The 56961-nt window shown below is 68.6% G+C and carries 51 protein-coding genes and 1 riboswitch (1 of these 52 only partly in view); of the genes, 14 read left to right on the top strand and 37 right to left on the bottom strand.

The annotated features are described in order from the left end of the window. Nucleotides 1–189, top strand: the 3' end of a protein-coding gene (locus DIE12_RS27375) for a metallophosphoesterase (protein ID WP_124522646.1). 537 nt of this gene lie to the left of the window's left edge; 189 of the gene's 726 nt are visible here — the last part of the coding sequence; its start codon lies beyond the left edge, outside the window; its stop codon occupies nucleotides 187–189. Nucleotides 190–289: 100 nt separating this feature from the next. Here the strand turns inward: DIE12_RS27375 and DIE12_RS27370 are convergent, their stop codons facing one another. Both DIE12_RS27370 and DIE12_RS27365 read right to left on the bottom strand, forming a co-directional pair. Beyond that, nucleotides 290–988: an RES family NAD+ phosphorylase gene (locus DIE12_RS27370; RefSeq protein ID WP_124522644.1), complete on the bottom strand. Its 699-nt coding sequence runs from the start codon at nucleotides 986–988 to the stop codon at nucleotides 290–292. Between the two features lie 2 nt (nucleotides 989–990). Further along, nucleotides 991–1410 carry an MbcA/ParS/Xre antitoxin family protein gene (locus DIE12_RS27365; RefSeq protein WP_044846587.1) on the bottom strand — a complete coding sequence of 140 codons (420 nt, stop codon included), beginning with the start codon at nucleotides 1408–1410 and terminating at the stop codon, nucleotides 991–993. A 233-nt stretch (nucleotides 1411–1643) separates the two neighbouring features. Here DIE12_RS27365 and DIE12_RS27360 point away from each other — a divergent pair, with 233 nt between their 5' ends. Next, on the top strand, nucleotides 1644–2426 hold the full coding sequence (locus DIE12_RS27360) for an ABC transporter substrate-binding protein (RefSeq protein WP_044846588.1): 783 nt from the start codon (nucleotides 1644–1646) through the stop codon (nucleotides 2424–2426). A gap of 976 nt (nucleotides 2427–3402) precedes the next feature. Here the strand turns inward: DIE12_RS27360 and DIE12_RS27350 are convergent. After that, the gene (locus tag DIE12_RS27350; RefSeq protein ID WP_124486452.1) at nucleotides 3403–4875 is read right to left on the bottom strand and encodes a sigma-54 dependent transcriptional regulator; all 1473 of its coding nucleotides are present in this window, start codon (nucleotides 4873–4875) and stop codon (nucleotides 3403–3405) included. A 437-nt stretch (nucleotides 4876–5312) separates the two neighbouring features. After that, on the bottom strand, nucleotides 5313–6230 hold the full coding sequence (locus DIE12_RS27340; protein ID WP_124522642.1) for a metal-dependent hydrolase: 918 nt from the start codon (nucleotides 6228–6230) through the stop codon (nucleotides 5313–5315). 590 nt (nucleotides 6231–6820) lie between these two features. Here DIE12_RS27340 and DIE12_RS27335 point away from each other — a divergent pair. Then, nucleotides 6821–7162, top strand: a complete 342-nt coding sequence (locus DIE12_RS27335) for an FKBP-type peptidyl-prolyl cis-trans isomerase (protein WP_044846591.1) — start codon at nucleotides 6821–6823, stop codon at nucleotides 7160–7162. Between the two features lie 26 nt (nucleotides 7163–7188). Next, nucleotides 7189–7956: an AraC family transcriptional regulator gene (locus DIE12_RS27330; RefSeq protein WP_124522640.1), complete on the top strand. Its 768-nt coding sequence runs from the start codon at nucleotides 7189–7191 to the stop codon at nucleotides 7954–7956. 294 nt (nucleotides 7957–8250) lie between these two features. Here the strand turns inward: DIE12_RS27330 and DIE12_RS27325 are convergent, their stop codons facing one another. After that, on the bottom strand, nucleotides 8251–8709 hold the full coding sequence (locus DIE12_RS27325) for a helix-turn-helix domain-containing protein (protein WP_124522638.1): 459 nt from the start codon (nucleotides 8707–8709) through the stop codon (nucleotides 8251–8253). Nucleotides 8710–8867: 158 nt separating this feature from the next. On the opposite strand from DIE12_RS27325, the gene DIE12_RS27320 reads away from it, so the two are divergent. Next, nucleotides 8868–10103, top strand: a complete 1236-nt coding sequence (locus DIE12_RS27320) for an MFS transporter (protein ID WP_124522636.1) — start codon at nucleotides 8868–8870, stop codon at nucleotides 10101–10103. 141 nt (nucleotides 10104–10244) lie between these two features. On the opposite strand, the gene DIE12_RS27315 is transcribed toward DIE12_RS27320, so the two are convergent. From DIE12_RS27315 to DIE12_RS27270, 10 genes are all read right to left on the bottom strand, one after another. Beyond that, complete coding sequence (locus tag DIE12_RS27315; RefSeq protein ID WP_124486456.1) at nucleotides 10245–11369, bottom strand: glycosyltransferase family 4 protein; 1125 nt, start codon at nucleotides 11367–11369, stop codon at nucleotides 10245–10247. Nucleotides 11370–11410: 41 nt separating this feature from the next. Then, complete coding sequence (locus DIE12_RS27310; protein WP_124522634.1) at nucleotides 11411–12595, bottom strand: glycosyltransferase family 4 protein; 1185 nt, start codon at nucleotides 12593–12595, stop codon at nucleotides 11411–11413. Further along, nucleotides 12592–14058 (bottom strand): O-antigen ligase, encoded by a 1467-nt coding sequence (locus tag DIE12_RS27305; RefSeq protein WP_124522632.1) that lies wholly within the window; start codon nucleotides 14056–14058, stop codon nucleotides 12592–12594. Before DIE12_RS27305 ends, DIE12_RS27310 begins: the two co-directional genes overlap by 4 nt. A 10-nt stretch (nucleotides 14059–14068) precedes the next feature. Then, on the bottom strand, nucleotides 14069–15205 hold the full coding sequence (locus DIE12_RS27300) for a glycosyltransferase family 4 protein (RefSeq protein WP_124522630.1): 1137 nt from the start codon (nucleotides 15203–15205) through the stop codon (nucleotides 14069–14071). Between the two features lie 148 nt (nucleotides 15206–15353). Next, on the bottom strand, nucleotides 15354–16313 hold the full coding sequence (locus tag DIE12_RS27295) for a glycosyltransferase family 2 protein (RefSeq protein ID WP_044846599.1): 960 nt from the start codon (nucleotides 16311–16313) through the stop codon (nucleotides 15354–15356). A 62-nt stretch (nucleotides 16314–16375) separates the two neighbouring features. Beyond that, nucleotides 16376–18601 (bottom strand): polysaccharide biosynthesis tyrosine autokinase, encoded by a 2226-nt coding sequence (locus tag DIE12_RS27290; RefSeq protein ID WP_044846600.1) that lies wholly within the window; start codon nucleotides 18599–18601, stop codon nucleotides 16376–16378. Between the two features lie 50 nt (nucleotides 18602–18651). After that, the gene (locus DIE12_RS27285; RefSeq protein WP_044846601.1) at nucleotides 18652–19830 is read right to left on the bottom strand and encodes a polysaccharide biosynthesis/export family protein; all 1179 of its coding nucleotides are present in this window, start codon (nucleotides 19828–19830) and stop codon (nucleotides 18652–18654) included. Further along, nucleotides 19824–20267 carry a low molecular weight protein-tyrosine-phosphatase gene (locus tag DIE12_RS27280; protein ID WP_124486461.1) on the bottom strand — a complete coding sequence of 148 codons (444 nt, stop codon included), beginning with the start codon at nucleotides 20265–20267 and terminating at the stop codon, nucleotides 19824–19826. The genes DIE12_RS27285 and DIE12_RS27280 overlap by 7 nt, the downstream gene beginning before the upstream one ends. Before the next feature lie 49 nt (nucleotides 20268–20316). Beyond that, nucleotides 20317–21732 (bottom strand): UDP-glucose/GDP-mannose dehydrogenase family protein, encoded by a 1416-nt coding sequence (locus tag DIE12_RS27275; RefSeq protein ID WP_124486462.1) that lies wholly within the window; start codon nucleotides 21730–21732, stop codon nucleotides 20317–20319. Between the two features lie 67 nt (nucleotides 21733–21799). Next, nucleotides 21800–23173 (bottom strand): undecaprenyl-phosphate glucose phosphotransferase, encoded by a 1374-nt coding sequence (locus DIE12_RS27270; protein ID WP_124486463.1) that lies wholly within the window; start codon nucleotides 23171–23173, stop codon nucleotides 21800–21802. 426 nt (nucleotides 23174–23599) lie between these two features. Here DIE12_RS27270 and DIE12_RS27265 point away from each other — a divergent pair, with 426 nt between their 5' ends. Further along, complete coding sequence (locus DIE12_RS27265; protein ID WP_124522628.1) at nucleotides 23600–25126, top strand: mannose-1-phosphate guanylyltransferase/mannose-6-phosphate isomerase; 1527 nt, start codon at nucleotides 23600–23602, stop codon at nucleotides 25124–25126. A 129-nt stretch (nucleotides 25127–25255) separates the two neighbouring features. Here the strand turns inward: DIE12_RS27265 and DIE12_RS27260 are convergent, their stop codons facing one another. The 9 genes from DIE12_RS27260 to DIE12_RS27220 form a co-directional block, all read right to left on the bottom strand. Further along, nucleotides 25256–26197, bottom strand: coding sequence for a transposase (locus DIE12_RS27260; RefSeq protein ID WP_124486465.1), 942 nt, complete (start codon nucleotides 26195–26197; stop codon nucleotides 25256–25258). Nucleotides 26198–26424: 227 nt separating this feature from the next. Continuing rightward, nucleotides 26425–26793, bottom strand: coding sequence for a hypothetical protein (locus DIE12_RS27255; protein WP_185641002.1), 369 nt, complete (start codon nucleotides 26791–26793; stop codon nucleotides 26425–26427). Nucleotides 26794–26929: 136 nt separating this feature from the next. Further along, nucleotides 26930–27511 carry a DUF3501 family protein gene (locus DIE12_RS27250; protein ID WP_124486466.1) on the bottom strand — a complete coding sequence of 194 codons (582 nt, stop codon included), beginning with the start codon at nucleotides 27509–27511 and terminating at the stop codon, nucleotides 26930–26932. Between the two features lie 44 nt (nucleotides 27512–27555). Next, nucleotides 27556–28893, bottom strand: a complete 1338-nt coding sequence (locus DIE12_RS27245) for a heterodisulfide reductase-related iron-sulfur binding cluster (RefSeq protein ID WP_124486467.1) — start codon at nucleotides 28891–28893, stop codon at nucleotides 27556–27558. A 125-nt stretch (nucleotides 28894–29018) separates the two neighbouring features. Further along, nucleotides 29019–29441: a rubrerythrin family protein gene (locus DIE12_RS27240; RefSeq protein WP_040140994.1), complete on the bottom strand. Its 423-nt coding sequence runs from the start codon at nucleotides 29439–29441 to the stop codon at nucleotides 29019–29021. Between the two features lie 244 nt (nucleotides 29442–29685). Next, nucleotides 29686–30954 (bottom strand): RNA polymerase sigma factor, encoded by a 1269-nt coding sequence (locus DIE12_RS27235; RefSeq protein ID WP_124522626.1) that lies wholly within the window; start codon nucleotides 30952–30954, stop codon nucleotides 29686–29688. Next, nucleotides 30951–31367, bottom strand: coding sequence for a VOC family protein (locus DIE12_RS27230; RefSeq protein WP_124486469.1), 417 nt, complete (start codon nucleotides 31365–31367; stop codon nucleotides 30951–30953). Before DIE12_RS27230 ends, DIE12_RS27235 begins: the two co-directional genes overlap by 4 nt. A 35-nt stretch (nucleotides 31368–31402) precedes the next feature. Then, nucleotides 31403–31822: a YciI family protein gene (locus tag DIE12_RS27225; protein ID WP_044846609.1), complete on the bottom strand. Its 420-nt coding sequence runs from the start codon at nucleotides 31820–31822 to the stop codon at nucleotides 31403–31405. A gap of 125 nt (nucleotides 31823–31947) precedes the next feature. Further along, on the bottom strand, nucleotides 31948–32301 hold the full coding sequence (locus DIE12_RS27220; protein ID WP_044846610.1) for a YciI family protein: 354 nt from the start codon (nucleotides 32299–32301) through the stop codon (nucleotides 31948–31950). Between the two features lie 209 nt (nucleotides 32302–32510). On the opposite strand from DIE12_RS27220, the gene DIE12_RS27215 reads away from it, so the two are divergent. From DIE12_RS27215 to DIE12_RS27200, 4 genes are all read left to right on the top strand, one after another. Further along, nucleotides 32511–34415, top strand: coding sequence for an ExeM/NucH family extracellular endonuclease (locus DIE12_RS27215; RefSeq protein ID WP_124551382.1), 1905 nt, complete (start codon nucleotides 32511–32513; stop codon nucleotides 34413–34415). Between the two features lie 338 nt (nucleotides 34416–34753). After that, nucleotides 34754–35140 carry a YqjD family protein gene (locus tag DIE12_RS27210; protein ID WP_044846611.1) on the top strand — a complete coding sequence of 129 codons (387 nt, stop codon included), beginning with the start codon at nucleotides 34754–34756 and terminating at the stop codon, nucleotides 35138–35140. A gap of 51 nt (nucleotides 35141–35191) precedes the next feature. Beyond that, nucleotides 35192–35776, top strand: coding sequence for a YSC84-related protein (locus tag DIE12_RS27205; protein ID WP_124522622.1), 585 nt, complete (start codon nucleotides 35192–35194; stop codon nucleotides 35774–35776). Nucleotides 35777–36007: 231 nt separating this feature from the next. Next, nucleotides 36008–37060, top strand: a complete 1053-nt coding sequence (locus DIE12_RS27200; RefSeq protein ID WP_044846613.1) for an AI-2E family transporter — start codon at nucleotides 36008–36010, stop codon at nucleotides 37058–37060. 9 nt (nucleotides 37061–37069) lie between these two features. On the opposite strand, the gene DIE12_RS27195 is transcribed toward DIE12_RS27200, so the two are convergent. The 6 genes from DIE12_RS27195 to DIE12_RS27165 all read right to left on the bottom strand — a co-directional run bounded on the left by DIE12_RS27195 (nucleotide 37070) and on the right by DIE12_RS27165 (nucleotide 43076). Next, nucleotides 37070–37573, bottom strand: a complete 504-nt coding sequence (locus DIE12_RS27195) for a thioesterase (RefSeq protein ID WP_124522620.1) — start codon at nucleotides 37571–37573, stop codon at nucleotides 37070–37072. Between the two features lie 172 nt (nucleotides 37574–37745). Next, nucleotides 37746–38762, bottom strand: coding sequence for an NADP-dependent oxidoreductase (locus DIE12_RS27190; RefSeq protein WP_124486473.1), 1017 nt, complete (start codon nucleotides 38760–38762; stop codon nucleotides 37746–37748). Between the two features lie 34 nt (nucleotides 38763–38796). After that, complete coding sequence (locus tag DIE12_RS27185; RefSeq protein ID WP_124486474.1) at nucleotides 38797–39585, bottom strand: SDR family oxidoreductase; 789 nt, start codon at nucleotides 39583–39585, stop codon at nucleotides 38797–38799. Nucleotides 39586–40069: 484 nt separating this feature from the next. Beyond that, the gene (locus tag DIE12_RS27175; protein WP_124522618.1) at nucleotides 40070–40657 is read right to left on the bottom strand and encodes a phosphatase PAP2 family protein; all 588 of its coding nucleotides are present in this window, start codon (nucleotides 40655–40657) and stop codon (nucleotides 40070–40072) included. A gap of 80 nt (nucleotides 40658–40737) precedes the next feature. Then, nucleotides 40738–42054 (bottom strand): Nramp family divalent metal transporter, encoded by a 1317-nt coding sequence (locus DIE12_RS27170; RefSeq protein WP_124522616.1) that lies wholly within the window; start codon nucleotides 42052–42054, stop codon nucleotides 40738–40740. Then, nucleotides 42003–43076: a helix-turn-helix domain-containing protein gene (locus DIE12_RS27165; RefSeq protein ID WP_124486478.1), complete on the bottom strand. Its 1074-nt coding sequence runs from the start codon at nucleotides 43074–43076 to the stop codon at nucleotides 42003–42005. Before DIE12_RS27165 ends, DIE12_RS27170 begins: the two co-directional genes overlap by 52 nt. A 479-nt stretch (nucleotides 43077–43555) precedes the next feature. On the opposite strand from DIE12_RS27165, the gene DIE12_RS27160 reads away from it, so the two are divergent. Further along, nucleotides 43556–44476, top strand: a complete 921-nt coding sequence (locus DIE12_RS27160; protein ID WP_124522614.1) for a LysR family transcriptional regulator — start codon at nucleotides 43556–43558, stop codon at nucleotides 44474–44476. Nucleotides 44477–44594: 118 nt separating this feature from the next. After that, the gene (locus DIE12_RS27155) at nucleotides 44595–44996 is read left to right on the top strand and encodes an OsmC family protein (protein ID WP_124522612.1); all 402 of its coding nucleotides are present in this window, start codon (nucleotides 44595–44597) and stop codon (nucleotides 44994–44996) included. A 100-nt stretch (nucleotides 44997–45096) separates the two neighbouring features. Here DIE12_RS27155 and DIE12_RS27150 read toward each other — a convergent pair whose 3' ends face one another. After that, complete coding sequence (locus tag DIE12_RS27150; RefSeq protein WP_124522610.1) at nucleotides 45097–45978, bottom strand: Dyp-type peroxidase; 882 nt, start codon at nucleotides 45976–45978, stop codon at nucleotides 45097–45099. 486 nt (nucleotides 45979–46464) lie between these two features. On the opposite strand from DIE12_RS27150, the gene DIE12_RS27140 reads away from it, so the two are divergent. Together DIE12_RS27140 and DIE12_RS27135 are read left to right on the top strand one after the other, a co-directional pair. Beyond that, a complete protein-coding gene (locus DIE12_RS27140) occupies nucleotides 46465–48327 on the top strand; it encodes an ABC transporter ATP-binding protein (protein ID WP_124522608.1) in 1863 nt (620 codons plus the stop codon). Nucleotides 48328–48556: 229 nt separating this feature from the next. Then, the gene (locus tag DIE12_RS27135; protein ID WP_124522606.1) at nucleotides 48557–49270 is read left to right on the top strand and encodes a riboflavin synthase subunit alpha; all 714 of its coding nucleotides are present in this window, start codon (nucleotides 48557–48559) and stop codon (nucleotides 49268–49270) included. An 89-nt stretch (nucleotides 49271–49359) separates the two neighbouring features. Here DIE12_RS27135 and DIE12_RS27130 read toward each other — a convergent pair whose 3' ends face one another. The 6 genes from DIE12_RS27130 to DIE12_RS27105 form a co-directional block, all read right to left on the bottom strand. Beyond that, nucleotides 49360–50601 (bottom strand): voltage-gated chloride channel family protein, encoded by a 1242-nt coding sequence (locus DIE12_RS27130; RefSeq protein ID WP_124522604.1) that lies wholly within the window; start codon nucleotides 50599–50601, stop codon nucleotides 49360–49362. 79 nt (nucleotides 50602–50680) lie between these two features. After that, nucleotides 50681–50784, bottom strand: a riboswitch (Fluoride riboswitch). A gap of 59 nt (nucleotides 50785–50843) precedes the next feature. Beyond that, complete coding sequence (locus tag DIE12_RS27125; RefSeq protein WP_124522602.1) at nucleotides 50844–51863, bottom strand: chemotaxis response regulator protein-glutamate methylesterase; 1020 nt, start codon at nucleotides 51861–51863, stop codon at nucleotides 50844–50846. Next, entirely contained in the window at nucleotides 51860–54175 is a 2316-nt protein-coding gene (locus DIE12_RS27120) for a hybrid sensor histidine kinase/response regulator (RefSeq protein WP_124486484.1), read from the bottom strand. Before DIE12_RS27120 ends, DIE12_RS27125 begins: the two co-directional genes overlap by 4 nt. Beyond that, complete coding sequence (locus DIE12_RS27115) at nucleotides 54172–54876, bottom strand: chemotaxis protein CheW (protein ID WP_124522678.1); 705 nt, start codon at nucleotides 54874–54876, stop codon at nucleotides 54172–54174. The genes DIE12_RS27120 and DIE12_RS27115 overlap by 4 nt, the downstream gene beginning before the upstream one ends. A gap of 45 nt (nucleotides 54877–54921) precedes the next feature. Continuing rightward, entirely contained in the window at nucleotides 54922–56349 is a 1428-nt protein-coding gene (locus tag DIE12_RS27110) for a protein-glutamate O-methyltransferase CheR (protein WP_124522600.1), read from the bottom strand. After that, nucleotides 56346–56858, bottom strand: coding sequence for a chemotaxis protein CheW (locus tag DIE12_RS27105; RefSeq protein ID WP_124486486.1), 513 nt, complete (start codon nucleotides 56856–56858; stop codon nucleotides 56346–56348). Before DIE12_RS27105 ends, DIE12_RS27110 begins: the two co-directional genes overlap by 4 nt. Between the last annotated feature and the right edge of the window lie 103 nt (nucleotides 56859–56961).

Raw genomic sequence — 56961 nt, 5'->3', positions numbered from 1 at the left:
TCGCTGACCTGCACCGGCCACACGCCGGTGCGTGCGCCGCAGCGCATCGGCGCGCAATGGTTCATCGACACCGGCGCGTTCGCACCGTCGGGACGCCTGACGATCGTCGAGCCGCGCACGGGCGACACGTGGTCGCTGACGCAGGCCGACGCGCGCGCGCGTCATGCGGGCGACCTGCCGCTGCCTTAGGCCCACGTTCACGCCGATAACGGGCCTGCGCAGGCCGCGGGCCGGCAACCCTCGGCGGACTCACGCTCACGCGCGCGCGTTTGCGTGCGCGAGCACTGCGCTAACCCACCTGGTTCAGCTCGAACACCGCATCGATCGCGGATCCGTTCCAGTTGTATTCGAGATACGCAGCGTGATGACAATCGCGCAGCAGCGTCGTGCGAAACGCCGCGAGGCACTCGCCGCGCGGGTCGCGCACCGACGGATAGACGATCCCCGCGCCGCCCGCGTTGCGCACCGCGCGGCCGAGTGCCTGCCCCGCGCCGTAATCGAGCGGATCGAGCAGCGCCGGGCTGCGCTGCGGCCACGTGCGCACGTCGGCGACGTCGCCCTGCGCATACACCGTGTAGAGCCGCATCTGCTGACGCATCGGCGCCTCCTTCGTCGCGGCCAGGAACAGCCCGCTGTGATAGCGCGTTTCGGCGATCGCCGTATCGCGCGACCGCCCGCAGTAGAACACGCCGTAGCTGCCGTCCGAAAAGCGGCTGCCCTGCGGATTCAGATGCGTGAACGCGGCCATGATCGGCCCCCAGCCCGGGCCGTAGCGACGCTCCGCCGGCGGCACGAGTTCGAGCGTGCCGACTTCGTTGCGAATGCGATCGTTGGTCAGCGATTCGAGCGCATAGAGCGCATCGAAATCCTCGGCGGACGCGACGCGGTCGAACAGGTTGATGGCTGGAAAACGAGTGGGAATCACGCGATAGGCAGGTGCCCAGTCGACGACGGTCATGGGCCAGTGCTGTACTGCTTCGATCGGCATCGTCACGCCCAGCCACCCCGCATCGCGTCGAGATATTGCCGGACGGCGACCAGGTCGCCGACGTTGCCGGCGAGCATCCGGTCGAGCGCGCGCTTGCCGCCGAACGGCGCGGCGTCGTTCGGCCGCTTGACCCAGGTGTCGGCCGCGGCCGGCTGCGGCAGCAGGATCTGCAGCGCCTTGTAGATGCCGAGCAGCAGCGATAGCCGCTCGAGCGTATCGCGCGGCAGGCGCGCCGATTCGGGCGAGGCCTTCCACTTGAAGAACGTCGAGCGGCCGGGCGAGCCGAGCAGGACGATCTGTTCGTCGATCGTCAGTTCCCAGTCGCGCGCGATGTTGAAGAACGCGCGCAAGCCGGCCGCCGACATCTGCGCGACCGAAGCCTGCCGCGGGGCGGAATGCGGATCGAAGGCGGGCTGTGACATGATCGTTAGTCTCGAAACGAATTTACTAACAAGATTAGTCCATTTTCGTATTTTTGCAAGGGTCATCCCCCGGCGTGCCGGCATTCCTCCCGAAGGATCGATATTTTTTGTCCATTCTGGACTGCGATTTTATTTTCTGCGTTAATGTCCGTGCGGACAGCGCACCGGGACGCGGTGCGTCCCCGCAGCAACCGTGTCGCCCAGAACCGGATAGACCACGCCAAGGAACCACCATGAAGAGACTGATTGCCGCCGTTTCGATCGCCCTGCTCGCGGTATCGGCAGGCCCCGCCGTCGCGAAGGACTGGACCACGCTGCGCTTCGGCACCGACGCCAGCTACGCGCCGTTCGAATCGAAGGCGCCCGACGGCAAGCTCGTCGGCTTCGACATCGACCTCGGCAACGAGATCTGCGCACGGCTGAAAGCGAAGTGCGTGTGGCTCGAGAACGATTTCGACGGGATGATCCCGGCGCTGAAGGCGAAGAAGTTCGACGCGGTGCTGTCGTCGATGTCGATCACGCCGCAGCGTGCGGAACAGATCGGCTTCACGACGAAGATCTACAACCAGCCGACGCGGCTCGTCGTGAAGAAGGGCTCGCCGCTGCTGCCGACGGCCGAATCGCTGAAGGGCAAGTCGATCGGCGTCGAACAGGGCACGACGCAGGAAGCGTATGCGAAGGCGTACTGGGCGAAGCAGGGTGCGAACGTCGTGTCGTACCAGAACCAGGACGGCGTGTATGCGGACCTGACGTCGGGCCGCCTCGACGCCGCGCTGCAGGACGAGGTGCAGGCCGCGATCGGGTTCCTGAAGTCGCCGCGCGGAGCGGGCTACCAGTTCGTCGGGCCCGAACTCGTCGACGAGAAGGTGCTCGGCATCGGCGCCGGTATCGGGCTGCGCAAGGAAGACGCCGACCTGAAGGCGAAGATCGATCGCGCGATCCTCGACATGGTCAAGGACGGCACCTACAAGCGGCTCGCGTCGAAGTACTTCGACTTCGACATCTACGGCGGCTGAAGCGGCGCCGCGCGCGCACGGGTGCGATGCCCGTCGCGCGCGGCCCGACCGCCCCTCCCCTGCTCGCCGGACGGTGACGCCTCCCTGACGTCTGCCGTCGCACCGGTTTCATCGTCCGTATCGCGCAACCGGATGCCGCACATCATTCGCATGGCAAACGGATCGCCTGCGCTGGCGACCGCAGGCGCTCGACGTCGTCAATAAGCGAAGACCGGGCGCCGGGGTATCGGCGCCCGCGTGCACATCCCCATGCGGACCGGATTGGCGAGCGGGAAAGCACCGGCCCGGCGCGGATGACCGGGTATCAGCCGGATCCGCCTCGCACCGGGCGCGGAGAGGTGGCCTGTCGACGCGTGCCGGCCGGCAGCAAGGTGCGCGGTCGACCGGCGATGGGTCGAATCACTGCGATCGCGGCCTGCCGGCCGCGGCGTGTTGAGATCGTTCATTTTTCTACCCCGTATTCGAGTCGTTGCTTGTGCCGGCAACCGGACACCGCCGGTGCTCCGACGATCCGACGACGACGGCCCATGCCGCCCGGAACGGGGCCATGTTGCCCGTCCGGCCGTCATCCCCGCGGACTGCGTCCTAGCCGGTTCTCGAATGGTTCGCTGCCGAACCGGCCGGACGTCGCGTCGTCGACTCTCGCACCCCAACCTGTGCAAGGAGCGCGCCAGCTTCGTTCGGGGCCGGCGGCACAAGCCTTTCATCGGACCAGTGTGCGGCCCGGACGGGCAGGACATGCCGGACGTTGCGAAACTGAAACATGCCGGGCGCGAGCGGCCTCGGTCGCGTGGCGGCAACGCCTTGCCGGACAAGGCGCGCGGACGAGCCGGAAAATTTTCCCGGCCCGGGCCGCGCGTCGCCGCCCGCGTTTGCCGGGGCTTTTTGCACAGCCGCCGGCAGGAAACGTTTCACGCCCTTTACATGCCGCCGGACGCCCGCGCACGGACCGGCCGCGGACGCTTCCGGGCCGCCTTCAGCCGACTCGCTGGTGGTCGGCGTCGTCGGGCGGCGAGCCGTCCTTCCCGCCGTTGTCGCCGGTGTTGTCGTGGTCGTTGAGTCCGTGCTCGATCATCATCCGGTACAGCGTCACGCGCGAGATGCCGAGTTCGGCGGCGGCCTTGTTGATCCGGTGATCGTTGCGCAGCAGCGCGTTCTCGATCGCGACGCGCTCGGCGAGCGAACGCGCCTGCTCGAGGGTCACGGGCTCCGTTTCACCCGGAACCTCGAGCCCGAGATCGTGCGGCGTCAGCAGCCGGCTCTCGGCCATCACGATCGCGCGGCGCACCCGGTTGATCAGCTCGCGCACGTTGCCGGGCCACTCGTAGCGGCGCATCGCGTCGAGCGCGGCCGACGTGAAGCCGCTGATCTTGCGGCCGCTGTCACCCTTGAATTTCTGCAGCACGTAATGCGCGAGGATGTCGATGTCCTTGCCCCGCGCGCGCAGCGGCGGCTCGTGAATGCGCAGCACGCAGAGCCGGTGATAGAGGTCCGCGCGGAAGCGGCCGGCTTCGACCGCGCCGTCGAGGTCCACGTGCGTCGCCGAGATGATCCGCACGTCGACCGGAATCGATTCCTGGCCGCCGAGCCGCTCGATCTTCCCTTCCTGCAGGAAACGCAGCAGGCTCGCCTGGCTTTCGACCGGCATGTCGCCGATTTCATCGAGAAACAGCGTGCCGCCGTTCGCCGATTCGATCCGGCCCGCGCGCCGCTGGTTCGCGCCGGTGAACGCGCCGCGCTCGTAGCCGAACAGTTCCGACTGCAGCAGGTGATGCGGGATCGCGCCGCAGTTGATCGCGACGAACGGCCCCTTGCCGCGTGCCGAGCGCTCGTGGATCGCGAGCGCCGTCAGCTCCTTGCCGGTGCCCGACTCCCCGGAGATGAACACGCTCGCGTCGGTTTTCGCGACCTTGCGGATCGTGCTGAACAGCTGCTGCATCGCTTCGCAGTTGCCGATCATCCCGTGCTCGCCGATCGATGCCGCGTATGCGGCGCCGTCGACGCGATCGAGCGCGGCCATCCCGCGCGCGTGGCCGAGCACGTGCGAAATCCATTCGTACGGCAGCGGCAGCGTCACGTAATCGAAACAATAGCTGCGGATCAGTTCGCGCACGGCAGCGCCGATCGTGATGCCGGCCTGCGCGATGGAAATCCAGCCGATCGCCGGCTGGCTCAGGCACGCCTTCAGCGCGGGATAGTCGCGCGACGTGAAGCCCGAGAAATCGATGAGCCCGGCGGCGACGTTCACGCCGGACGTCATGTTCTGCGCTGCGCCGGCCGTCTTCGCGACCGAGATATCCCAGCCGAGCCCGCGCAGTTGCGCCAGCAACGGCTCGTCCGGCGAACGCATGATCACGAACAGCTTGCGTCCGGCCTCGGGAGCGGTGACGGATACGAGCGGCGTCTCGGACGCCGCCGTCCCGCTTGCGTCGGGTGACCTTGCAACCATCGTTGTTCCCCGCTTGGCGTTGGTATCGTGCGCTGGCTCGCCGCCGCGTCCGACGGACGTCGATCGAACCGACATATTGGCCGCATTTTCGTCCGAATAAAATCCCCCCGGGGAATAATCGCGTGCCGGGCGAACCCTTTCATGAACGGTATATCGACGCCGCCGACGCGCGGCTAGATGGGTGTTATCCCGGTGGCGCGGCGGGCGCGAAGCGAGGCCGGACCAATCGCGAACACCCGACGCCGCGCCGGTGCTGGCGCGCGGGGACGGCACGCGAGGCCGGGCACACGGGATCGGACCGGCGTCACGGGCCGGCACGCCCGGTCGGCCGCACCGGCCCGGTACCCGCAACCGTTTCCGCTTGATGCCGGTCAATCGTCGGATAAAACGGGGATGATGCAGGAATGCAACACGCGCCGGGCAGCGCGGCGAGCGGCTCAGCGTCCCGATGCGAGCGGCGCGAGCGCGTTGGCGCGACCACGGCCGGCCGACGCGCCGTCGTGTTCGCCGTACGCGGCGACGAGCGCGTCGACCCGCGCGAGGTGATGGCGGTTGTCACGGTCCCACGGGTGGAAGCCGGGCCGGAAAAAGCTCAGCCACTCGCCCGCGATCCGCGGAAACAGCCCACGACGCGGCCCGTACAGGAACGCGAGCATGCGCAGCATGCCGCGCACGCGATGCTCGATGTCGCGATCGCGCGACAACAGCGTCGCGTGCAGCAGGAACACAGTCGGCCAGAACGTCAGCGTCGTCAGCAGATAGACGCCGATGCGGATCAGATAACGGCGCAGGCCCGGCTTCATCGCGACGTTCCAGACGTCGAACGACACGGCCTTGTGTTCGGTTTCCTCGAGCGCGTGCCACACCCACATCTGACGGTAGCCGTCGACCGAGCCTTCGAGGCGCGTCGGATCGCGCAGCAGCCAGTCGGCGAGCATGGCCGTGTAGTGCTCGGCGGCGACCGTATGCGCGAGCTGCACCGAATGCGGCAGCTTGCGCTTCATGTAACCGAGCACGGTCCAGATGCGCTTGTCGAGCTTGCGCGCGGGCAGGCGGTTCGCCTGCATCAGCTCGTTGTATTCGACGTGCTCGCGCGTATGCATCGCCTCCTGCCCGATGAAGCCGAGCACCTGCCGCTTCAGCACCGGATCGTCGATCCGGTCGCGATAGTGGCGCACGGAATCCATGAAGAATCGTTCGCCGGCCGGAAACAGCAGCGACAGCGCGTTGAAGAAGTGCGTCACGTGCGGGCCGAGCCCGTGCCAGTCCTTCGCGCGTTCGACCGGCAGGTCGAAGCGCAGGTCGCGGCGCACCGGCATCACCTCGGCCGCGGTGGCAGAAGCGGCTGACTTCATGTTCGTCGTTCTCCTTGTTTCCGGGCGGCCCAGCCGGCCGTTGCGGCCATTGCGACCGTACCGGCGCGGCCCGGGCAGCGCATCGCGCAACGCCCGGATCTTGACATCGATAGCTGTAAAGATAGGCGCCGGCGAACGCCGCGCGCAAGCCGCGCGGTAGATGCGCGCTTCCAAACAGGGCACGTTCGGCAACGCGACAAAAGCGGCGTTCGGGTGGCGTTCGGGCGGGTCGCGATTCGAACGCGCGCATCCGTGCGCAACCGGCAGGCGGGCGACGCGCGCGCGAATCGCATTCGGCGCGCAAGCCCCGTGCGACGGGCGTTTGCGGCGTCGCGCGACGTTTTTTCGACGCGACGCCGAGCGGCCGGATAGCGCCGATTCATACGCGCGCGACGTTCGCGCGGCGCAACCCCTTCGAGCCGGTCCGCGAACGATTCAAACATGCGTTCCATTCGCGTGTCGCGCGAGATGCGTGAGCACCGCCGCGACCGGCGCGCGACAGGCACGCGGCCGTGCCCTCGCCGCCTGCGGCGGCCCCCTGCGCGCTCGCCTACAATAGCGGTTTTACCCAACCCCTTTCAGGAGAAGTCATGTCTGTCACCACGACCGCATCGGGCCTCAAGATCGAAGAGCTGACCGAAGGCACCGGCGCGGAAGCGCAAGCCGGCCAGACCGTCAGCGTCCATTACACGGGCTGGCTGACCGACGGTCAGAAATTCGACTCGAGCAAGGACCGCAACGACCCGTTCGCGTTCGTGCTCGGCGGCGGCATGGTCATCAAGGGCTGGGACGAAGGCGTGCAGGGCATGAAGGTCGGCGGCGTGCGTCGCCTGACGATCCCGCCGCAACTCGGCTACGGCCCGCGCGGTGCAGGCGGCGTGATCCCGCCGAACGCGACGCTCGTGTTCGAAGTCGAACTGCTCGCCGTCTGACGACGCCGCCGGCCGACGTCCTTCCGATGGAACGCATCCCGTCTCCCGCCATCGCGCTGCGCCGTTACGACACGTGCGAAGCGTCCGACGTGCACGACTTTCACCAGGTCGTGCTCGGCGTCGACGGCGCGATGGTGATGGCGGTGGACGGCGTCGGCCAGCGCATCGACCGGCACGCGGCCTGGCTGATTCCGGCCGGCTCGCGCCACGATTACGCGGGCCTCGGCGACAATCGCCAGCTCGTGCTCGACCTGCCCGCCGCGTCGCTCGCGGTGCCGCAGCGGCTGTTCGACAGCGCGCGTGCCGTGTCGATCGACCCGGCGCTGACGTCGCTCGTCGCGCAGGTCGCGACAGCGGCCGCGCAGCTCGACGGCCCGGCCGGCGACACGCGGCACGCGCATCGCTTCCAGTGGCAGGCCGCCGCGCGTCTGTGCGACGCGCTGCTCGGCGACGCCAGCCTCGCCGCGCCCGCGGCGGGCCTCGATTTCGCGCGCATCGACCGCTGGCTGCGCGCGCGGCTCGCGGAGCCGCTGCGCATCGCCGATCTCGCCGCGCACTGCGGCTACGGGATGCGCCGGTTTCACCAACTGTTCGTCGACGCGTTCGGCGAAACCCCGCATCGCTACCTGCAGCGGCTGCGGCTCGACGCCGCCGTCGTGCTGCTCGCCGACGGCCGCCATCCGCTCGTCGACATCGCCGGCATGGTCGGCTTCGCCGACCAGAGCACCTTCACGCACGCGTTCACGAAACGCTTCGGCGTCGCGCCGGGGCGCTGGCGCGGCGAACGGCACTGAGCGGCCGGACGCCACCCGTTTTCCTGCAATAGCGAACGCGACTGCGCCGATCGCGCCCCTGCGTCATGGCCGGATGGTTTTCGACAGTCGTTGTCATCGCGCGCCACATCGTGGCGCGCATGAAAGCGGTGCGCATCGGGCGGGGTCTGCAGCCGCTTGAACGGGACTCTCGGCCGCCACCGGGCGCGCGACCGATGCGGCGACGCCGCGCAACGGTAAAGACACGGCCCTTGCGTCGCACGGCGTCCTGGGCACGGCGTCCGGGGTCATCACGCCCGGGGCATCACGTCCGTATCACGCCCGCTCGTCGCCCACTTTCCGCACGACCGTATCCGCCGCCTTCAACGGCCGACCATCGTCGTGCCGCAGCGCGAGCTTGCGGATCGCACGCCCCGTCTTGCGCTCGACCAGGACCGAATGCGGCTCGCCGCGCTCGAACAGGTTCGCCTCGCCCCACTGCCGCAGCATCACGATCACCGGAAACAGCCCCTCGCCCTTCTTCGTCAACGCGTACTCCTGATACGCGCTGCCGTCCGACGCGGGCACGACGTCGAATACGCCCGCGTCCACCAGCATCCTGAGCCGGTCCGACAGGATGTTGCTCGCGACGCCGAGGCTCGCGCGGAAATCGCCGAACCGGCGCACGCCGTCGAACGCGTCGCGCACGATCAGCAACGCCCAGCGATCGCCGACGATATCGGTCGCCCGCGCCACCGGGCACGGCGAATCCGCAAGACTTTTCTGCCTGGCCATGTTGTTCTCCGCTGTCGCGCCGGTCGCCTTCGCGCGCGCCCGGCACGTCGGTGCGCGGGCCCGTTGCCCGCCGCCTCACAAGTTGCATTTTAAAACCACTTTTCCTACACTCACACTGGTTTCAAATTGCAACTACTTAAGCGAGTGCGAGGCAACCCATGGAATCGTCTTGTCGTTCGGAAACCGTCGTGTCCAACGCGACATCGGGTGGCGTGCGCCGGGCCGATGGCGCGCGCGTATCCACGGCGCTCGTCGCGCTGCTGGCCGTCTGCTGCGCGGCAAGCGTCGCCAACGTGTACTACGCGCAGCCGCTGCTCGATTCGATCGCCCGCGATTTCCGCGTATCGCAGGCGACGGTCGGCGGCGTCATCACGGCGACGCAGCTCGGCTGCGCGCTCGCGTTGCTGTTCGTCGTGCCGCTCGGCGACCTGCTGAACCGCAAACGCCTGCTCGCCGTCCAGCTTCTGCTGCTGACGGCGGCCTGCATCGGCGTGGCCGCCGCGTCGACGCGCGTCGCGTTGCTGGCGGGCATGGTCGCGGTCGGGCTGCTCGGCACCGCGATGACGCAAGGGCTGATCGCCTGCTCGGCCGCGCTTGCGGGGGCCGGCGAGCGCGGCCGCGTGGTCGGCGCGGCACAGGGCGGCGTCGTCATCGGTCTGCTGGCCGCACGTTCGCTGGCGGGTGTCGTCACGGATATCGCCGGCTGGCGTGCGGTCTACCTGGTGTCGGGCGCACTTGCGATCGTGATGCTGATCGCGCTGGCGCGGCTGTTGCCCGATGCGGACGCGCCGCGCGAGCGCATCGGCTACGCAGCGCTGCTCGGTTCGATGGTCACGCTGCTGCGCAACGAGCGCGTGCTGCGTGTGCGCGGGGCGATCGCGCTGCTGATGTTCGCGGCGTTCAGCATCTTCTGGAGCGCGCTCGTGCTGCCGCTGAGCGCGCCGCCGCACGTGATGTCGCATACGCAGATCGGCGCATTCGGGCTCGTCGGCGCACTGGGTGCGGCGGCCGCCGCGCGCGCGGGCCGGCTCGCGGATCGCGGGCTCGGCGAAGCGACGACCGGCGCCGCGCTCGCACTGCTCGCATGCTCGTGGCTGCCGCTCGCGTTCACCGGTACGTCGATCGCACTGCTGGTCGTCGGCATCGTGCTGCTCGACGTCGGCGGGCAGGCCGTCCATGTCGTGAACCAGAGCATGATCCTCGGCGCGCGGCCCGATGCGCATGCGCGCCTCGTCGGCTGCTACATGCTGTTCTATTCGATCGGTAGCGGACTCGGCGCGATCGCGTCGACGATGACGTATGCGCACGCGGGATGGATCGGTGTCTGCGGGCTCGGCGCGGCGGTCAGCGCGGCCGCGTTCGGCGTATGGGCCGTGACGCTCGGGCGTGCCTGAACGAAGCGTGTCGAGCACGGAGCGCGGGCGCCGCATGCCCGGCTTCGAACGACAAAAGGCCGGCTCGCCCGGATCGGGCGGCCGGCCTGCGAACCGGACGTGTATGCCGGCTCGACCGTCGCGGCGACGCGCCGCGTTCGCTTACCCCGCCGCCTGGATCGCCTCTTCGTACACGCCGGCGACGCGTCGCGCGATCACCGCGTTGTCGAAATGGTCGCGCGCGTAGCGCTTGCACGCCGCTTCGTCCGGCAACGCGATCGCGCCCGACAGCGCGCCGCCGAGCCCTTCCGCGATCGCGTCCGCGCCCGTCGACGGCAGCACGAGGTCGTTGGACAGCCCGGCGACCGCCTCCGGCAGCCCGCCGACCGGCGTGACCAGCACCGGCGTGCCGGACGCGAGCGATTCGACGGTGATCAGCCCGAAGCCTTCGAGCGCGACGGTCGGCACGACGCTGACCGTCGCCGCGCGGTATAGCGCCGCGAGATGGTTGTCGGGCACGAAACCGAGCAGCTTCACGTTGTCCTGCAGCCCGGCTTCGTCGATGCGCTGCTGCAGTTCCTCCCCGATCTTGCCCTTGCCGGCGATCAGCAGCAGCACGTCCGGGTGACGATGCTTGACGAGGCCGATCGCGTCGATCAGGTCCTCCAGCCCCATGCGCCGCACGAGCCGGCGCACGGCCAGCACGATCGGCCGGTCCTGCGGCAGTTGCAGCTTGTGCCGCGCCTCGGCCGGCGTGAGCGGCGTGTCGAACTGCGCGGTATCGACGCAGCCGGGAATCACGCGCACGCGCGACGGATCGATCCCGTAGCGGTTCGTCAGGATCTGGCCGAACGCCTGCGACAGCACGATCAGGCGCGACGAGCGCGTATAGACGGCCTGTTCGAGATAGCGCTTCGCGCGCTGCCCGAGCGATGCGGCGCCCTCGACCTGGCTTTCGTCGGCCCACGGCCCCTGGAAGTGCGACACCTGCGGAATCCCGCGCGTGACGTCGAGCCCCGGGAACGTGTACAGCGCGAAGTGCGACGAAATCACGTCCGGCCGCTCGCTGCGGATCTCGTCGCGCAGCGCGCGGCGCGCGGCGAGCATGCGGCGCGCGAGCGGCTGCGACGCAGGTCCGAAGCCCTGGATCGCACCGCCCGTGTCGTCGGCGACCTTCGGCGAGCCGGCGACGAGCCCGCGCACCGCGACGCCCGCGCCCGGCAGCGCGCCGACGAGCGAGTAGTACATCCGGTCGAGGCCGCCCGCGCGTTCGGGGAACCAGTGCATGCCGATTTGCAACGATTTGATCGGCCGGGAAGATTGAGACGTCACGGTTGCTCCTGCGTGATTGCATGCTCGACCCGCTCGAAGGCGGACGGCTGCGTGGGTTGGCCGATGCGCCGGTAAAGCGCGACGTACTGGGCGCCCATGTGGGCCCAGCCGAAACGGGTCATCAGTTCGCGGGCCGCGTCGCCCATCGCGCGACAGGTGTCGCGCGACGCCGCGAGCGAGCCGATCGCCTGCGCGAGCGCGGCCGGATCGTCCGGGTCTTCCAGCACGATCCCGCAATCTCGCGTGATGATCTCCGCGCCGCCGGCGGTGCGCGCGGTGACGACCGGCAGCCCGGCCGCCATCGCTTCCAGCAGCGACAGGCTCATCGCTTCGTAGCGCGAAGGAAACACATACGCGTCGACCGAGCGCATCAGCGTCGGCATGTTCTTCACGAGCCCGAGGAAATGCACGCGCGACGCGATGCCGAGCGCGCGCGCCTCGTCCGGATACGGGCTGCCGGGCAGATAGCCGGCCACCGCGAGATGGACGTTCGCCGGCAGTTTCGTCAGCGCCTTCAGCACGGTGCCGAGGTTCTTGCGCGGCGTGCGCAGGTCGCCGACGAACAGCAGCAGGAACGCGTCGTCCGGCAGCTTGAACGCAGCGCGATCGGGCTGCGCGCCCGCGAACGCGCTGCCGTCGACGCCGTTGTAGATCACGCTGATCTTGCGGCTGTCGATGCCGAGCCCGGCGATCTCGTCGGCCACCTTCTGCGACACGGCCGTGATCGCGCGCGAACGCTTGTACGCCCAGCGCTCGAGCGCCGTATTCACGCGCGTATAGACGTACTGGTACGCCGACCACAGCCCCTTCGTCGGGCCGAACGGGTAGTACGGGCTCTTGAACCAGCCGCCGTGCACGAAGTGCGCGGTGTTCACGTCGGCCTTGATCCACGAGATGAAGCCGTTCACGTGCAGCACGTCGTATTCGCCGCGATGCGCGCGCAGCCAGGCCGCGCTCTTGAGCGCGAACACCTGCTGCTTGACGAGATTCGACGGCCAGAAACCGCCGACCTTGACCGGCACCCAGCGCACGCGCGGGTCGGCCAGCAGCTCGGGCGCGACGTGCGACGCGACCAGCGTGACCTCGTAGTGTTCTGCCAGCGCCGCGCGCGCGATTTCGTAATTGACGCGGCCCTGCCCGTCGTTATGTCGCACGACGTGCGTGACGATCGCGATTCTCAATGGTCGCCTCCCCGTGAACGCGCGGCGGCCAGCAGGCGCTGTGCCTTTTGCCAGTGCGCCGCGGATAGTATGGAAAAAATGGCCGTGAACAGCAGCAGGCCGCCCGTGCCGATCAGCGAGTTCGTGAACACGAGCATCGCGAACACCGACAGGCACAGGCTCAGGCATGCGCCGACGAACTTGTCCTTGCGCAGCTTGAACGCCGCGCGCAGCGTGCGGGCGAGCAGCATCACGACACCCGACAGGTACAGCAGCGTGCCGGGCCAGCCGAGCACGAACGGCACGTTCATCACGCCGCTGTCGAAGCTGCCGTACTTGCCGAGCTCGCCGCTGTCGCTCGACAGCTTGGTGGACGCGCCGGTCGCGCCCATCCCTTCGCCGGCGACGTCGGTGAACGCCGTTTGCGCGAAGGTTGCGTAGAACTTGTTGCGGTCGTCGTAGCTGCGGTCGTCCTTCAGGTTCGTGATCGACTGCAGGCGCGCGCCGAGCCGGTCGGCCACCGGCCCGACGGTCAGGAGCGGCACGCACAGCCCGACCAGCACGACCCCGCTGATCAGGATCCGCATCCGTACGCGGTTGCTCGACTGCACGAGCTGGATCGCAAGCGCGATCACCCAGCCGCCCCAGGTCGAGCGCACGAGACACAGCGCGAACGACACGAAGCCGGCGGCGCCCGCGAACCAGCGGACCTTCTGCGGCGCCGCGAACACGAACACCAGCGCGCCCATGATCGCGAACGCGAACGGCCCCGACGAGTTCATCGTGCTGAAGACCCGCACGCCGTACGGCACCGGCTCGCCCTGCGAACCCATGTCCGAGCCGATCATCCACAGCACGTCCCACTGCGGCATCACGAAGTACTGCACGACCCCGTACACGCCCATCACGAGCATGCCCCACATGAACGTGGACAGCAGCACGTCGCGGTACTCGGGATAGTCGCGCGCGTTGACCATGATGTGAAAGCCGATCAGCACCGGGTACACCCAGTTCGCGAGGTCGTAGGTCGCGGCCATCACGCCGCTCGACACGATCCCGACGAGGTACGCGTACGTCAGCCCGAACAACATCAGCAGCACGGGAATCCCGCGCCGCTGGGCAAGCACGCGGTAATGCCTGAGCAGCCCCAAGCCGGCGATCATCGTCACAGCGAGCGGCGCGACCTGGATCAGGCTCGTCGGCGTGAACGCGCCCTTCGACCAGTCGGCGAGACGCCGCACTTCGGGGCTCAGGAACCACACCCACCACATGAAGCCGACGTAGCGCGCCGGGCTCTTGAAATACAGCCAGATGCCGACCGCGATCGCCAGCACCGGAAACGCGAGCGTCAGCACCTTGCCCTGGTGAATGGCGATCAGCGCGGCGGTCAACGTCCACAGCCCGGCCTGCCCGACCCAGTGCTTCGGTTCGGGTAACCGGCTGCGGTTGCGCGACGGTGCGCGTTCGGCGGTAATCGTACTCATCGATCCGCTCTCACCGCGACGACGGGCGCGAATCCGCGAGCGGCATCGCGAGACCGGCGGCCGCCGGCGTGCGACGCCGGCGCAGCAGGTCGCGTGTGATCCGCACGTGCTGCTCGGCGAACGCCTGCGTGGTCAGGTCGCGCTCGCGCAGGCACGCGGCCGCGGCACGCGCGCATTCGAGCGCGGCGGCCGGATCGGCCACGAAGCGATCGGCGGCCTGGCGCATCGCCGCTGCGTCGAACGCCGGCACGTAGGCGGCCGTGTCGTGCGGGAAGTAGTCGCTGAGGCCGCCCACGTCGGACACGATCATCGGCTTGCCGACCGCCGCCGCCTCGAGCATCACGGTGATGCCCGACGCATGGAAGTTCGGCCGCAGCGGCACGACGATCACGTCGGCCCATGCGTACAGCTCGTGCTGCTTCGCGAGGCCCGATGCCGAGCCGATCTTCACGTTCGGCGCATGCCACTCGCGCGGCACGCGGCGGCGCGTCGCGAGCCGCACGTCGTAGCGCTCGTCGCCGCCGAACGCGGCGAGGAACGTGCGCCAGTCGCGGTCGCGGTCGTTGCCGATCGCGGCGATCCGCAGCGGCCGGTTCGGCTTCCATTGCCGCGGTTCGGCCGGCGGGAAGTCCTGCGTGTTCAGCCCGTAGTAGACGAACTCGGCTTCGCGCCCGAGATAGCGGCGGCACAGCTCGGCGTTGTCGCGGGCGAGCGTCGTCAGCGCGTCGGCGCGCGCGAGCAGCTTGCGGTACAGCCAGCGGCGCGGGCCGCCGAAGGTGTTCCACTTGTCGAACAGCCACACGCTCTGCGCGAGCAGCAGCGGGCGCTTGCCCTGCGCGCCGGCGAGCTTCAGGACCAGCGCGGCGGCGAGGTGCTCCTGCTCGGTGTGCGTCCAGATCACGTCCGTGCTCAGCAGCGCGGCGCGATTGCGCCATGCGTGCACGACGTCGAAGCCGAGCGCCGCCTTCAGCGCACGGCGCGCGAGGCTCGCGACGCGGTTCTCGCGGCGGTCCTGCGAATAGGTCAGCCGGAATTCGTCGGATTCCGCGTGGTGATAGCCGTACAGGCAGCCGATGTTCTCGCCTTGTCGATAGGTACGCGGATCGGCACCGTAAAACAGGTGAACGTGAACCTTCGTCGAAGTCATGTCAGCCTCCGCCAGGCCGTCGGATGCACCGACGGGCAAGCTTCAGGGAGCTGGAGGGGCTGCGCCCCTCCAAGCGAATCAAGTGAGCGCGGGAGTCGGACCATTTCATGCCCTTCGCGGGTGGCCGTGCATCGTGCGCGCGGCCCGTTCAAGACGTCACCGGCGGCATCGCCGCACGGTGGGGGGCAAGATTCGCGCGGCGCGCCTCGCGCGCGCCGCGGCGCACCGCGCGCCAGTGGTCGCGCACGCGGTCGCGCCGCGCGGTGTGCAGCGACAGCAGCACGTGCGCGAAACCCGGGTAGACGCGCGTGCCGACCAGCGTCCACCACCACCACGCGATCTCGCGCCGCAGCGGCGGCAGATGCTCGCGCAGGATCAGGTGCAGGTTGTACGCGCCGTTGCTGATCGCATTCAGCGACGCGGCGTCGCGCCGGTCGTCGTCGAAACGCTCGGCCGGAAAATGGTCGACCGCGATCGCCGGGTCGTAGACGAGCTTCCAGCCGTCGCGCTGCACGTGCATGCTGAAACCCATGTCGTTGTGCACCTGCGCACCGGCGCCGCGCAGCCGCGTGTCGAAGCGCAGCCGCTCGATCGCGGCACGGCGGTAGCTCATGTTCGCGCCCTTGAGCATGTCGACTTCGCGCGCGCCGCCGACGCCCAGGTGATGGTTGCCGACGATCTTGCCGGACAGTGTGAGCTGGCCGACGAGTTCGCGCGATTCGTCGAGCACGCGACCCTTCTCGTGCACCCAGTCGCGGCCGCCCACCGCGCCGACGCGCGGGTCGGCGAGGAACACGGCCTCGATGCGCGCGAGCCAGTCGGCGTGCGGCGCCGCGTCGTCGTCGGTGATCGCGACGATGTCGCCATGCGCCGAGTCGAGCCCCTTGTTCAGCGCGGCGACCTGCCCCGGCACGTCGACCGGCACGATCCGCAGCGGCAGCGCGCCGCCGACCGACGGATCGGCGAGGCGCTCGTGCGTGGCATCGTCCTCCGGGCGCGCGACGACGATCACCTCGTCGGGCAGCCGCGCCTGGCGCTGCAGCGCCAGCAGGCAGCGCGCGAGGTCGGCGGGACGCCGGTAGGTCGGAACGAGCACGGAAATTTTCATCGAAAGTTCTCCAGTCGGCCGGGCCGATGCGGCTCGCGCCGGCCCGGTTTCGTGCAATGCGGTCAGGCGCTCAGGTATTCGTGGACGGCCGCATAACCGCGGCCGTAGCCGCGTGCCTTCGGCGGCACGCCGTTGAAGATCCCGCCTTCCAGATCGACGCCCGCGGTGCGCAGGCGCTTGATCGCGTCGGCGATCTCGCCTTCGGTATGCATGCCCGAGCGCAGCACCAGGAAGGTCGCGCCGGCCATGCGGCCGATGATGGTCGCGTCGGTCACCGCCAGCACCGGCGGCGAGTCGATCAGCACGACGTCGTAGCGCTTGCCGAGCCCTTCCAGGTATTGCGGCAGACGGGCCGACATCAGCAGTTCCGACGGGTTCGGCGGGCGCGTGCCGGCCGAGATGAACGACAGGCCCTGCACCGGCGTCTCGCGGATCGCGTCCTCGAGCGACGACTGGTCGCTCAGCAGCTCGGACAGGCCCGGCTGCGCGGTGAGGCCGAAGTAGCGGTCGAGCATGCCGCGCCGCATGTCGGCGTCGACCAGCAGCACACGCTTGCCGGAATGCGCGAGCAGCACCGCGAGGTTGACCGTCAGGAAGCTCTTGCCGATGCCCGGCGTCGGGCCGGTCAGCACGACCACGCGGTTCTTCGCGTCCATCATCGCGAACTGCATCGCGGTGCGCAGGCTGCGCATGCTTTCGACGCTCAGGTCCTTCGGACGCAGGCTCGCGAGGATCGGCCGCGCGCGGCCGCCGCCCTTCTCGGCCATGGCGTCGAGCTTCACCTGCTCGGCGCTTTGCGGCACCAGCCCGTACAGCGGCAGGTTGAACGTGCGCTCGACGCGGTCCGGATCCTCGATGCCCTGGAACAGGTTGCGACGCAGGAACACGATGCCGGTGCCGAGGATCAGCCCGAGGAACACCGCCGCCGACAGGATCAGCACCTTCTTCGGCTTGACCGGATCGCCCGGGCGCAGCGCCGAATCGACGAGGTGGATGTTGCCGCCCGTGCCGGCCTTCTGCACCGACAGCTCCTGCACGCGGTTCAGCAGCAGCACGTAGATGTCCTCGGCCACCTTCGCGTCACGCTGGAGCTGGACGGCCTTCACTTCGGTGGCCGGCAGGCTGCGGAAGCGGTTGCTGAACTTGTCCTTCTCGCCCTGCAGTTCCGCGAGCTGCTGCTTCGCGGCGATCACCATCGGGTGCGAATCGGTGAAGCGCTGCGCGAGCGACGCGAGCTGCAGGCGCTGCGCGGCGATCTGCTGCTCGTACTGCACGCTGCCTTCGAGGTAGACCTTCGCCTCGTCGCTCGCGTTGATCGAGCCGGACGTGCGCTGGTACTGCGTCAGTGCGGCTTCCGCGCGCTCGAGGTCGGACTTCAGGCGCGGTTCCTCGCCCTTCAGGAAGTCGAGCATCTTGGTCGCTTCGGCCTGCTTCGCGATCACGTGCTGGTTCAGGTACGACTGCGCGAGCGCGTTCGCGATCGCGGCGGTCTGGTCCGGGTCCTTGCCTTCGAGCGAGATCTGGACGACGCCCGTCTGCTTGCCCTGCTCGGACACCTGGATGCCCGACTGGAAGCCGGTGATCGCATCGAGATCGTTGTAGCGGACCACCGTGAATTGCGTGCCCGGACGCGCGACGAGCTTCTGCACGAGCAGCGTCACGCCGCCTGCCTGCTCCGATTCGCCGACACGGCCCGACAGAAGACGGTTGCCGTTCTGGTCGACCAGCGTGTAGGTGCCGTTCGGGCCGGCCGTCAGCGTCAGCTTCTTGCCTTCGAGCGCGGGCACGACGTTGATCGTGTCGATGTCGGCGACTTCGCCGCCCCATGCGTACGAGCGCAGGCCGAACCACGCACGCGCCGGTTCGCCCGGCGTCGCGACGCGCGCGGCCAGGCTGCCGAGCACCGGCAGCGTCTTCGGCGCGACCGAGAAGTTCAGCTTGAACTGCTCGACGACCGGCGCGACGACGCCGCGGCTCTTGATGATCTCGATTTCCGCTTCGGTCGGCGCCTGCTGCGGACCGCTGTTGATCATCGCGCCCGTCTGCGTCTGGGTGAGCGCCTGCGACGTGTTGTCGTTGCCCTCGACCCGCACGTGCACGTCGGCCTGATAGACCGGCTTCGCGATGTAGCAGTACAGGCCGGCCATCGCGATGACGGTCACCGCGATGCCGAGCAGCAGCCAGATGTCGTCCATGAGCACCTGGAGCAGCTGGCCGAGGACGACGTCCTCTTCCTCGGTTTTCGCGGTCAGATCCGCGTAGGAGTGTTTCGCTTGCGTGTTCACCATTCGTTCCCGCTTGAGTGGTGCCGGGGGGCAGGCGCCGCCCCGGCGGGCTATCAGCGCGTGATTTGCCGCATGTAGAAGATCGTCTGGATCGTCGGCAACACCTGCTGCAGCACGCGGTTGAACTGCACCGAGCCGGCCGTGCTGACGTAGACGACGTCGAGCGGCTGGAGCGGGAAGCGGCTCGACAGCATCAGCGCATCCGGCTGCGTCATGTCGAGGCGGAACACTTCCGGCTTCGTCGGGTTGTCGCGCATGCCGCGCATCACGTAGATCTTGCGCGGGTTCGCATCGGTGTCGAGGATGCCGCCGCCGGCCGTCAGCGCGTCGGCGATGGTCAGCTTGCCCTTGAGCATCGGCACGGTGACCGGCGTCTTGACCTCGCCCATGATGAACACGCGGCTGTCGCTGCGGTCCGGCACGTTGACGATGTCGCCCGGCTGCAGCATCACGTTCTGCTTCACTTCGCCGCGATCGAGCACGCCGTTCGCGTCGAGCGTGTAGAGCTTGCCGTCGCGCGTCAGGCGCACGCGCTGCAGGTCGGCCTCGTTGGTCGAACCGCCCGAGCGCGAGATCGCGTCGACGAGCGTCAGCGGCACGTCGCTCACCGCGAGCGGGCCCGGCTGCTTCACCTCGCCCGTCACCTGCACCTTCTGGCTGCGGAACGACAGCACGCGCACGTCGAGCTGCGGATTCTTCACATAGCGCGCGAGGGTCGATGCCATCTGCTCGCGGATCTGCGCGACCGTCTTGCCCGCCACGCGGATGCGGCCGACGAACGGGAAGAAGATCGTGCCGTCGGCGGCGACGGTCTGGCCGTACGGATCGGCCTGGCCCGGCAGCGCGGTCGTATACGGCTGCTGCAGCGCGCCCGCGACCGACTGCGTCGTGTTGCCGCCGCTCGAGAACGACTGGCCCTGCGGCGTCGTCAGCTCGGGGTGATCCCACACCGTGACGCCGAGGATGTCCTGCGGACCGACGCGGTACACGTACTCCGACGGATCGGTGTATCGGCCCGGCGGCAGCGGATGCTCGACCTGCTGCTTCTGCAGCTGATCCATCACCAGCTTCGCGTCGATGTAATGAACCGGATAGGTTTCGGCCTGCCCTTGCCGGCCTTCGTCCTTCAGGTTCGACGAGTCGAGATAGTTGCCGGGCGCGCTCGCGCAGGCCGACAGGAATGTCGTCATCGCGACGGCGAGCGCCAGCGGGCGCATGGGACGTTTCAGCATAGTTTTTGCAGCCATCCTTGAACCAGACGTTCGATCAATGAGTAGCTCTCGCGATAGTCGGCCTCGGGGCCGCCATGCGGATCCGCGATCTCGGCGTCCTCCCACTTGCCCAGCAGGTGGACCTTGCCGCGCGCGAACGGATCGACCGCCTCGACGGCCTTGATCTGTTCGCGCTCGCTGACGAGAATCAGGTCGGCGTCGCGCACGATCCGGCGCGACAGCCGCCGCGAACGGTGCGTCGTCGCATCGACGCCGCGCTCGGCGAGAAGTTGGCGCATCACCGGATCGATGCCGTCGCCGTCGTTGGCACGCACGCCGGCGGAGTGGAACGTCACGCGCGGGCCGCCACGCGACGCCGCGTGCGACTTGAACAGCAGTTCCGCCGCCGGGCTGCGGCAGACGTTCGCGTGACAGACGATCAGGATGTTGCGGAACATGGCGTCTCGATTCGGTAACGGGTAACGACGGGTAACGGCAACGCGCCGGTTACGCGTTCGCGCGCGCGGCGCCCGGCACGCGCGCGGCGACGGCCTGGCGCGAGCCGGGGCGGCCGATCGGGTGGTATTCGATGCCCTGCTCGCTCATCGTCTCCGGCTCGTACAGGTTGCGGCCGTCGAAGATGACCGGCGACTTCCACAGGCGGCCGAGCGCGACGAAATCCGGGCTCTTGAATGCCTTCCATTCGGTGACGATCACGAGCGCATCGGCGTCGCGTGCGGCCTGCGCCTCGTCGTCGACGAAGCTGAGGCGCTCGAGCCAGCTCGGGTGGTCCGCGAGATCGAGCGCGAGCACGCGGCGCGCTTCCTGCTGCGCGACCGGGTCGTACGCGGCGATGCGCGCGCCGCGCGACAGCAACTCGGCGATCAGCTCGCGGCTCGGCGCTTCGCGCATGTCGTCGGTGTTCGGCTTGAACGCGAGACCCCAGATCGCGAACGTGCGACCGGTCAGGTCCTCGCCGAAGCGCGCGACGATCTTGTCGGCCAGCACGCGCTTTTGCGTCGCGTTCACCGACGACACGGCCTTCAGGATCTGCAGCGCCTGGCCGTGCTCGTCGGCGGTGCGGATCAGCGCCTCGACGTCCTTCGGGAAGCACGAGCCACCATAGCCGCAGCCCGCGTACAGGAAGTGATAGCCGATGCGCGGATCGGAGCCGATCCCGCGGCGCACGGCCTCGATGTCGGCGCCGAAGCGGTCGGCCAGGTTCGCGAGCTCGTTCATGAACGAGATGCGCGTCGCGAGCATTGCGTTGGCCGCGTATTTCGTGAATTCGGCCGAGCGCACGTCCATGTACAGCGTGCGTTCGTGGTTGCGGTTGAACGGCGCGTAGAGCTTCTTCATCAGCTCGCGCGCGCGTTCGCCCGGCACGTCGTCGTCGCAGCCGATCACGATGCGGTCCGGCCGCGTGAAATCGTCGACCGCCGCGCCTTCCTTCAGGAATTCCGGATTCGACACGACCGAGAACATCGGCGCGTCGCCGCCGCGCTTCGCGAGTTCCTCGGCGACCGCCGCACGCACGCGCTCGGCCGTGCCGACCGGCACCGTCGACTTGTCGACGATCACCTTGAAGCCTTTCATATAGCGGCCGATGTTGCGCGCCGCCGCGAGCACGTACTGCAGGTCGGCCGAGCCGTCCTCGTCGGGCGGCGTGCCGACCGCGATGAACTGCACGTCGCCGTGCGCGACCGCGGCCTCGATGTCGGTCGAGAAGCGCAGGCGGCCGGCCGCGCGATTGCGCGCGATGACTTCCTTGAGGCCCGGCTCGTGGATCGGCACGCCGCCGTTGTTCAGGACGTCGATCTTCGCCTGATCGACGTCGAGGCAGAACACGTCGTGCCCGATGTCGGCGAGACAGGCGCCGGTGACAAGACCTACGTAACCGCTGCCGATGATAGTCAGATTCATGATGTGTCGGACCTCGTGACCAATGATTCGAAATTCGTGAAACCGGGGTGTCCGCGCGCGTTGCGCGTCAGTAAGCGTTGCTGCCGGTGAAGCCTTTCCAGAGCGTCAGCACGACGATCTTGATGTCGAGCCAGAACGACCAGTTCTGCATGTAGTACAGATCGAGCTTCACGCGTCCCATCATCTTCTCGATCTGGTCGGTCTCGCCGCGAAAGCCGTTGATCTGTGCCCAGCCGGTGATGCCCGGCTTGATCCGGTAGCGGAACATGTAGCCCTTCACCAGATCCTTGTAGATGTCGTCGTGCGCGAGCGCATGGGGCCGCGGGCCGACGACCGACATCTCGCCCTTCAGCACGTTGATGAACTGCGGCAGTTCGTCGAGGCTCGTGCGGCGCAGGAACCGCCCGACCGGCGTCACGCGCGTGTCGTTCTTGGTCGCCTGCGTGACCTGTCCCGCGACTTCGTGATGCACTTTCATCGAGCGGAACTTGTAGATCTCGAACTCGTGCCCGTCGATGCCCTTGCGCTTCTGGCGGAAGAACACCGGCCCGCGCGACGTGAGCTTGATCAGGCACGCGATCAGCACCATCACCGGCGCGAGCGCCGTGAGCGCCGCCAGCGCGAACAGCCGGTCGAACACGAACTTCGGCAGGATCCGCACGTCGGTGATCGGCGACGCCGCGAGGTTGATCGCCGGCACGCCGAGCACCTCGACCACTTCCTGGTTGAAGAACGACAGCGTGCGCACGTCCGGGATGAAACGGATATTCACGAAGTCGTGGCGGAACACCGTCACGATCTGGTGAATCCGGCGCTCCTCCGTGATCGGCAGCGTGAGCCACAGCTCGCTGATCGCGCGGCTGCGCACCAGCCACACCAGCGATTCGAACTGCCGCTCGATGCGCACGTCGTCGAGCGCGACTTCGCCCGGCGCTTCGCTTTCGTCGTATACGCACACCGGGTTGAAGCCCGCTTCCGGCCGCGAGCGCATCTGCGCGATCAGCCGCCGCGCCGCCGGCGTGCCGCCGACGATCGCGACCGCCTTCAGGTTGTAGCCGCCGCGGCGCAGTTGTCGCAGCACGACGTGCACGCAGGCCTTCGAGCCGGCGAGCAGCGCCATCGTCACGACTGCCCAGTAACCCAGCCACAGCCGCGACAGGTCGCCCGACTGGTGAAAGCTGAAGCTCATCAGGATGCCCGCGAGCTCGACCACCAGCCACGCGAACGCCACGCGCCCCACCAGCCCGACGAGACGCTTGCCGCGCCACGACTGGTAGATGCCGATGGCCGGAAAGAACACGACCACCAGCAGGCAGTCGAACAGCACCGTCGTGCGCTGCAGGTCGTTGAGCCAGATGCTGCCGCCGTGCAGCGCGGCGGCGATCAACGCCCCCAACACGACCATCGCGATATCGATGACTCTCGCCAGCACGCTCAACATGTCCGCTTCCTCTTTGAACAGGCGTTTGCCGAACAGCTCCTCGTGCAGCCCGTGCCGCACCTTCGATTCAAACGTTGCATGACGCTATTGAAGCGGTAAGAAAATCCCTTCTCAAGCGCACAAGTATTTCGAAAAATAATCGGAAATTCTTGCCGCGACATTCTCGAATTAATTCGGCACGTTTTCCCGAATCGATCGTGAATCGGGATTTTTTCGGAAACTTTACGGTTCCCGGCATCCCTTTACGGGAAAGGGCTCCAGCGCGCTCACCCGAATTATTTTTTACTTTTTTATTTGCAGCGGATGCTATCGCGGAAAATTTTCCCGGATCCGTGCGCGACGAATATCTTGCAAAAGGTCCGGTTTTATTGTCGATTTACTTCATGCTACAAACAGGCACTGACTTCAATCGAGGAGAGTGTCATCATGAATGCTCCGGCCGTGGCAGCCGATACGCGCCCTTCTTCTTCCGCCGCCAGCGACGCCAGCCTGCGCGTCGCGGTGCAGCCGGTGATCCTTGCCGGCGGTTCGGGCACGCGTCTGTGGCCGATGTCGCGCGAACACTATCCGAAGCAGCTGATCGGCCTGCTCGGCGATCATTCGCTGCTGCAATCCACCGCGCTGCGGCTCGACGGCCTCGCGACCGGTCATCCGCTGAACGACGACGTGCTGATCGTGTGCGGCGAGGATCACCGCTTCACGACCGCCGAGCAACTGCGCCTGACCGGCAAGCGTGCGTCGATCATGCTCGAGCCGCTCGGCCGCGACACCGCGCCCGCGCTGACGCTCGCCGCGCTGCGGATCGTCGCCGGCGGCGGCGATGCCGTGATGACCGTGATGCCGGCCGACCACGCGGTGGCCGACCAGCCGCGCTTTCATGCGGCCGTCGCGGCCGGCGTGCACTGCGCGGCCCAGGGCAAGATCGCGACGATGGGCATCGTGCCGGGCCGCGCCGAAACGGGCTACGGCTACATCCGCGTCGGCGCGCCGCTCGGCGATGCCGGCACCGGCAACCTCGACGTGCGCCGTCTCGACCGCTTCGTCGAGAAGCCGCATCTCGAACTCGCGCAGCAGTACGTCGCCTCGGGCGAATACTGGTGGAACAGCGGGATCTTCATCGTGCGCGCATCGGTGTGGCTGAACGCGATCCGCCAGCTCGAACCCGAGATCCTCGCGGCCTGCGAGCAGGCCGTCGCACGCGGCAAGGACGACGGCGACTTCTTCCGCGTCGACCGCGACGCGTTCGCGTCCTCGCCGTCGAACTCGATCGACTACGCGGTGATGGAGCGGCTCGTGAACCTGCCGCAGCTGTGCGAAAGCGTCGTCGTGCCGCTCGACGCAGGCTGGTCGGACGTCGGTTCGTGGGACGCGATCTGGCAGATCCTGCCGAAGGACGATGCCGAGAACGTCGGCCGCGGCCACGTGCTGTTCGAGAATGCCGAATCGACCTTCGCGCATTCGGAAAGCCGGCTCGTCGCATGTGTCGGCACGCAGAATCTCGTCGTCGTCGAAACGCCCGACGCCGTGCTCGTCGCCGACAAGTCCTGCGTGCAGGACGTGAAGAAAATCGTCGGGCGCATCAAGGCCGAACGCGGCGCGGAAGCGACCGATCACCGCAAGGTCCATCGCCCGTGGGGGCACTACGACTCGGTCGACACGGGCGAGCGCTTCCAGGTCAAACGCATCGTCGTGAAGCCGGGCGCGCGACTGTCGCTGCAGATGCACCACCACCGCGCCGAGCACTGGATCGTCGTGCGCGGCACCGCGCGCATCACGCGCGGCGACGAAACCTTCCTGCTGTCCGAGAACGAATCGACGTACATCCCGCTCGGCGTGTCGCACCGTCTCGAGAACCCCGGCAAGATGCCGCTCGAGCTGATCGAAGTGCAGTCGGGCGCGTACCTCGGCGAGGACGACATCGTCCGCTTCGACGATACCTACGGACGCCAGTGACGCAATGCCTGCCGGGCGCGCCGTCGCGGCGGTGCGCCCGGCATCACGGGCAATGGAAGCGACAAAAAACAACGCGCGGGCGCCGTGACACACGACGGCCCGCGCGTTTTCTTTTCGTGCGGACGACGATCAACCTACACGGTACGCGTATTCGCGGCGGTCCGACTGCACCGAGTCGTTGCGGCTCTCGGACAGCGCGCCCGCGCGACGCTCGGCGATGAAGCGCTTGATGTCCGACTCGGCCCGCGCCAGCGCGGACAGGCCGGCCAGCACCTCGCTTTGCGGCGCACGCACCGGTTCGTCGCTCGCACCGTGGCGATCGATCCACTGACGCGCCCAGTCGAGCGCGTACTGCTCGGCTTCCTCCGCATCGGTGAAGCGCGGGCCGATCAGGCCCGAGCGCTCGACGCGCCGATCGTCCTGCATGATCTCGGCCCACGCGCGATACATCAGGTTCTGCACCGGCTGCGCACTGCCGCAGATCGTATAGCCGCGGTATTCATCGACTTGCGGCTCGGCCGCGGCAAAGCTCGCGGCGGACGGACGCCCGTGGCGCAGCCCCGCGGGCTGCGCGCCCGGGACCGCGAACGACGCTCCGGACGACGCGTGCGCTGCGTCGTTCGGCATCGCGGACAGCGTCGCGCCCTCGCCATCCCAAACGTTTGCGTGCGCGACCGGCAGTTGCCACGACTCGGGGTTCTGCCAGAACACGCCGCGCAGACGATCGTTGTCGGGCGCCGGCTCCGCACGGCATGCCGGCGCGACCGGCGCCGGCGGCGGCGGCACATACGCGAACGTGCGCCCGCTGAACTGGGTCAGCACGTCGATCATCTGCAGCAACGTGCCGTTCGCGAGCCACTCCTCGTAGCGGCGGCGGCACGTCGGCCCGGACGGATAGCGCCCGGGCAGTTTGGACCACGCTTCACCGGTCGTCAGGATCCAGAGGACCGCGTTGGCGACGACGCGCGGTTCCGCGCGTGGACGGCCTCGACGGTTCAGCCGAATCGGCTCGTCGGCGATCAGCGTTGAAAGACGAAACCACTCTTCATCGTTAAGCTCATCGAAGAACATAGTTGTTTCTCCACACAGCCAGGCCGGGGCTGCGATTGTCGGCGCCGCCGTCACGCATCGCGTCACGGGGCGGCCCGGTTGCACATTATGGTTATCCGCTTGTTGTGCATGCCGGCGCGACACCGCACTTTCACGGTGCCGCCATTCCCGGCAATGGCGCACAAATCACGGTCTCACTCCAATGTGGGAATTTTTGTGCACGAAGCATACCATCCTCAGGGTTTATCTCAATATGACAATGACTTAATGTTACGCACTGAAACAACCTGCCATGGATGCGCAATCCATTTACCGTTGAATTTTTTTACGCGATCGTTATGCGCAACGCTGGGAAGCCCCGTCTGGCGGGGCTCTGCGGGGTGCGGCCGCACCCCGCCCGGCAAGCGATCCGCCATGTTCCGACCCTTGCCGGCAACCACCCCGCGAATGCCCGGCCAAAATCGGTAAATCAGGGAAAATTTCGTAACAAGATATTCACGGATCGGTAAATCATTCAAATTGCCTTGAACCGAAATTTCTCCGCGCACAATCTTTTTATTGTTTCTCGGCGAGTAATGAAAGCGATCGGACAGGCGATGCACATTGTTTCCCGGCATGCAAGCGTGCACGGGCCTGTTACATCTTCGGCGGTAATGGGCAGGCGACAGCGGCGGGCGCGACGGTCGGGCGCTGCGTTTCGCGGCCGGACGACGTGCGATCCGCGCGATATGGAGCGCGGCGCCCGGCCGCGCGTCAGCGCAGATCGCCGGCCAGCGACGCGGCCACGTCCGCCGCGATGCGTTGCGGCGACACCGTATAGGCCGGGTGATCGCAGCCGATCGACAGCGTCGCGCCGTCCTTGAGCGCCGCGCGCATCGGGCCGCTCAGTTCGAAGCGCACGAAATGCACGGCCGAGGTCTTCTCCGCGTTGTCGCGGTCGAGATCCTCGTCGGCGATCGCATAGACGTCAGGGTGCCCGTCGACCCGCAGGTACACGCGATCCTCGACGCCGATCAGCCGCGCGAGCGCCGCGCGCCGCTCGGCTTCGTGCTCGTATTCGATCTGCAGCGTCGCCTTCAGGTTGGTGCCGTCGGGCACGAGCGGCAGATAGGCTTCCAGTTCGCCTTCGATGCCGGCCTCGTCGAAGATCTTCTCGATGTGCAGCATTTCCTGGATCTGGTAGCGGATCGTGGTCTCGTCCTCGAACAGGAGGCGCAGATGGTTGCCGAGCGCCACCGCGCGGCGGCGCTTGTGCGCGACGAGCCGCGCATGTTCGGTCTTGCGGATCTTCGCGTACGCTTCGAGCGTCAGCAGCGAGTCGCGGGTGAGCGTCATGGGATGTCCTCGGATAGCGTCGATGTCGTCGTGAAGCGGCCGGTTCAGATGCCATACGCGCGGCGCAGCAGCGTCAGCGGATGCGCGAGCGGCGCGGCCGGCAACCCTTTCTCGTCGATGCCCTGCACGATGTGATGGCCGGCGAGCGCGCAGTCCGACGACACGAAATCCGGCTTCGGCTCGGCCATCGCCTTGAACACCGGCGCGCCGATCCGCATCGCGTCCGCATGGAAGGCCTTCTTCACGCCGAACGTGCCCGCGTGCCCGGAACAGCGCTCGACGACGTTCACGCGCGTATCCGGCACGAGCGACAGCGTGTCGGCCGTCTTGCGGCCGATGTTCTGCACGCGCGCGTGGCACGGCACGTGATACGACACGGTGCCGAGGCCCTGCTTGAAATCGGTCTTCAGCAACCCGTCGCGATGCCGCGCGATCACGTACTCGAACGGATCCCAGAATGCATCGGCCACCGCGCGCACGGCTTCGTCGCCGGGGAACATCAGCGGCAGTTCGCTCTTGTACATCAGCACGCAGCTCGGGATCGCGCCGATCAGCGCATAGCCTTCGCGCGCATAGCGCTCCAGCACCGGCATGTTCACGGCCTTCTTCGCGGCGACGCCCGCGAGATTGCCCTGCTCGAGCAGCGGCATCCCGCAGCACGCTTCGCGCGTGACGAGCTCGTACGGGATCTCGTTGTGCGCGAGGATCGCGAGCAGGTCGTGGCCGATGCCCGGCTCGTTGAAGTTCACGTAGCACGTCGCGTAGATCGCGACCTTGCCGGGCGTGCGTTCGCCGTCGCGAACCGGCGGGCCGTCCGAGCGCTTCGCCGCGCGCCGGAACTTGCGCGGTGCGAACTCCGGCAGCCATGCGTTGCGATCGACGCCGAGCGCCGCTTCGAGCGCGTGGCGCGCGGGCGGCGTGCGATTGACCGCGTTCACCGTCTGCGTGACGATCGGAATGCCCGCGAAATGGCCGAGCGCGTCGGTGTTCGACAGCACCTTGTCGCGCAACGGCGCCTCGCCGCGCTTGTAGCGCGCGGCCTTGCCGCGCAGCATCAGGTGCGGGAAGTCGACGTTCCATGCGTGCGGCGGCACGTACGGGCATTTCGTCATGTAGCAGAGGTCGCACAGGTAGCACTGGTCGACGACCTTGCCGAACGCGTCCTTCGGCACTTCCTCGATGTCGCCCGTCGGCGTGTCGTCGACGAGATCGAACAGCGCGGGAAACGCGCCGCACAGCGACACGCAGCGCCGGCAACCGGCGCAGATGTCGAACACGCGCGTCATTTCCGCATCGATCGCGGCCTGGTCGTAGAACGCTTCGGACTGCCAGTCGAGCGGATGCCGGGTCGGGGCTTCGAGACTGCCTTCCTTGTGGGGCATGAGGCGCTCCAGCGTGGCGCGCATGCGCGCGAACGCGCCGCCCGCGCGGCGCGGGCGGCGATCAACGCACGGCCGGCCGCGGGACCTGCCCGGCCGGGCCGTGCGGCCTCGGGGCGACGCCCGCGTCAGTCGACGAGTGCGTCCAGCGCTTTCGTATAGCGGTTCGCGTGGCTGCGTTCGGCCTTCGCGAGCGTCTCGAACCAGTTCGCGATTTCGTCGAAGCCTTCTTCGCGCGCCGTCTTCGCCATGCCCGGATACATGTCGGTGTACTCGTGCGTCTCGCCGGCAATCGCCGATTCGAGGTTCAGCCGCGACGAGCCGAACGGCAGACCCGTCGCCGGATCGCCGACTGCTTCGAGGTATTCGAGGTGACCGTGCGCATGGCCCGTTTCGCCTTCGGCAGTCGAGCGGAACAGCGCGGCGACGTCGTTCTGGCCTTCGACGTCGGCCTTCGAAGCGAAATACAGATAACGCCGGTTCGCTTGCGATTCGCCCGCGAATGCGGCCTTCAGATTCTCTTCGGTCTTGCTGCCCTTGAGTTGAGCCATGTGCGCCTCCGTTCGAGTCGGCGCGGCCGCGTGCGAAGCCGGGCCGATGATGGATATGGGGAACGATGCGTACGCCGGACACGCACGCTTCGTGCCTTTTAATCTAGGCGCTGGCGTTCGCATCCCCCAATAGGCTTTTTCAATCCGTCCGATAGCGGGGAGCGGGAATGAGGGACGGGTGGAGGCGGGGCGCTGGCGTCCGATGCGACGCGCGGTGTACGCACACCGGCGTCGCCCGTCTGCGTCACGCATCCGTCGCGCGCTTCAACAGCAATTCCCTTTCGCGCTCGTTGCGGGTCAATTCCGCCGCGCGGCGGAACTCGACCTTCGCCTCGTCGGCGCGGCCGAGCTTCGCGAGCAGGTCGCCACGCACGCTCGGCAACCAGTGATAGCGCGCGAGCGCCGGATCGTCGCGCAGCACGTCGACGATTTCCAGCGCCGCGGCAGGCCCGAACGCCATCCCCACCGCCACCGCACGGTTCAGCTCGACGACCGGCGACGGCGCGACTTCGGCGAGCGCGTCGTACAGCGCGACGATCTGCGCCCAGTCCGTGTCCGACGCGTGCCGCGCGCGTGCATGACACGCCGCCAGCGCGGCCTGCAGCGCATACGGGCCGCGCACGCCGCCGAGCTTCGTCGCCCGCTCGAGCGCCGCGAGGCCGCGCCGGATCAGCAGCGGATCCCAGCGGCTGCGGTCCTGGTCGAGCAGCAGCACGGGCCGCCCCTGCGCATCGGTCCGCGCATGCATGCGCGACGCCTGCAGTTCCATCAGCGCGACGAGCCCGAGCACTTCGCTTTCGTCCGGCACGAGCCCGGCGAGCACGCGGCCGAGACGCAGCGCCTCGTCGCACAGCGCCGGGCGCGTCCAGTCGTCGCCCGCGGTCGCCGCATGGCCTTCGTTGAACACGAGATAGATCACTTCGAGCACCGACGCGAGCCGCGCGGGCCGCGCGTCGGCGGCCGGCACCTCGAACGGCACGCGCGCCGCCGCGAGCGTGCGCTTCGCGCGCACGATGCGCTGCGCGATCGTCGGCTCGGGCGACAGGAACGCACGCGCGATCTCGCTCGTGGTCAGCCCGCCGAGCAGCCGCAACGTCAGCGCGACGCGCGCATCGGTCGACAGCACCGGATGGCACGACGTGAAGATCAGCCGCAGCAGGTCGTCGCCGATATCGTCGTCGCGCGCGTCGGCGAGCGCCTCCGCGATGTCGGGGACGACGTGCGCCTCGAGCGCGTCCATTTCATGGCCGAGCTGGTCGCGCTTCGCCGCATGCAGCGACTCCTGCCGCACCCGGTCGAGCGCGCGCCGCTTCACGGCCGTCATCAGCCATGCGGCCGGATTGTCGGGCACGCCGTCGACGGGCCAGTGCTCGAGCGCCGCGACGAGCGTGTCCTGCGCCAGTTCCTCGGCCACGCCGACGTCGCGCACCACGCGCGCGGCGCGCGCGATGATCTTGGGCGCCTCGATCCGCCAGACCGCTTCGATCGCACGGTGAGTCGCCTCACGCGTCACGACGCTTGCCCCTGGGCGGACACATCGAGCGGCATGGCCATCAGCTCCCATGCGTGGCCGTCCGGATCGTCGAACCCGTGGCCGTACATGTTCGGATACTCGCGCGGCGCTTGCGGCGCGGACCCGCCGGCCGCGAGCGCCTTCGCGACGATCGCGTCGACCTCGGCGCGGCTGTCGCACGACAGGCACGACAGCGCTTGCACCTGCGTCGCCGGATCGACGATGGTCTTGCCGGTGAAGGTCTGGAAAAACGGCCGCACGAGCAGCATCGCGAAAATCGTGTCGCTGATCTTGATGCAGGCAGCCTGATCGTTGGTATAGGCCGGTACGACTTCGAAACCGAGTGCCTGGTAGAACGTCTTCGAGCGCGGCAGGTCGGCCACGGGCAGGTTGATGAAAACCATCTTGTGCATGACGGGTGCTCCGGTGAGATTGGCTTGGGGTGGAGTCAGGCGTGGCCGTGCCCGACATTGAGTTCGCGGAACCGCTCGACCGCCTCGCTGGGCGTCAGGTCGTCGAGTTCGAACAGCGGCCGCACCTCGATCTCGCAGTCCATCTCCGCACCGAACGGCGCGGGAAACCGGCGCGTCCATTCGAGCGCCTCGTCGCGCGAGCGCACCTGGATCAGCGTATAGCCGGCAATCAGTTCCTTCGTCTCCGCGAACGGGCCGTCGACCACCGTGCCCTTGCCACCTGAGTAGCGCACGCGCCAGCCGCGCGCGCTCGGCCGCAGGCCGTTCGCATCGAGCAGCACGCCGGCCTTGGCCAGCTCCTCGTGATAGACCGTCATCGCCTCGACCAGCCGGTTGTCCGGCAATGCGTCGGATTCGCTGACGGCGTTCGCCCGGATCATGATCATGAATCGCATCGTTCACTCCTTGTCATCGGTGGAAAGGGGCGTCCGTTCGTCGGCGCCTTATCCCTACGACGGGCGGCAGACCACCGGATCGACGTACGGCGCGACGAATCCGGGTTAACACCGAGCCGCGGCCGTCACAGGAAGCACGGGCCGACCGCGCGCACTTCGACCGTGCACCATTGCGCGGCAGGACACTGGCGCGCGATCGCGATCGCTTCCTCGCGCGTGTCGACGTCGACGATGAAGAACCCGCCGACCATTTCCTTCGCCTCGGCGAACGGGCCGTCGACGAGGCGCGTCTCGCCGTCGCGCACCTGCACACGCGTCGCGCGCTCCGAGCGCTCGAGCGACTCGACGCCGCGCAGCACGCCGCGCGCCTTCAGCGTCTGAGCGAAATCGACCATCCGCGCGTACAGCGCCTGCCCCTCCTCGAGCGTGCGTTCGGCGCGCTGGCCGGTCGGTTCGACAATCAACAGCATGTAGGACATGGAACTCTCCAGTGGGGGGCCGTGCGCAAGAAGCGTTCGGATCGCAGGCCGGAATGACACGTCAGATGCGAAGCGTAACAGCCGCGGGCGGCCCTGCCGTCATCGTTGGCCGTTCGACACTGGCCTGATGGCCAATTCGATCGCAGCACGCGATTTTGCCGTCAAGATGCTTGCCCGAACCTTCGAATTTTCTTCCTGTGGAGCACTCCATGTCACGCCTGCCGCCGCCGCTCGCGCTCGCCGCATCGCTCGCCCCGCTTGCCTCGTTTGCCTCGTTTGCCTCGTTTGCCTCGTTTGCCTCGTTTGCCTCGTTTGCCTCGTTTGCCGCATTTGCCCTTTCAGCGCCGGCCGCCACCGCCGCCACCACCGCCGCCGCCACCGCGCCTCCGGTCAGCGCGGGCTGCGGCGGCCCCACGACGGCAATCGCCGACCTCCGGCATTCCGGCGGCCGGTCGCCGCTGGCCGGGCGCTCCGCGTCGATCGAAGCGATCGTCACCGCGGCATTCGGCGGCGCCGACGGCTTCGGCGGATTCTTCGTCCAGCAGGCGGATGCGCAGCGGCGCCACCGGCCGGGCGTCCCGGAAGGCCTGTTCGTCTACGCGCCGCACGCGCGTGTCCGCCCGGGCGAACGCGTGCACGTCACCGGCAGGATCGAGCAGAAGTACGGCCGCACGCAACTGGCTCTGTCGGGCCGCGTGGCCGTCTGTGCGCGCGGGCAGACCGTCACGCCGGCCGCGCTCGTGCTGCCGGTCGACAGCGAGTCAGTATTCGCCGCGCATGAAGGCATGCGCGTGCGCTTTCCGCAAACGCTGACCGTCAGCGATACCTACGACCTCGGCCGCTACGGCAGCATCGTGCTCAGCCACGGTCGCCTCTACATGCCGACGCACGTGGTGCCGCCGGCCGACGCCGCCGCGCAGGCGGCGGCCAATGCCCGCAACCGCATCGTGCTCGACGACGGTTCGAGCCGCGTGAACCCCGCGACCGCCCGCTATCCGCCGCCTGCGCTGGGCGCCGCCAACACGCTGCGCGCGGGCTACACGGTGCGCGGCGTCGAAGGTGTGCTCGAGCAGCGCTACGGCACGTGGCGAGTGCAGCCCGTGCCGGCGTCGGCGCCGGTCTTCGACGCCGCATCGAATCCGCGGACCGATGCACCGCCGCGGCATCCGCAGGCCGACGTGCGGGTCGCGTCGTTCAACGTCTTCAACTATTTCAACGGCGACGGAAGCGGCGGCGGCTTCGACGATCCGGCCAATCGCGGCGCGAAGACGCCCGCCGTCTTCGCCCGCCAGGAAGCGAAGATCGTCGCCGCACTGCGCGCACTGCGCGCCGACGTGATCGGCCTGATGGAAATCGCGAACAACGGCCACGGCCCCGCGAGCACCGTGCAGCGTCTCGCGGCGCGGCTCGGCGACGGCTGGCGCGCGGTCGACCCCGGCACGGCGCGACTCGGCCGCGATGCGATCGCGGTCGCGTTGCTGTACGACAGCCGGACGATCGAACCCGTCGGGCGCGCCGCGACCGTCGCGCTCGACGGCGGCAATCGCCCGCCGCTCGCGCAGACGTTCCGGCGCATCGGCGGCACCCGCGCATTCACGGTCGCGGTCAATCACCTGAAATCGAAGAACTGCCCACGGGCGAGCGGCCCGGATCTCGACCAGTCGGACGGTCAGGGCTGCTGGAACGCGACGCGCACGCGTGCGGCCGAACGCATCGCCGCGTGGCTCGCCACGTCGCCGACCGGCGCCCCGGCCGACGGCGTGCTGCTGATCGGCGACCTCAACAGCTACGCGCAGGAAGACCCGCTGCGTGCGCTCGAATCGCGCGGCTACACGAACCTCGTCGCCCGCTTCGCCGGCAACGCCGGCTACAGCTACGTATTCCGCGGCGAAGCGGGCAACCTCGACCATGCACTCGCCACGTCGCCGCTCGCCGCGCGCGTGAAGGCCGTGCATGCGTGGCACATCAATGCCGACGAACCGGTCGCGCTGCAATCCGTGCCCGATTACAAAACCGCGGCGCAACGGGCGGCCTATTACGCACCCGATGCCTATCGCTCGTCGGATCACGACCCCGTCGTCATCGACCTCGCGTCGGACGAAGGCGCCACCTGAGCCATCGCGGGCACAAACCGTGCTCCATCAAGAGACGGGCGATTAGTGCAATTGCATCAGCATGATGCGTGCAACGGCACTATTTACCTGGCGCATCGGGCGACGCCATATTTACCGGACTTTCACGTCGCGCCAACGGCTTGCTGGTCGCTTCGCCCCAAAGCGCGAAATTTTTTCAACCGCCGCCCCGCCCCATTGCGCGGGGCTTTCCGGGAAATTTGCCGGCGAATTGAAAATTTGTCTCGAAACTCAATTGGCTGATGTGAATCACATTGGTTGCTGGGATTCGTCTTATCTTCAAATTGGCCTGCAAATCAAATCGAAGGAGGATAAACACCATGGCGCTCACCGACTCGATCGAACACAAGCTGGACCGCGGCCTGTCCGACATCCGTCGCACCGGCCGGCGCGTGGGACGCACGACGCGCTCGGCGGCTCGCGACCTGCATGCGGACGTGTCCGACGATCTGCGCGGGCTGGTCGATGAACTGGAAGACCTGCTGAAGAACGACGGCGACGGCGATATCGCCGCGCTGCGCAAGCGCGTGCAGGCACGGCTCGACGAAGCGCGCAGCACGCTCGACTACGCGTCGGGCACCGCGGTCGCGCGGCTGCGCGATTCGGCCGAACGCGTATCGCAAGCCGTGCACGACAATCCCTGGCAGACCGCAGGTGTCGTCGCGGGCCTCGCGTTCGTCGCCGGCCTGCTCCTTTCCCGCCGTTGAACGGGGCGATCACCCCGTCCGTCCTCACCCCGACAACGAAGGAGAAACGCCATGCAGAAGTCCCTCGCCCTGAAAGCCGCCGCCGCCGTCATGCTCGCCAGTCTCGCACTTGCCGGCTGCACCACCACCCCCAACAAACCCGACAACGCGTCGGCCAGCGCGTCGAAACGCGAGTCGATCGACGCGAGCGTGAACGCGACGTTGTCGCGCCTCTATTCGACGGTGCCGGGGTCGCGTGAACTCGTCGCGAAATCGCGCGGCGTGCTCGTGTTCCCGAACGTGCTGCAGGCCGGCCTCATCGTCGGCGGCCAGTCCGGCAACGGCGCGCTGCGCGTCGGCGGCAGCACCGTCGGCTACTACAACACGTCGTCGCTGTCGGTCGGCCTGCAGGCCGGTGCGCAGTCGAAGGCGATCGTGTTCCTGTTCATGACGCAGGATGCGCTCGACTCGTTCCGCAAGTCCGAAGGCTGGTCGGCCGGCGCCGACGCCTCCGTCGCGGTCGTGAAGATGGGCGCGAACGGCGCGATCGACTCCAACACGGCCACCGCACCGGTCGAGGTGCTGGTGCTGACCAACGCGGGCCTGATGGGCGATCTGTCGGTCAGCGGCACCAAGGTCACCCGGCTCCACATCTGACGATGCGGCACGGCCCCCGGGCCGGTTCGCTTCCCGGCAACGCCGCGGCCCCGGCCGCGGCGTTTTCTCGTGCGCCGCGCGCGGCGGGTATGATGGCGGCACCTTTGCGGGCATACTGCCGATCGGGCCGCCCTGCCGCGCTGCGCCGCGACATCCGTGACGTTCGCGAGCCGATCGCGCCCGAGGCAACGAAATTCAATCAAACCAGGCATCAATCTGCGCGAACCATCCATGGATAGCGGACACGATCACCAAAAATTCTTCTATTTCCTGCTGTTCGCGGTCACCGTCGGACTGTGCTGGATACTCGCGCCGTTCTCTGGCGCCGTCTTCTGGGGCACCATTCTCGCGATCCTGTTCCAGCCGGTGCAGCGCTGGCTCGCCGCGCGCTTCGGCAAGCGGCGCAACCTGGCCGCGCTCGTGACGATGTCGCTGATCATCCTGATCGTGATCCTGCCGCTCGTGTTCGTCATGGCGACGCTCGTGCAGGAAATCGCGTACGTGTACCAGGAACTGAAGAGCGCGCAGCCGAATTATTCGCAGTACTTCCATGACATCATTCATGCGCTGCCGACGTCGATCCAGAACCTGCTGCAGAAATACGGGCTGACCAACATCCCCGGCATCCAGAAGAAGCTGACCGACGGCGCCGCGCAGATCAGCCAGTTCGCGGCGACCCAGGCGCTCAGCATCGGCCAGAACACGTTCCAGTTCGTCGTCAGCTTCGGCGTGATGCTGTACATGGTGTTCTTCCTGCTGCGCGACGGCGGCGAGATCGGCCGCCGCGTGCGCCGCGCGATGCCGCTCGACGAAGAGCACAAGAACCTGCTGCTCGCGAAGTTCACGACGGTTGTGCGCGCAACCGTGAAGGGCAACATCGCGGTCGCGCTCGTGCAGGGCGCGCTCGGCGGCCTGATCTTCTGGATCCTCGGGATCGAGGGCGTCGTGCTGTGGGGCGCGCTGATGGCGTTCCTGTCGCTCCTGCCGGCGATCGGCGCGAGCCTCGTGTGGGTGCCCGCCGCGCTCTACTTCCTCGCGATCGGCGCGATCTGGAAATGCGTGATCCTCGTCGCGTTCTGCGTCGGCGTGATCGGCCTCGTCGACAACCTGCTGCGCCCGATCCTCGTCGGCAAGGACACGAAGATGCCCGACTGGGTCGTGCTGATCTCGACGCTCGGCGGGATGGCGCTGTTCGGCATCAACGGCTTCGTGATCGGGCCGCTCGTCGCTGCGCTGTTCATGGCGAGCTGGGACATCTACGCGCGCGCCGAACAGGGGGAGTGACGCCGCGCGTCACGGATGACGAATCCTGATCACGACGGGCGCCACGGCGCCCGTTTCCATGTCCGGCCCCGCGATCGTCAGCACGCCGCCATACGGCCCGACACGATGCGCGCGCCCCGCTTCCAGCGGCACGGCTCGATCGTCGCGCGCATCGTGCCAGATTGCGCGAACCGCCGCGCCCGCAGGCTGCGAAAGCGGCTGGCCGTCCGGCCCCACGAGCGCCAGATGCGCACCGGGCAAGCGCCGGCCATGCGCATCGAAGCGGAGTGCCGCCGCGCTCGCGCTGCCCGACGCCCCGAGCGACGGCGTGTCGAATGTCACGTCGTACCGATCGACGAGCGCGCCGGTGAAGCGCACGATGCCAGCCGCGCCCGCGTGCCCGGCCGCACCGGCGCTCGACACTGCGAGCGCGATGCCGATCCCCGCTGCCGCCATCCGCGCCCGGACACCGATGCGCCGCTTCGTTCGATCGCGCGCCGCCGTCGGTGCCGCCCATGTCGTCTTCATCTGCATGTTCCGCCTCCCTTCCCGCTTCTCGCCGCGCAAATGAAAACGGCGGCGTGACGCGCAGGTCACGCCGCCGCTTGCCGGCAATTACTTTAGGGAGAGCGGCCGGAACAATAAATGAGACAAGTCCTAAACTGATACCGGAATATTCGGACTCAATGCGCGCGAGCGCGACGGCTCATGCGTCCGGATCGACGCGCAGCACGAGCTTGCCGCGATGGTCGCCGTCGAACAGGCGGTTCAGCACGTCGGGGGCGTTTTCGAGCCCGTCGGCGACGGTTTCCTCGGCCTTGAGCCGGCCGTCGCGCAGCCATCCCGCGAGCGTCTGCACCGCTTCGCGGCTCTTGCGGTAGTCGAGGATCAGGAAGCCGCGCATCGTGATCCGCTTCGAGATCAGCACGCCGACGTCGTCCGCCGCGCGGCCGCTGTTGTAGTTCGAGATCACGCCGCACAGCGCGACGCGCCCGCCGATCACCATCCGCGACAGCACCGCGCGCATCACCTCGCCGCCGACGTTCTCGAAGTTCACGTGCACGCCGTCCGGCGTCGCCGCCTTCAGCTGCTCACGGAAATCGTCGGCCTTGTAGTCGACGGCCGCGTCGAAGCCGAGCGTCTCGGTCAGGTAGCGGCACTTGTCCGCGCCACCCGCGATGCCCACCACGCGCGCACCGTGGATCTTGCCGATCTGGCCGGCGATCGAGCCGACCGACCCGGCCGCCGCCGACACGACGAGCGTCTCGCCAGGCTGCACCGGCGCGATGTCGGTCAGCCCGTAGTACGCGGTCAGGCCGCTCATCCCGCACGCGCCGAGCAGCGTCGGCAGCGGCAGGCCCGACTGCGCGGGCAGCTTCACGAGTTGCGCGGCCTGGTCGGCCGGCACCCGCGCATAGTCCTGCCAGCCGAGCAGCCCCTGCACGAGATCGCCTTGCGCGAACCCCGCGTGGCGCGACCCGACCACGCGCCCGATGCCGAGCGCACGCATCACTTCGCCGATCGCGACGGGCGGCAGGTATTGCGGCACGTCGCTCATCCACACGCGGTTGGTCGGATCCATCGACAGATACAGCACACGCACGAGCACTTCGCCGTCGGCGAGCGCCGGCACCGGCGTTTCGACGAACGAAAAGTGTTCGCGGCCGACCCGGCCTTCCGGGCGTGTCTTCAGCAGCAGCTGGCGGTTCACGGGTGTCGACACGATGTTCTCCTCCGGTTGTGTTTATCGATGCGCGTCAAACTGCGCACATGCCGCCGTCGATCACGAGTTCGGCGGCCGTCACGAAGCGGCTTTCGTCGGATGCCAGATAGACGGCCGCATGCGCGACGTCGTCCGGTTCGCCGAGCCGGCGCAGCGGAATGCCGCGTGCGAGCTTGCGCGTCGCATCGCGTTCGCCGAGCGACTGGAACAGCGGCTCGACGATCCCCGTGCGAATGAACGCCGGGTGAATCGAGTTGCAGCGCACGTCGAGCTCGCGGCGCGCGCAGTCGATCGCGACCGACTTCGTCAGCGACGCGACCGCGGCCTTCGACGCGTTGTACGCGGTGAAATCCGGCTCGACCTTGAACGCGGCCACCGACGAGATGTTGATGATCGATGCGGGATGGCTCTCGGCCAGATACGACAGCGCATGCTTGCAGCCGAGCACGATGCTCTCGACGTTGACCGCCATCACGCGCCGCCATTCGTCCAGTTCGATCTGCGCGGGCGAGCCGATCGAGCCGACACCCGCGTTGTTGACGAGCACCGACAGCCCGCCCATCGCATCGACCGCCTGCGCGAGCAGCGCTTGCCAGCGCGCTTCGTCGCGGACGTCCTGCGTCGCGGCAAACGCGACCGGCGTCGCGTGGCCCGCGTTGAGTTCGTCGGCGAATGCATCGAGCACCGCCGCGTCGGCAACGTCGGTCAGGAACACGCGCGCGCCCTGCTCGACCATCCGGCGCGCGATCGCGCGGCCGAGGCCGCCGGCGGCGCCCGTGATGTACGCGCACTTGCCTGCGAGGCGCGTGGAAACGATTGTCATGGGACCTGCTCCTGTCGTGAGTCGTCGCGGCGGACCGGTGCCGCGACGGCGGTTGCCGTGCGCCGGCCGACGGCCGCGCGGTATGCGCGAGTATAGCGAGCCGGCCGCACCGGGCCGGACGAATCCGGCGGCCGGCCGCTGCCGGCCCCGCTCGAACGAACGCCAGCGTACGCGATTGCCGCCAATCGATGAAATGAATCTTCGTAATGCCCGGTCATAGACATCACTCATGACCTTCGGATCCGCGGGCGGCGGGACGGGCGGGCGGACGGGCGGACGGGCGGACGGGCGGGCGGGCGGGCACAGCAACAGCACAGCACAGCACAGCACAGCACAGCCGATCATCGCCGATGTCGGCTCGATAACGATCGGGAAACGGCTTTTGACAATAACCAAGAAGGAATGGGACGGGACTCGGGGGGCCACCGCCGCGGCGACGACCGCATCCGGCACCGGCGCACCGACGCGCGGCAACGAACAGCCGTCAGAACCCGTCGCCGGACGTGCGCATGAACGCGCAGAACTGCGGGGAATGCGTGTCGATCATCTGCTGGAACGGTGCGCGATGCCCGTACGCGATGCCGGACACGAGGAGCAGGCAGACGGCCGCGATGCGCGGCGAGAACGCGCGCTTGTGCGCCCGCCGGTAGGCGCGCAGGAACACCAGCGCGACCAGCGCGCCGAGCAGCCAGCCGACGACGACTTCCGGGACCGTGTGCGAATGGTCGAACACGCGCGCGACGCCCGTCAGCGCGCCGACGACGAGACCGGCCGCCACGCCCGGCTCCTTGCCCGGACGGAATGCCTGCCACAGCATCGACAGCGCGACGGTCCACACGGACGTCGACAGCATCGTATGGCCGCTGATCACGCGGAAATCGAACTGCGGGATCTCGACCCCGCAGCCCGCATAGAGAATCTTGGTCGCCCCGACCAGGCTCATGCCGGCCGCGAGCAGCACGATCCAGCGCACCGCGAGCCGCCAGTTGGACAGCGCGAGCCAGACGGCGCAGGTCAGCGCGACCGGCAAGGTCAGCGCGGCATCGCCGATGTTGCTGATTTCACTCCACATGACGGACGTCGAACGGCTGGCAAAAGGCGCAGTTTAACGCAGGCGCGCCACGCGCCTGTTTCAGCCTGTGACAAGCTGTATCAGCCCGCGACACCCGTGATCAGCAGCAGGTTCGTGCCCGTTATGACGGCGAACAGTACCCAGGCGGCGGCCTGCATCCCGCGGCCGATCGCATGCTCGCCCATCGTGTTGCGATCGCTGACCGACCGGATCAGCGGCCACATCGCGAACGGCAGCTGCAGGCTCAGCAGCACCTGGCTCCAGACGAGCAATTGCCCGACCGAGTTTTCGCCGAGCCACAGCACGCCGATCAGCGCGGGCACCAGTGCGAGCCCGCGCGTGATCAGCCGGCGCTGGTAGCAAGGGATTTTCGTATGCAGGAAGCCGTCCATGATCACCTGGCCGGCGATCGTGCCGGTCAGCGTCGAGCTTTGCCCCGACGCGAGCAGCGCGATGCCGAACAGCAGCGCGGCCGCGCCGCCCGCGATCGGCGTGATCAGCCGGTACGCCTGTTCGATGTCGGTCACGTCGTGCTGGCCGGTCGCATGGAACGCCGCGCCCGCGACGACCAGGATCGCCGCATTGACGAGCATCGCGACGAACAGCGACACGCAGGTGTCGATGCGCACCAGCGCGAGCGTGTCGCGGATCAGGCCGCGCGCGCCGCCGACGACATGGCGCGTCTGCACGACCGACGAATGCAGATACAGGTTGTGCGGCATGATCGTCGCGCCGACGATGCCGAGCGCGAGCACGATCGCGTCCTTGCGGTCATGGCCCGGATTGCCCGGCACGAGCCCCTTCGCGACCGCATGCCAGTCGGGCGGCGTGATCGCGACCTGCGCGACGAAGCAGAACGCCATCGTCGCGATCAATCCGAGCACGATCGCCTCGATCTGCCGGACGCCCTTGCCTTGCAACCCGAGCACGATCACCGTATCGAGCGCGGTCAGCACGATCCCCCACGCGAGCGGCACGCCGAGCAGCAGCTTGAACGCGAGCGCGCAGCCGAGCACTTCGGCGATGTCGCACGCGATGATCGACACCTCGGCGGTCACCCACTGCACGATGCGGCCGAAGGTGCCATAGCGGTCGTAGCTGGCCTGCGCGAGATCCTTGCCCGCGACGAGGCCGAGCCGCGCGGCGAGCATCTGCAGGAAGATCGCGGCGAGGCTCGAGAACGCGACGACCCACAGCAGCGAATAGCCGAATTGCGAGCCGGCCTGGATGTCGGTGGCCCAGTTGCCGGGATCCATATAGCCGATCGCGACCAGCAGGCCCGGGCCGAAGAAGCGCTTGAGCTTCATCCAGCGCGACGCGCCGGCGTCGATCGTGATGCTGCCCTTTACTTCCGACGGGCAGAAGGGGGCTGTGGCGGTAGTGGGAAGCAGGGGCATGGAAACCGGGGATCGTGATCGCGACACGGTGATTTTACGTTCATCCGCCCCGCTTTCTCCCGCGCATCGCCGCGCACACCCCGGCTCGCCCGCTCGCCGTCGGCAGTCGCGAGCCGCGGCGCGGGCTGCCGATCGGCCTGCGGGTGCGGCGTCCCGGCACCGTTCGTCAGGATCCGCTCGCGCTCGGCGACGCGAAATTCGGTCGGCGACACCAGCAGGCGCTGGCGAAACAGCTTGGCCAGACGCTCGCCGCTGCCGAAGCCCGTGCGCCGCGCGACCTTGTCGGCCGGCAGCGTCGTGTGGACCAGCATGTGGCAGGCGCGCTCGAGCCGCACGTGCTGCACGAACTCGGTCGGCGTCACGCCGATTTCCTTCTTGAAGCGCCGCAGGAAATTGCGCTCGCTCATCGCGACCGTCTGCGCGACTTCCGCAACCGAAATGCGGTTCGCGCTCTGCGCGCGCAGCCGCTGCACCGACATCCGGATCGACGGGCTCGCGCTCAGTTCGCGAAACGCCCACATCGACTGCGCATAGCGCTGCTCGACCGGCTGCATCAGGTTGCTGGCGATCTCCTGTGCGGCGCTGTCGCCGAGATCGGCGCGGAACATGTCGAGCACGGTCGCAAACACGTCGGCCTCGCCGGCCTGCAGTTCGATCGTGGCCGCCGCACCGCGGGCGCGATCGGTTCGCGCGCGATCGGCTTCCGTCTGCCGCTGCGACGCGGCGAGCGTCGACAGGCCCATCGCATCGACGATCCAGCGCGCATGGCGGCGGATGTCGCTCAGGCGGCGCCGCAACGCATCGTTCCAGTTGATCGACGCGCGCTCACCATGAAGATGAAAGAACGCGTGTGCACGATGGCCATGCTCGTCGCCGAGCGAATCGGCGGCGATCTGCACACCGGACGACGACTGCAGCAAGCCCCCCTTTTCGGATACGTACTTCAGCTGGTAATCCGCATTGAACGCGTTCAGGCGATTCGCCAGGTTGAAGGCCTCGCTCAGACGCGCGGCCTCGGCCAAGGAAAACCCCGTACTCAAATAGATTACGACCCACCTCTGATCTGCTGCTTCCACTGGCCAAGCCCCCGGACTGTTTCGACTTCTTTTAATTGCCGTCGAACTGTCAGGCTTATATTTGGTTTGAACACGTGCGACAGGGACGGCTATCTCGAAATATGAAGCGACGGCATCTTAGCCGAACTAGCCGAACGGGTCGTCTCTTTGTCACGAAATGGCCGACCGGGACAGCATGATGGCGGATTTTTACAGGCTATCGCCGACCGATGATCTGGCCGCGCGGAAATGCGCGTGTCGACGGGCGGACTCGGATCGTGACGCCTGCCTCGTATCGCGCATCGGCTCCACGCACGCTCGCGTAGCGGGACGATCGTCATCGGCATGCATCGGACGGCATCGGTCGCCGGTACAACGCGCACCCGCGTTCCGTTGTTCGCGCATCCATTAGAATCGCCCCACCGCCCACCACGCCGCCTTCGTCCGTGCCCGCCGACCATCGTCTCGACCTGAACCTGTTCCGCGTGCTCGATGCGGTCTACGTGCACGGCGGCATCGGCGCGGCCGCCCGTGCGCTGCACCTGACGCAGCCGGCCGTCACGCATGCGCTCAACCGGCTGCGCGCGCATTTCGACGACCCGCTGTTCGTGCGCCAGGGCAACCGCGTCGTGCCGACCGAGCGCACGCGCGCGATCATCGCGGACGTGCAGCTTCACCTCGCCGGCCTGCAGCGCGCCGCGCGCGACCCGGCGGCATTCGACCCGGCGACGCTCGACCTGAGCATCGCGGTCGGCATTCGCGACGTGCTCGAATCGATCGCGCTGCCGCAGATCGTCGCCGCGTTCGCCGGCGCAGCGCCGGGCCTGCGATTCGTGAGCCGCCGCGTCGCGGTGCACGACATCGAACGCGAACTCGCGTCGGGCAATCTCGATCTGGCCGTCGATCGACGCGTGCAGACCGGCCCGCGCATCGTGACCGAGCACCTGCTCGACGATTCGCTCGTCGTCGCGATGCGGCACGATCATCCGTTGGCCGGTGGTCCGCTGCGGCGCGGCGACTATTTCGCCGCGCGGCATGTCGCGGTGTCGTCGCTCGGCGAACCGCAATCGCTCGACGTGCTGCTCGGCAACGACGGGCGCTTCCGTCACATCCAGCTCGTCTGCCAGCATTACTTCGCCGCCTGCCAGATCGCCGCGGCGGGCGACCTGCTGCTGACGCTGCCGCGCACGTATGCGCTGCGCATGGCGGCGATGCTGCCGATCGCAGTGCAGCCGCTGCCGCTGCGGCTCAAGCCGTTTCCGCTGCTCGCGTACTGGCACGAGTCGCGCGAGACCGACCGCGCGCACCAGTGGGTGCGCGAACGCGTCGCCACGCTCGTGCGCCGGAGTGCCGGCGTCGCCGGCTGATCCCGGCGAGCCCCGTCGACGCGCGTGGCGCCCGCGTTTTTCGTCGAGACGGTATGCTGACGGCTCGCACGCCGCGCATCGTCGCGGCCGCCTCTTACCCGCTTACCGGAGACTTGCCATGCCGCTCATCCACGCTGCCGCCACCCTCGCCGCCGACGCGCCCGACTACGTCGTCCAGCTGCAGGCCGGCACGCACGCGCTGACCGGCGACGAAGCGCCGCGCGAAGGCGGACAGGCCCTCGGGCCGGCGCCGTTCGAGTTCGTGCTGGCCGGCCTCGCGCAATGCACGGCCGCGACGCTGCGCATGTACATGCAGCGCAAGACGTGGCCGGCCGCGCGCATCGACGTGCGCACCGAACTGCATGCCGATCGTGAAGGGCAGCAATACGTGCGCCGCGTCGTGACGCTCGACGGCCCGCTCGACGACGCGCAGCGCCAGCGGCTCGCGGAAATCTGCGAGAAGACGCCGGTGACGCTGTTCATCAAGCGCGGCACGCGCATCGAAACGACGCTGAACTGACGGGCGGCGTACCGCGCCGCACGCGATCGCCGCGTCACAAGCAAAACGGGCGGGCCGCGCGCGATGCGCGGCCCGCCCGTTTGCGGATGTCGTCCGGCGCTCAGAGTCCGAGCGCGGACAGGTCCAGCTTGCCGTCCTTCACCGGCGGACACCAGAAATACGCGCCCGTCAGCGGTCGCGTGAAGCGGAACAGGCCGTCGACGATGCCGTCGTCCGCGCCGCTCATCCGGCGCATCTGCACGTCGAACGCGCGGAACGAACGGCCGAACGCGACGAAGTAGAGCCCCGCGCGGCGCGCATCGGACCACGGCGACGAACGGCGCAGCATGAATGCCTCCGGCTCGAAGCTCTCCTGCGCGGTGCGCTTCACGTGCGCGAACTCGGGCGCGTCGTCGAGTTCCTCGTTGTCCGAGCGGCGGCGGCCGATGATGTGATCCATGTCGCCCGACGCAATGCGCTCCATCTGGTCGAAGTCGTGCAGCCATTGCTGAACCGCGACGAAGCTCGAACCGTCGAGCCCCGCGCCCTGCCCCGTGACGACCGACGCGGCCAGCGCGTCGTCGCCGGTCGGGTTCTCGGTGCCGTCCTCGTAACCCGACAGGTCGCGATCGGTCGAATAGCGGAACCCGTCGACCGCGTCCTGCAGCACGAACGCCGGCGCGAGCGCCCGCTCGATCGCCCGCGCGCGCAGCACGAGTGCGCCGCGATCGTCGCCGCGCAGCCAGACCCAGACGTCGGCCGGCGTGATCGGCAGCGTACGGTCGTTCACCGCGAACGCCGGGTATTCGGTGAGCCCCGGAACCGGGCGGCCGAGATGCGCGGCCAGCGCCTGCCCGAAGCCTGCGACCGCGTCGCGCCCGTCGATGAGCTCGCGCAATGCCGCGAGCGCCGCGGCCACATTGACGTTGTTCGAAATCGTGAAAGTGAGGTATCGGGCCGCCGTGTCGATCGGAGCCAGGATGCCTTGCTGAACGTCGCTCATCGTTTCCTCAGGAGTGTATCGGGGTGAATCCGCGGGGCCGCAGCGGCCGGCGCGCAACGGCAGAGTGTAATCGATGCCGCCCGCCGCCCCGTGCGGCACCGCACCGCGGAACACGCACGAAAGAGGGCCAAAACCCCGAATACTAACCGCATCGCTGCTGCAACGCCGTATTCGTCAGACGTTGCGGCGCGTCCGGCTCTGCTGATAAAATTCCTTCACGTCTTTTTCGGCGCCCTTTCAACCGTTCACTTCAGGGAGGTGCAGATGTTCCGAATGCCAGCAACCTTCCCGAACGTGGTCCCACGGCGCGGCTGATCCAGCCCGTCGTCCGCGCCGGCTTCCGGGTGCTCCGCTAACCCGCCCGCCCGCGCAATTTCCCGACAGCCCGTTTCGTTTCGCCCGCGTCGTGCGCGCGGTCCGGCTGTCGCGTTTTCGACGTTCTCCGAACCGGAAAGTCCCGTCGCGCGATGCGCCGGGCAACGATACATGACCAGAAAAACCACCCATCTGGGCGGCCAGGCATTCCAGGCCGTCTTCGGCTTCACGTTCCGCTACTGGCGCAAGCAGCCGGTGCGCATCGCGACGATCACGACGCTGGCGCTGCTCGGCGCGCTTGCCGACGTGCTCACGCCGCTGTTCGCCGGGCGCCTCGTCGATGCGCTGTCGAGCGGCCCGACCGACCGCGCCGCCGCGTGGCATGCGGCCGTCACCGCGTTCGGCACGCTGGCCGCGCTCGGCATCGGCGCGACGCTGCTGCGGCAGGGCGTCTACCTGAACATCATCACGCTCACGCTGAAGATGATGAGCGAGATCGCCGCGGCGTCGTTCCATCGCGTGCAGCGTTTCTCGACCGACTGGCACGCGAACAGCTTCGCGGGATCGACCGTGCGCAAGATCACGCGCGGGATCTGGGCACTCGACCTGCTGAACGACACGGTGCTGATCGCGCTGCTGCCGTCGGTCACGATGCTCGTCGGCGCGACCGTGCTGCTCGGCACGCACTGGCCGGTGATGGGGCTCGTCGTCGGTGCGGGTTCGCTGCTGTACATCTCGGTAACGGTCGCGGTATCGCTCGGCATCGTCGCGCCGGCCGCGCGGCTCGGCAACCTGTGGGACACGCGCATGGGCGGCGCGCTCGCCGACGCCGTGAGCTGCAACGCGGTCGTCAAGGCGTTCGGCGCGGAAACGCGCGAGGAAGCGCGGCTCGATCGCGTGATCGGCAAGTGGCGCCAGCGCACGCGCCGCACGTGGGTGCGCGGCACGTTCAACGGCGGGCTGCAGGGCGCGATGCTCGTCGCGATGCAGGCGGCGATGATCGGCGTCGCGCTGCGGCTGTGGGCGAACGACGAAGCGAGCGTCGGCGACATCGCGTTCTCGCTGACGATGTTCTTCATGCTGCAGGGTTACCTGCGCGACGTCGGCATGCACATCCGCAACCTGCAACGCTCGGTCAACGACATGGAAGAACTCGTCGCGCTCGAGCGCCAGCCGCTCGGCATCGACGATCGGCCCGGCGCGCCCGCGATCCGGATCGGGCAAGGCGAGATCCGCTTCGAGCACGTGACGTTCCGCTACGGCAACCATCCGGTGCCGCTGTACGACGACTTCTCGATGCGCATCGCGCCCGGCGAACGCGTGGGCCTCGTCGGCCATTCCGGGTCGGGCAAGACGACGTTCATCAAACTGATCCAGCGCCTGTACGACGTGTCGGGCGGCCGCATCACGATCGACGGCCAGGACATCGCGCAAGTGCGGCAGGATTCGCTGCGCAGCCAGATCGCGATCGTCCAGCAGGAACCCGTGCTGTTCCACCGCACGCTCGCGGAGAACATCGCGTATGCGCGCCCCGACGCGAGCCGTGCGGAGATCGAGCGCGCCGCGCGTCTTGCCAGCGCGCACGACTTCATCGTCGCGCTGCCGGACGGCTATGACACGCTCGTCGGCGAGCGCGGGATCAAGCTGTCGGGCGGCGAACGCCAGCGCGTCGCGATCGCGCGTGCGTTCCTCGCCGATGCGCCGATCCTGATCCTCGACGAAGCGACGTCGAGCCTCGACAGCGAAAGCGAGGTGCTGATCCAGCAGGCGATGGAGCGGCTGATGGTCGGGCGCACGACGCTCGTCGTCGCGCACCGGCTGTCGACGGTGCGCGCGCTCGACCGTCTGATCGTGCTCGAGCGCGGCAAGGTGATCGAGGAAGGCAGCCACGACGCGCTGATCCGCATCGACGGCGGGACGTATCGCCGGCTGTTCGAGCGGCAGGCGCTGGAACTCGCGAAGGGCCTGATCGATCCGCCGCGGCGCACGGCGGACGATAATGCCGGGCCGCTTGGGGAGCCGGCGCAAGCCTGATGGCAACCCGATCGCAACCGGACGCGCGGCACACCGCCGCCGCGCCCGGTTGCGCCACACGGTACGTCGATGCGATCGTCAGGAATTCACCAGGCCGTTGCGTGCGTCGTCGATTCCATTCGACGGCGCCACGCGAGCCGCCGTGCGCTGCCCGGCAAACCCGTTGCGAACGAGGCGAGCCGGGATCACTTATCATACCGGCCAGGCAATTTGCGACGAAAGGCGGATCATGTTTACAGGCATTGTTCAGGGTGTTGGCGTCATCAAGGCCATCAAGGATCACGGCGAACTGAGAACGTTCAGCATCGAATTCCCCGAGCGGTTCACCACCGACATCGAGATCGGCGCAAGCGTCTCGGTCGACGGCGTCTGCCTGACCGTGACGACCATCCACTCGCCCGAGCTGATCGACTTCGACGTGATGTTGCCGAGCCTGCGCATCACCACGCTCGCCGACCTCACGACCGGCGCCCGGATCAACGTCGAGCGGGCCGCGAAGGACGGCGCTGAAATCGGCGGACATCCGCTGTCCGGACACGTCGACTTCATGGGAACGATCGCGAACATCGCGTCATCCGAACACAACCGGATGATCCGCATCGGCGTGCCGGCCGATTTCAGGCGCTACGTGTTTGCGAAAGGCTATATCGCGATCAACGGCTGCAGCCTCACCGTGTCGGATGTCAATCGCGAAGAAGGCTGGTTCGACGTCTGGCTGATTCCCGAAACGCGACGCGCGACCACCTTCGATGCGAAGGGCGCCGGCGACAAGGTCAATATCGAGATCGAGCGCGGCACGCAGGTCGTCGTGGATACGATCCGCGAATCGGTCAAGGAAACCCTCGGGGAATTGACCGGCGTCGTCACGACGTTGCTCGCGGAGAAGGGCATCGATATCGAGGAACTGCTCGCGCGGAACGTCACGAAGCTGCCGAAGGCGTAACGGCGAAGAGCGCCGCCGTTCCCGCTGATGCCCGGTATCACCGGGCGTCGGCTTCCGTCGCGATGCGGCCGGCCGCCCCGCACGCCGCCTTACTCCACCTCCACCTGCGCCCCCTTCCCCACCGCCACCCGCTGCGCGCGATAAATCCCCGCGTGTCCGGAAAACAGATAGGCGACCACGCAGGCGACGATCGCATACACGCCGACATCCGCGCCGAACAGTTCGATCGCCATGATCGTCGACGCGATCGGCGTGTTGGCCGCGCCCGCGAACACCGCGACGAAACCGAGCCCCGCCAGCACGGGCACCGGCAGCGCCAGCACCTGTCCGAGCGCGTTGCCCAGCGTCGCGCCGATGTAGAACAGCGGCGTCACTTCGCCGCCCTTGAACCCCGACGCGAGCGTGACGACGGTGAACGCGAACTTGCCCGCGAAATCGTAAGCCGGCAGCGGCCCGTGAAACGCGGCTTCGATCGTCGGGATGCCGAGGCCGAGATACTGCGGCACGTTCAGCACGGTGGCGGCCACCGCGACCAGCAGGCCACCGAGCACCGGCTGCAGCGGCGCATAGCGGATCACGCGGCGGAACCACGCGGTCAGCGCATGCGTCGCGAACGCGAACAGCCGGCCGACGACGCCGAACGCGACACCCGCGACGACCGTCGCGGCCAGCCCCGTCGCCGACACGGCCGGCACGAACGGAATCGCATAAGCGGTGTGATGCACGCCCCACGCGCGGCACACGACATCCGCGACGATCGCCGACGCGACGCAGGTCAGCAGCGCGTCGTACCGTACGCGGCCGATCGCGAGCACCTCGAGCCCGAACACGGCGCCCGCGAGCGGCGTACCGAACACCGACGCGAACCCGGCCGCGATGCCGCCCATCAGCAGCACGCGCCGGTGCTCGCGATCGAGCCGGAACAGGTGCGTGACGCGATCGGCGAGCGCGCCGCCCATCTGCACGGCCGTGCCCTCGCGGCCGGCCGACCCGCCGAACAGGTGCGTGACGACGGTCGCGACGAGCACGAGCGGCGCCATCCGCTTCGGCACCAGCGCCTTCGGGTCGTGAATCTCGTCGATCAGCAGGTTGTTGCCGCGCGCGACCGACTGGCCGAACCGGTGGTAGACCCAGCCGGTCGCCAAACCGGCGGCCGGCAGCCCCCACAGCAGCCAGGGATGCGCGACGCGCGTGCCGGTCGCCCAGTCGAGCGCGATCAGGAACAACGCGGAAGCCGTGCCGGCCAGCGCGCCGAGCAACGCAGAGAGCGCGAGCCAGCGGCACACGTAGCGCACGGTCGCGAAAAAATCGGCAGAAGTCGAGAAAAACATGATTTCCAGATTCGACGGGACATCAAAACCTGGGCGGCAGAATACCGCATGGACGGCCTGCGACCTCCTGACGACCCAGGAACACGCAGGCATCATCAGCCGGGCAAACCGGCGGTTGAGGGCCGAACCGCGCGCGACGCGCCGGGATCGACCGCAGGGAGGCATGCCATCTCCGCAGGCGGCAATTGTACGCGACGCCGCACGGCGCGCGCAATGCGGCCCGCCGGGGCCGCGGCGCGCCGTCAGTCGAGCGGCATGCGCGTCACGCGCGAAATCAGTTGCGGCGCGATCCGGTCGAGCGGCAGGATCGCCGACGCCGCGCCGATCGCTGCGGCCGCCTTCGGCATCCCGTAGACGGCGCTCGTCGCCGCGTCCTGCGCGATCGTGTAGCACCCCTTCGCGCGCATCGCCTTCAGCCCGAGCGCGCCATCGCGCCCCATCCCGGTCAGCAGCACGCCGAGCGCGTCGCCCTCCCAGCCGTCGGCGACGCTGTTGAAGAACACGTCGATCGACGGCCGGTACGGCGTCTCGGCCGGATGCCGCGTATAGCCGAGCACGCCGCGCGGCGAGATGTACAGGTGATCGTTGGTCGCCGCGAGCAGCACCTCGCCCGCCTGCGGCACGCTGCCCTGCCGCGCGACGCGCACGGGCAGCCGCGTATAGCCGTCGAGCCACTCCGCCATGCCGACCGCGAACGCCTGGTCGACGTGCTGGACGATCACGAGCGCAGCCGGAAAATCGGCCGGCAGCGCGCGCAACAGCGCGGTGAGCGCGGTCGGGCCGCCCGCCGACGCGCCGATCGCGATCAGCGTCGGCTGGCCGCGCGCGGGTGCGGGCCCGGGCGGCACGAGCGTCGTGGTCCGGCTTTCGAGCAGCCGGCCGATCTGGTCGATCTTCGCGAGCAGCGGCTGCGGCGCCGCATCCGACGTCAGGCCGAGCGCGAGCGTCGGCGTGTCGACCGCGTCGAGCGCGCCGGCCCCCATCGCCTCGTAGACCGACGACGTGTTCGCGCTGACGCTCGCGGTCACGATCAGGATCGCGCACGGCGCGCGCGCCATGATCTGCCGGGTCGCGGCCACGCCGTCGAGCTTCGGCATCACGAGATCCATCAGCACGAGATCGGGCGGATGCGCGACGCAGAAATCCACTGCCTCGTCGCCATCGGTCGCCACCCACAGCACGCGATGATCCGTGCGCAGCGCGATCACGCGGCGCAGCGCCTCGACGGCAAGCGGCAGATCGTTGACGATGCCGATGTTCATCCGCGTGCGTCCCCGATCAGGTCGTGCACCGCGTCGAGCAGCGCCTCGTCGTGGAAACTGCTCTTCGCGAGGTAGTAGTCGGCACCGGCATCGAGCCCGCGCCGGCGATCCTCGTCGCGATCCTTGTACGACACGATCATCACCGGCACGCGCTTGAGCGTCGGATCGCCCTTGATCAGCGTGACGAGTTCGATCCCGTCCATGCGCGGCATGTCGACGTCGGTGACGACCAGGTCGAACGCGTCGCTGCGCACCGCGTTCCAGCCGTCCATCCCGTCGACCGCGATGGTCACGTCGTAGCCGCGCTTTTCCAGCAGTTTGCGCTCGAGCTCGCGCACCGTCAGCGAATCGTCGACGACGAGCACGCGGCGGCGCCGGTCGGCGAGCGCGAGCTGCCGGTCGCGCGTGAGTTTCGCGAGCTGTCCGCCGCGCACGAGCTTGTCGACGGAGCGGATCAGGTCCTCGACATCGACGATCAGCACCGGGTCGCCGTTCTCGAGCAACGCACCGGCCGCGATGTTCTGGATCTTGTGCAGGCGGCTGTCGAGCGGCTGCACGACGAGCATCCGTTCGCCGAGGAAGCGGTCGACGGCGACACCGTAGAGCTCGGGCTCGCCGCCGACGACCACGACCGCCGTGCTCGCGCGCGCGACGCCGGGCTCGCCGGCATCGAGCAGCTGGTGCGCGGCGACGAGGCCCGCGCGCCGGCCGTCGAACGGAAAATGCGGCTGGCCTTCGAGCACGTCGATGTCGTCGTGCGACAGTTCGAGCGTGCGGCGCACGTGCGCGAGCGGGAACGCGTACGGCTCGCCGCCGACCTCGACCAGCAGGCTGCGGATCACCGACAGCGTGAGCGGCAACTGCAGCACGAAGCGCATGCCCGCGCCGGGCTCGTTGAAGATGCGCACCGCGCCGCGCACGCCGCGCACCATCTCCTGCACCGCGTCGAGGCCGACGCCGCGCCCCGACACGTCGGTCACCGCATCGCGCATCGAGAAGCCCGGCAGCAGCAGGAATTCGAGCAGTTCGGGATCGGACAGCCGCGCGGCCGTCTCGTCGTCGGTCAGGCGCTGGCGCACCACCGCAGCGCGCAACGCATCCATGTCGACGCCCGGCCCGTCGTCGATCACGCTGACGAGCAGCGAGCCGGCGCTATGCCGCGCTTCGAGCGTCACGCTCGCCTCGGCCGGCTTGCCGCGCGCGAGGCGAGCGTCGGGCGCTTCGACACCGTGGTCGATCGCGTTGCGCAGCAGGTGGCCGAGCGGTGCGTCGAGCAGGTCGAGAATGTCGCGGTCGACCTGCGTGCCTTCGCCGACGATCGAGAAGCGCACCTGCTTGCCGAGCGAGCGCGCGAGATCGCGGACGATCCGCGGATACGCGCGCGTCGCGTCGCCGAACGGCCGCATCCGGCACTGCAGCGCCTCGTCGTACAGCTGTTCGGCGATATGCGTGCTGCGCCGCTCGAAGCGGTCGAATTCGTCCATGCGCTCGGCGAGCGAACGCTGCAGGTCGTTGAGCATGTGCCGCACTTCGTTCACCGATGCGAGCACGCCCGCATCGAGATCGTCGGCAAACTGTTCGTACAACAGATCGAGCGAACGGGCCGCGTCGCGCTGCGCGCGCTTCACGCGCAGCATCGACTCCGCGAACGGCTTGAGCCAGCGCGATTCGACGAGCGACTCGCCGGACAGGCTCAGCAGCCGGTTCAGCGTATCGGCCCGCACGCGGCGCATCGCGCCCGCGCCGGCCGCGCGGCCGGCCTGGACCGGATCGGGCACGGCCGCCGGCAGCGCGAGCGGCGGCACCGCGGCGCCGGCCCCCACGGGCTCGTTCGCGGCGCCGTCGTGCTCGCGAGACGGCACGACGGACGGCGCCGCGGCCGCCGGCGGCGGCGCGAAAGCCGGTGCCGGCATCGCGTGCGCGCCGTCGGCGCCCGTCAGCGCCAGCGCGAACGCCTCGATCTCCGCCGGCGACACGGGCTGCGCCTGCGGATCGGCGACGCGCACCAGCAGGTCGACGCCGGCCAGCAGCACGTCGACATGCGTGGCCGTCAGCGCGATCGTACCGGCCTGCGCCGCGACGAAGCATTCTTCCATGCGCCCCGCGATGTCGACGCCGAGCGGCACGCCGACGATGCGCGCGGCGCCCTTCAGCGAATGTGCGGCGCGCATGCACGCCTCGAGCGCGACGGAGTCGGGCTCGCCCGATTCGAGCGCGAGCAGGCGCTCGGACAGCGCCTGGGTCTGCGTGCGCGTCTCCTCGCGATACAGCTCGAGCAGCGACAGTTGGCTCAGATCGTCATCGCCGCTCATCGCATGCTCCGTGTCACGGCGTCGAACAGCCGATCGTCGTCGAGCAAGCCGATCGACTTGCCGCGCCACGACAGCACGCCGCGCGACAGGCCGGCGCTCGCGCGCCCGACCGTCGCCGGCACGGGCACCCATTCGGATGCGCCGAAGCGCAGCACGCCCTCGACTTCGTCGACCGGGAACACCACCGGCTCGCCCTGGTGCGCGGCGACCAGCAGCCGCGTGAAACGGCCGTCCGCGCCACCCTCGCGGCCATTGCCCGCGTCGAGGCCGAGCAGCGCGCCGATCGAGATCGCGATGCGCAGCGTGCCGCGAATGTTGACCACGCCGCGCACGGCCGAATGGCGGCGATGCGGCAGCGAATGGATCGGACGCGTGCCGGCGATCTCGCGCAGCACGCCGATCGGCAGCGCAAGCCATTCGTCGGCGACGCGAAACGCCAGTGCCGCCTGATGCGTATCGTCGTCGCCGTGCGCGCGGGTCGCGTCGAACGCGCTGATCCGCTGCGTCGCGTCGGCCAGCTCGGCGGCGCCGAGCGGGCGTTCGAGCAGTTTCGCCGCGTGATACGCGTAGACCGGGCAGTTCAGGCAGCGCAGGCAATCGGCCAGCCGCTCGCACGAGCGGTCGCCGTGCGTGCCGATCCGGTTCCAGCAATCGTCGACGCCGATCGTCGTGTCGTCAGTGGCAACGGCGTCGCGGTTCATTCGTTCCTCGGTCATCCCGATGTCGGCTCCCAACCCGTATTCTCATTATCCGGCCGAGCGCCGCGCACGCTCGAGCAGCCATTGCGCGCCGGCGCCGTCGCCGCCGACGTCCAGCAAGGTCGCGAGATGCGTCAGCGCTTCGTGGTGCGTCGGCCGCAGATACAGCGCCTTCCGGTAGAAATCGCCCGCTTCCGCGACGCGCCCGCGCGCATCCGCGATCAGCCCGTTCAGGTAGAACGCGTCGGCGTGCGGCCCGGCGTGCGCGGAGAACTGCGCGAGCACGCGCTCGGCCTCGTCGAATGCGCCCGCGTTGGCCAGCGCCTGCGCTTCCTCGAGCGTCGGCGCGGCGCCGTCGGCGGCCGCCGGCGCGGGCGCGGGCGTGTCGGCCACGTTCGCCGCATTGCCCAGCGGATCGACGCGCGCGTCGGCCCGCGGCCCGAACGCCGTCGGTCGCCCGGCCGGTTCAAAGGCAGCGCGCGACGGCGCGGCATCGCTCCACGCCGGCGGGACGACGGCCAGCAGCGGGCGTGTCGCAGCCGGCGGCGCCACGGCGAAACGCTCGGCGCGCCGGTACGGCGCAATCGCGGGTATCGGCGCCGCATGGCGGGCCGCGTACCCGTCCGCCGCGGCGCCATCGCGCCCGCGATGAAACGCGAACGCGAGCGGCACGCGGGCCGAACGCATCCCGTGCCGCATCGCGACGCCCGTTTCGGCCGGCCCGACGAACAACATGCCGTCGTCGGCGAGCGCGCTTTCGAGCGAACCGATCACCCGGTCCTGCGCGTCGCGGTCGAAATAGATCAGCACGTTGCGGCAGAACACGAAATCGTAGCGGATGCCCGTATCGGTGCCCGGTTCGATCAGGTTCGCCTGGCGAAACTGCACGCACGCGCGCACGCGCTCGTCGAGCAGCCAGCCGTCGGCGACCGGCGTGAAGTAGCGGCCGCGGAACTCGGTCGCCGTGCCGCGAAACGCATTGCGCCCGTAGCAGCCGAGCCGCGCCTGTTCGATCGCGCGCGGGCTCAGGTCGAGCGCGTCGATCGTGAAGCTGGCCGGCTCGAGCCCGGCGTCGAGCAGCGCCATCGCCGCCGAATACGGCTCCTCGCCGGTCGAGCACGGCGCGCTCAGCACGCGGATCACGCGCCCGGGCGTCGCGGCGAGCCGCTCGGCCGCGTGCCGCGCGAGCGTCGCGAACGCCTCGCGATCGCGGAAGAACCACGTCTCCGGCACGATGAACAGCTCGATCAGTGCGCGCCGTTCGTCGGCCGACGCGTTGAGGTGCTGCCAGTACGCGTCGAGCGCTTCCGGCGTGACGGGCGGCCGCGCCGCCGACGGCAGCCGCTCGCCGTCGCCCTGCAGCGCCTGCACGCGCTCCGTCAGCGCGCGGCTCAGAAAATCGTTGCCGAGCGAATCGGGGTCGATGCCGGTCTCGCGCAGCAGCCAGCCGCGAAATCGCGAATCGGACTCTTTCATGCGGATTCCCCTCCGTGGCCCGGCAGGCCGTCGAACAGATACAGGCGCGCAACGTCGTCGATCAGGTCGGACACCGAGACCTGCTGCACGATCCCGTCGGGCGTGTTCGCGACGCGCCCGAGCCAGCGCGTGCGCGCGGTCGATACGCCGCTGGCGCGGAACGCCGTGCGGTCGATCCGCAGCGTCTGCGTCGCGCGCTCGATGATCAGGCCGATCACGCGCTCGCGGTCAAGCTGCCCGGCGCGGTAGCGGACCATCACCAGCCGCGTCGAACGCAACGCATGCGCGCGCCGTCCGAGCGCGAGCATCGGCACGTCGATCACGGGCACCGGCTGGCCGCCGCGCATCAGCAGCCCGGCGATCCATTCGGGCGCGCCGGGCACGGCCTTGGCGGTCGCGAGCGGCAACACCTCGTCGATGTCGGCCGCGTCGAGCGCGTAGCGCTCGCCGTCGAGCTCGAACATCAGGAACAGCGCGTGCGCGGCGCCGTGCGACTCGACGCGCGTCACGCGTCGACCTTGAAGCGCGACACGCTGGTGCGCAATTGGTTCGCGACGAGCGTCAGATCGTCGATCGCCTGCGACGACTGGCGCAGCGATTCGGCCGTCTGCT

It is taken from the genome of Burkholderia sp. Bp9015 (assembly GCF_003853505.1).
Classification (GTDB): domain Bacteria; phylum Pseudomonadota; class Gammaproteobacteria; order Burkholderiales; family Burkholderiaceae; genus Burkholderia.
This window is presented reverse-complemented; position numbering and strand designations above follow the sequence as displayed.

Excerpts from the sequence above, each read along its gene's own strand:
- DIE12_RS27210 (WP_044846611.1), top strand. The coding sequence starts at position 34,754 with ATGGCGCTCACCGACTCGATCGAACACAAGCTGGACCGCGGCCTGTCC.
- DIE12_RS27295 (WP_044846599.1), bottom strand. The coding sequence starts at position 16,313 with ATGAAAATTTCCGTGCTCGTTCCGACCTACCGGCGTCCCGCCGACCTC.
- DIE12_RS27360 (WP_044846588.1), top strand. The coding sequence starts at position 1,644 with ATGAAGAGACTGATTGCCGCCGTTTCGATCGCCCTGCTCGCGGTATCG.
- DIE12_RS27340 (WP_124522642.1), bottom strand. The coding sequence starts at position 6,230 with ATGAAGTCAGCCGCTTCTGCCACCGCGGCCGAGGTGATGCCGGTGCGC.
- DIE12_RS27245 (WP_124486467.1), bottom strand. The coding sequence starts at position 28,893 with ATGCCCCACAAGGAAGGCAGTCTCGAAGCCCCGACCCGGCATCCGCTC.
- DIE12_RS27120 (WP_124486484.1), bottom strand. The coding sequence starts at position 54,175 with ATGAGCGGCGATGACGATCTGAGCCAACTGTCGCTGCTCGAGCTGTAT.
- DIE12_RS27135 (WP_124522606.1), top strand. The coding sequence starts at position 48,557 with ATGTTTACAGGCATTGTTCAGGGTGTTGGCGTCATCAAGGCCATCAAG.
- DIE12_RS27130 (WP_124522604.1), bottom strand. The coding sequence starts at position 50,601 with ATGTTTTTCTCGACTTCTGCCGATTTTTTCGCGACCGTGCGCTACGTG.
- DIE12_RS27110 (WP_124522600.1), bottom strand. The coding sequence starts at position 56,349 with ATGAAAGAGTCCGATTCGCGATTTCGCGGCTGGCTGCTGCGCGAGACC.
- DIE12_RS27305 (WP_124522632.1), bottom strand. The coding sequence starts at position 14,058 with ATGAGTACGATTACCGCCGAACGCGCACCGTCGCGCAACCGCAGCCGG.
- DIE12_RS27220 (WP_044846610.1), bottom strand. The coding sequence starts at position 32,301 with ATGTCCTACATGCTGTTGATTGTCGAACCGACCGGCCAGCGCGCCGAA.
- DIE12_RS27285 (WP_044846601.1), bottom strand. The coding sequence starts at position 19,830 with ATGCTGAAACGTCCCATGCGCCCGCTGGCGCTCGCCGTCGCGATGACG.
- DIE12_RS27240 (WP_040140994.1), bottom strand. The coding sequence starts at position 29,441 with ATGGCTCAACTCAAGGGCAGCAAGACCGAAGAGAATCTGAAGGCCGCA.
- DIE12_RS27330 (WP_124522640.1), top strand. The coding sequence starts at position 7,189 with ATGGAACGCATCCCGTCTCCCGCCATCGCGCTGCGCCGTTACGACACG.
- DIE12_RS27255 (WP_185641002.1), bottom strand. The coding sequence starts at position 26,793 with ATGCCGGGAAACAATGTGCATCGCCTGTCCGATCGCTTTCATTACTCG.
- DIE12_RS27275 (WP_124486462.1), bottom strand. The coding sequence starts at position 21,732 with ATGAATCTGACTATCATCGGCAGCGGTTACGTAGGTCTTGTCACCGGC.
- DIE12_RS27185 (WP_124486474.1), bottom strand. The coding sequence starts at position 39,585 with ATGACAATCGTTTCCACGCGCCTCGCAGGCAAGTGCGCGTACATCACG.
- DIE12_RS27115 (WP_124522678.1), bottom strand. The coding sequence starts at position 54,876 with ATGAACCGCGACGCCGTTGCCACTGACGACACGACGATCGGCGTCGAC.
- DIE12_RS27265 (WP_124522628.1), top strand. The coding sequence starts at position 23,600 with ATGAATGCTCCGGCCGTGGCAGCCGATACGCGCCCTTCTTCTTCCGCC.
- DIE12_RS27300 (WP_124522630.1), bottom strand. The coding sequence starts at position 15,205 with ATGACTTCGACGAAGGTTCACGTTCACCTGTTTTACGGTGCCGATCCG.
- DIE12_RS27325 (WP_124522638.1), bottom strand. The coding sequence starts at position 8,709 with ATGGCCAGGCAGAAAAGTCTTGCGGATTCGCCGTGCCCGGTGGCGCGG.
- DIE12_RS27225 (WP_044846609.1), bottom strand. The coding sequence starts at position 31,822 with ATGCGATTCATGATCATGATCCGGGCGAACGCCGTCAGCGAATCCGAC.
- DIE12_RS27365 (WP_044846587.1), bottom strand. The coding sequence starts at position 1,410 with ATGTCACAGCCCGCCTTCGATCCGCATTCCGCCCCGCGGCAGGCTTCG.
- DIE12_RS27215 (WP_124551382.1), top strand. The coding sequence starts at position 32,511 with ATGTCACGCCTGCCGCCGCCGCTCGCGCTCGCCGCATCGCTCGCCCCG.
- DIE12_RS27140 (WP_124522608.1), top strand. The coding sequence starts at position 46,465 with ATGACCAGAAAAACCACCCATCTGGGCGGCCAGGCATTCCAGGCCGTC.
- DIE12_RS27260 (WP_124486465.1), bottom strand. The coding sequence starts at position 26,197 with ATGTTCTTCGATGAGCTTAACGATGAAGAGTGGTTTCGTCTTTCAACG.
- DIE12_RS27200 (WP_044846613.1), top strand. The coding sequence starts at position 36,008 with ATGGATAGCGGACACGATCACCAAAAATTCTTCTATTTCCTGCTGTTC.
- DIE12_RS27125 (WP_124522602.1), bottom strand. The coding sequence starts at position 51,863 with ATGAACATCGGCATCGTCAACGATCTGCCGCTTGCCGTCGAGGCGCTG.
- DIE12_RS27270 (WP_124486463.1), bottom strand. The coding sequence starts at position 23,173 with ATGTTGAGCGTGCTGGCGAGAGTCATCGATATCGCGATGGTCGTGTTG.
- DIE12_RS27335 (WP_044846591.1), top strand. The coding sequence starts at position 6,821 with ATGTCTGTCACCACGACCGCATCGGGCCTCAAGATCGAAGAGCTGACC.
- DIE12_RS27230 (WP_124486469.1), bottom strand. The coding sequence starts at position 31,367 with ATGCACAAGATGGTTTTCATCAACCTGCCCGTGGCCGACCTGCCGCGC.
- DIE12_RS27155 (WP_124522612.1), top strand. The coding sequence starts at position 44,595 with ATGCCGCTCATCCACGCTGCCGCCACCCTCGCCGCCGACGCGCCCGAC.
- DIE12_RS27195 (WP_124522620.1), bottom strand. The coding sequence starts at position 37,573 with ATGCAGATGAAGACGACATGGGCGGCACCGACGGCGGCGCGCGATCGA.
- DIE12_RS27370 (WP_124522644.1), bottom strand. The coding sequence starts at position 988 with ATGCCGATCGAAGCAGTACAGCACTGGCCCATGACCGTCGTCGACTGG.
- DIE12_RS27205 (WP_124522622.1), top strand. The coding sequence starts at position 35,192 with ATGCAGAAGTCCCTCGCCCTGAAAGCCGCCGCCGCCGTCATGCTCGCC.
- DIE12_RS27170 (WP_124522616.1), bottom strand. The coding sequence starts at position 42,054 with ATGCCCCTGCTTCCCACTACCGCCACAGCCCCCTTCTGCCCGTCGGAA.
- DIE12_RS27175 (WP_124522618.1), bottom strand. The coding sequence starts at position 40,657 with ATGTGGAGTGAAATCAGCAACATCGGCGATGCCGCGCTGACCTTGCCG.
- DIE12_RS27290 (WP_044846600.1), bottom strand. The coding sequence starts at position 18,601 with ATGGTGAACACGCAAGCGAAACACTCCTACGCGGATCTGACCGCGAAA.
- DIE12_RS27150 (WP_124522610.1), bottom strand. The coding sequence starts at position 45,978 with ATGAGCGACGTTCAGCAAGGCATCCTGGCTCCGATCGACACGGCGGCC.
- DIE12_RS27350 (WP_124486452.1), bottom strand. The coding sequence starts at position 4,875 with ATGGTTGCAAGGTCACCCGACGCAAGCGGGACGGCGGCGTCCGAGACG.
- DIE12_RS27250 (WP_124486466.1), bottom strand. The coding sequence starts at position 27,511 with ATGACGCTCACCCGCGACTCGCTGCTGACGCTCGAAGCGTACGCGAAG.
- DIE12_RS27320 (WP_124522636.1), top strand. The coding sequence starts at position 8,868 with ATGGAATCGTCTTGTCGTTCGGAAACCGTCGTGTCCAACGCGACATCG.
- DIE12_RS27280 (WP_124486461.1), bottom strand. The coding sequence starts at position 20,267 with ATGTTCCGCAACATCCTGATCGTCTGTCACGCGAACGTCTGCCGCAGC.
- DIE12_RS27315 (WP_124486456.1), bottom strand. The coding sequence starts at position 11,369 with ATGCACTGGTTCCCCGAACGCGCGGGCGGCCTCGACCGGATGTACTAC.